The organism is Pseudomonas sp. FP2254 (assembly GCF_030687695.1).
In the GTDB taxonomy this organism is placed as follows: Bacteria; Pseudomonadota; Gammaproteobacteria; order Pseudomonadales; family Pseudomonadaceae; genus Aquipseudomonas; species Aquipseudomonas quebecensis.
Map to the genome: position 1 here is coordinate 515,360 of NZ_CP117444.1, position 57,671 is coordinate 573,030.

Annotated in this window: 45 protein-coding genes and 1 riboswitch (2 of these 46 running past the window's edge); of the genes, 31 read left to right on the forward strand and 14 right to left on the reverse strand. The window is 62.2% G+C overall.

Translation table 11 applies throughout. The annotated features are described in order from the left end of the window. A protein-coding gene (aceE, locus tag PSH94_RS02210) for a pyruvate dehydrogenase (acetyl-transferring), homodimeric type (protein WP_181080394.1) crosses the window boundary here: on the reverse strand, positions 1-2,428 show its 5' portion. Its footprint begins 218 nt before the window's first position; 2,428 of the gene's 2,646 nt are visible here — the first part of the coding sequence; it begins with the start codon at positions 2,426-2,428; the stop codon falls past the left edge of the window. 383 nt (positions 2,429-2,811) lie between these two features. Between aceE and glnE the strand changes: the two genes are divergently transcribed. From glnE to PSH94_RS02250, 8 genes are read left to right on the forward strand one after another with little or no spacing between them, the layout of a single operon-like run. Beyond that, positions 2,812-5,751 carry a bifunctional [glutamate--ammonia ligase]-adenylyl-L-tyrosine phosphorylase/[glutamate--ammonia-ligase] adenylyltransferase gene (glnE, locus tag PSH94_RS02215; protein WP_181080395.1) on the forward strand — a complete coding sequence of 980 codons (2,940 nt, stop codon included), beginning with the start codon at positions 2,812-2,814 and terminating at the stop codon, positions 5,749-5,751. Between the two features lie 55 nt (positions 5,752-5,806). Next, positions 5,807-6,841 (forward strand): lipopolysaccharide heptosyltransferase II, encoded by a 1,035-nt coding sequence (gene waaF, locus PSH94_RS02220; protein ID WP_181080396.1) that lies wholly within the window; start codon positions 5,807-5,809, stop codon positions 6,839-6,841. Position 6,842: 1 nt separating this feature from the next. Beyond that, positions 6,843-7,904, forward strand: coding sequence for a lipopolysaccharide heptosyltransferase I (gene waaC, locus PSH94_RS02225; RefSeq protein ID WP_253510117.1), 1,062 nt, complete (start codon positions 6,843-6,845; stop codon positions 7,902-7,904). Beyond that, complete coding sequence (locus tag PSH94_RS02230) at positions 7,904-9,028, forward strand: glycosyltransferase family 4 protein (RefSeq protein ID WP_305436311.1); 1,125 nt, start codon at positions 7,904-7,906, stop codon at positions 9,026-9,028. The genes waaC and PSH94_RS02230 overlap by 1 nt, the downstream gene beginning before the upstream one ends. Then, entirely contained in the window at positions 9,025-9,831 is an 807-nt protein-coding gene (gene rfaP, locus PSH94_RS02235; RefSeq protein ID WP_181080399.1) for a lipopolysaccharide core heptose(I) kinase RfaP, read from the forward strand. The genes PSH94_RS02230 and rfaP overlap by 4 nt, the downstream gene beginning before the upstream one ends. After that, entirely contained in the window at positions 9,831-10,565 is a 735-nt protein-coding gene (locus PSH94_RS02240; RefSeq protein WP_181080400.1) for a lipopolysaccharide kinase InaA family protein, read from the forward strand. The genes rfaP and PSH94_RS02240 overlap by 1 nt, the downstream gene beginning before the upstream one ends. After that, on the forward strand, positions 10,562-11,314 hold the full coding sequence (locus PSH94_RS02245; RefSeq protein WP_181080401.1) for a lipopolysaccharide kinase InaA family protein: 753 nt from the start codon (positions 10,562-10,564) through the stop codon (positions 11,312-11,314). The genes PSH94_RS02240 and PSH94_RS02245 overlap by 4 nt, the downstream gene beginning before the upstream one ends. After that, entirely contained in the window at positions 11,314-12,756 is a 1,443-nt protein-coding gene (locus tag PSH94_RS02250; protein ID WP_305436312.1) for a lipopolysaccharide kinase InaA family protein, read from the forward strand. Before PSH94_RS02245 ends, PSH94_RS02250 begins: the two co-directional genes overlap by 1 nt. A 12-nt stretch (positions 12,757-12,768) precedes the next feature. Here PSH94_RS02250 and PSH94_RS02255 read toward each other — a convergent pair whose 3' ends face one another. Then, entirely contained in the window at positions 12,769-14,853 is a 2,085-nt protein-coding gene (locus PSH94_RS02255; protein WP_305436313.1) for a TonB-dependent receptor, read from the reverse strand. Positions 14,854-15,038: 185 nt separating this feature from the next. On the opposite strand from PSH94_RS02255, the gene PSH94_RS02260 reads away from it, so the two are divergent. The 6 genes from PSH94_RS02260 (at position 15,039) to PSH94_RS02285 (ending at position 21,706) form a co-directional block, all read left to right on the forward strand. After that, complete coding sequence (locus PSH94_RS02260) at positions 15,039-15,395, forward strand: YceK/YidQ family lipoprotein (RefSeq protein ID WP_285427672.1); 357 nt, start codon at positions 15,039-15,041, stop codon at positions 15,393-15,395. Between the two features lie 142 nt (positions 15,396-15,537). Continuing rightward, on the forward strand, positions 15,538-17,295 hold the full coding sequence (locus tag PSH94_RS02265) for a carbamoyltransferase (protein WP_181080405.1): 1,758 nt from the start codon (positions 15,538-15,540) through the stop codon (positions 17,293-17,295). Beyond that, positions 17,296-18,195: a GNAT family N-acetyltransferase gene (locus tag PSH94_RS02270; RefSeq protein ID WP_253510130.1), complete on the forward strand. Its 900-nt coding sequence runs from the start codon at positions 17,296-17,298 to the stop codon at positions 18,193-18,195. Beyond that, entirely contained in the window at positions 18,192-19,598 is a 1,407-nt protein-coding gene (locus PSH94_RS02275) for a PIG-L deacetylase family protein (RefSeq protein ID WP_305436318.1), read from the forward strand. The genes PSH94_RS02270 and PSH94_RS02275 overlap by 4 nt, the downstream gene beginning before the upstream one ends. Positions 19,599-19,679: 81 nt before the next feature. Then, positions 19,680-20,828 carry a glycosyltransferase gene (locus PSH94_RS02280; RefSeq protein ID WP_181080408.1) on the forward strand — a complete coding sequence of 383 codons (1,149 nt, stop codon included), beginning with the start codon at positions 19,680-19,682 and terminating at the stop codon, positions 20,826-20,828. Then, complete coding sequence (locus PSH94_RS02285; protein ID WP_181080409.1) at positions 20,825-21,706, forward strand: glycosyltransferase; 882 nt, start codon at positions 20,825-20,827, stop codon at positions 21,704-21,706. Before PSH94_RS02280 ends, PSH94_RS02285 begins: the two co-directional genes overlap by 4 nt. A gap of 52 nt (positions 21,707-21,758) precedes the next feature. On the opposite strand, the gene PSH94_RS02290 is transcribed toward PSH94_RS02285, so the two are convergent. Next, positions 21,759-23,612, reverse strand: a complete 1,854-nt coding sequence (locus PSH94_RS02290) for a bifunctional O-antigen ligase/aminoglycoside phosphotransferase family protein (protein WP_266245610.1) — start codon at positions 23,610-23,612, stop codon at positions 21,759-21,761. A 157-nt stretch (positions 23,613-23,769) separates the two neighbouring features. On the opposite strand from PSH94_RS02290, the gene msbA reads away from it, so the two are divergent. Both msbA and hldE read left to right on the forward strand, forming a co-directional pair. Continuing rightward, positions 23,770-25,575 (forward strand): lipid A export permease/ATP-binding protein MsbA, encoded by a 1,806-nt coding sequence (gene msbA / locus PSH94_RS02295; RefSeq protein WP_181080411.1) that lies wholly within the window; start codon positions 23,770-23,772, stop codon positions 25,573-25,575. 111 nt (positions 25,576-25,686) lie between these two features. Then, complete coding sequence (gene hldE, locus PSH94_RS02300) at positions 25,687-27,111, forward strand: bifunctional D-glycero-beta-D-manno-heptose-7-phosphate kinase/D-glycero-beta-D-manno-heptose 1-phosphate adenylyltransferase HldE (RefSeq protein ID WP_266245612.1); 1,425 nt, start codon at positions 25,687-25,689, stop codon at positions 27,109-27,111. 56 nt (positions 27,112-27,167) lie between these two features. On the opposite strand, the gene PSH94_RS02305 is transcribed toward hldE, so the two are convergent. From PSH94_RS02305 to PSH94_RS02320, 4 genes are all read right to left on the reverse strand, one after another. After that, positions 27,168-28,136: a metal ABC transporter ATPase gene (locus tag PSH94_RS02305; RefSeq protein ID WP_181080413.1), complete on the reverse strand. Its 969-nt coding sequence runs from the start codon at positions 28,134-28,136 to the stop codon at positions 27,168-27,170. A gap of 40 nt (positions 28,137-28,176) precedes the next feature. Then, entirely contained in the window at positions 28,177-28,989 is an 813-nt protein-coding gene (locus PSH94_RS02310; RefSeq protein WP_181080414.1) for an aldo/keto reductase, read from the reverse strand. Next, entirely contained in the window at positions 28,986-30,155 is a 1,170-nt protein-coding gene (locus PSH94_RS02315) for an FAD-binding oxidoreductase (protein ID WP_305436321.1), read from the reverse strand. Before PSH94_RS02315 ends, PSH94_RS02310 begins: the two co-directional genes overlap by 4 nt. Positions 30,156-30,237: 82 nt before the next feature. Then, entirely contained in the window at positions 30,238-30,573 is a 336-nt protein-coding gene (locus PSH94_RS02320) for a multidrug efflux SMR transporter (RefSeq protein ID WP_034095574.1), read from the reverse strand. A gap of 102 nt (positions 30,574-30,675) precedes the next feature. On the opposite strand from PSH94_RS02320, the gene PSH94_RS02325 reads away from it, so the two are divergent. Both PSH94_RS02325 and waaA read left to right on the forward strand, forming a co-directional pair. Next, positions 30,676-31,566, forward strand: coding sequence for a LysR family transcriptional regulator (locus PSH94_RS02325; protein ID WP_181080416.1), 891 nt, complete (start codon positions 30,676-30,678; stop codon positions 31,564-31,566). Positions 31,567-31,589: 23 nt separating this feature from the next. Beyond that, on the forward strand, positions 31,590-32,867 hold the full coding sequence (gene waaA, locus PSH94_RS02330; RefSeq protein ID WP_181080417.1) for a lipid IV(A) 3-deoxy-D-manno-octulosonic acid transferase: 1,278 nt from the start codon (positions 31,590-31,592) through the stop codon (positions 32,865-32,867). A 342-nt stretch (positions 32,868-33,209) separates the two neighbouring features. Here waaA and PSH94_RS02335 read toward each other — a convergent pair whose 3' ends face one another. Then, complete coding sequence (locus tag PSH94_RS02335; protein WP_181080492.1) at positions 33,210-34,649, reverse strand: TolC family outer membrane protein; 1,440 nt, start codon at positions 34,647-34,649, stop codon at positions 33,210-33,212. Positions 34,650-34,843: 194 nt separating this feature from the next. After that, positions 34,844-34,949, forward strand: a riboswitch (TPP riboswitch). 148 nt (positions 34,950-35,097) lie between these two features. On the opposite strand from PSH94_RS02335, the gene thiC reads away from it, so the two are divergent. Continuing rightward, on the forward strand, positions 35,098-37,002 hold the full coding sequence (gene thiC, locus PSH94_RS02340) for a phosphomethylpyrimidine synthase ThiC (RefSeq protein WP_181080491.1): 1,905 nt from the start codon (positions 35,098-35,100) through the stop codon (positions 37,000-37,002). A gap of 124 nt (positions 37,003-37,126) precedes the next feature. Beyond that, entirely contained in the window at positions 37,127-38,416 is a 1,290-nt protein-coding gene (cytX, locus tag PSH94_RS02345) for a putative hydroxymethylpyrimidine transporter CytX (RefSeq protein WP_253510148.1), read from the forward strand. Here the strand turns inward: cytX and PSH94_RS02350 are convergent. Further along, complete coding sequence (locus PSH94_RS02350) at positions 38,385-39,131, reverse strand: RsiV family protein (RefSeq protein WP_181080489.1); 747 nt, start codon at positions 39,129-39,131, stop codon at positions 38,385-38,387. The two genes, cytX and PSH94_RS02350, sit on opposite strands and share 32 nt — an antisense overlap. A 193-nt stretch (positions 39,132-39,324) precedes the next feature. Between PSH94_RS02350 and PSH94_RS02355 the strand changes: the two genes are divergently transcribed. The 8 genes from PSH94_RS02355 to PSH94_RS02390 all read left to right on the forward strand — a co-directional run bounded on the left by PSH94_RS02355 (position 39,325) and on the right by PSH94_RS02390 (position 48,194). After that, entirely contained in the window at positions 39,325-39,942 is a 618-nt protein-coding gene (locus tag PSH94_RS02355) for an NUDIX domain-containing protein (RefSeq protein ID WP_305436325.1), read from the forward strand. Then, positions 39,933-40,382, forward strand: a complete 450-nt coding sequence (locus PSH94_RS02360) for a DUF1249 domain-containing protein (RefSeq protein WP_181080487.1) — start codon at positions 39,933-39,935, stop codon at positions 40,380-40,382. Before PSH94_RS02355 ends, PSH94_RS02360 begins: the two co-directional genes overlap by 10 nt. A 97-nt stretch (positions 40,383-40,479) precedes the next feature. Then, positions 40,480-41,295 (forward strand): 3',5'-cyclic-AMP phosphodiesterase, encoded by an 816-nt coding sequence (gene cpdA / locus PSH94_RS02365; RefSeq protein WP_305436327.1) that lies wholly within the window; start codon positions 40,480-40,482, stop codon positions 41,293-41,295. A 110-nt stretch (positions 41,296-41,405) separates the two neighbouring features. After that, the gene (locus PSH94_RS02370; protein WP_305436329.1) at positions 41,406-42,014 is read left to right on the forward strand and encodes a YqiA/YcfP family alpha/beta fold hydrolase; all 609 of its coding nucleotides are present in this window, start codon (positions 41,406-41,408) and stop codon (positions 42,012-42,014) included. Between the two features lie 54 nt (positions 42,015-42,068). Then, a complete protein-coding gene (gene parE / locus PSH94_RS02375; protein WP_181080484.1) occupies positions 42,069-43,973 on the forward strand; it encodes a DNA topoisomerase IV subunit B in 1,905 nt (634 codons plus the stop codon). After that, positions 43,973-44,968 (forward strand): esterase-like activity of phytase family protein, encoded by a 996-nt coding sequence (locus PSH94_RS02380; protein ID WP_181080483.1) that lies wholly within the window; start codon positions 43,973-43,975, stop codon positions 44,966-44,968. The genes parE and PSH94_RS02380 overlap by 1 nt, the downstream gene beginning before the upstream one ends. A gap of 73 nt (positions 44,969-45,041) precedes the next feature. Further along, the gene (gene parC / locus PSH94_RS02385) at positions 45,042-47,306 is read left to right on the forward strand and encodes a DNA topoisomerase IV subunit A (RefSeq protein WP_181080482.1); all 2,265 of its coding nucleotides are present in this window, start codon (positions 45,042-45,044) and stop codon (positions 47,304-47,306) included. Positions 47,307-47,483: 177 nt separating this feature from the next. Next, positions 47,484-48,194, forward strand: coding sequence for a membrane integrity-associated transporter subunit PqiC (locus PSH94_RS02390; protein ID WP_181080481.1), 711 nt, complete (start codon positions 47,484-47,486; stop codon positions 48,192-48,194). Between the two features lie 129 nt (positions 48,195-48,323). Here PSH94_RS02390 and PSH94_RS02395 read toward each other — a convergent pair whose 3' ends face one another. Next, positions 48,324-49,856, reverse strand: coding sequence for an AhpA/YtjB family protein (locus tag PSH94_RS02395; protein WP_305436333.1), 1,533 nt, complete (start codon positions 49,854-49,856; stop codon positions 48,324-48,326). A gap of 133 nt (positions 49,857-49,989) precedes the next feature. Here PSH94_RS02395 and serB point away from each other — a divergent pair, with 133 nt between their 5' ends. After that, a complete protein-coding gene (gene serB, locus PSH94_RS02400; protein WP_181080479.1) occupies positions 49,990-51,204 on the forward strand; it encodes a phosphoserine phosphatase SerB in 1,215 nt (404 codons plus the stop codon). 69 nt (positions 51,205-51,273) lie between these two features. Here serB and asd read toward each other — a convergent pair whose 3' ends face one another. The 3 genes from asd to PSH94_RS02415 are packed head-to-tail and all read right to left on the reverse strand — an operon-like array spanning position 51,274 to position 54,561. Then, positions 51,274-52,134 (reverse strand): archaetidylserine decarboxylase, encoded by an 861-nt coding sequence (gene asd, locus PSH94_RS02405; RefSeq protein WP_034095590.1) that lies wholly within the window; start codon positions 52,132-52,134, stop codon positions 51,274-51,276. A 15-nt stretch (positions 52,135-52,149) separates the two neighbouring features. Then, positions 52,150-52,968: a rhodanese-like domain-containing protein gene (locus PSH94_RS02410; RefSeq protein ID WP_305436335.1), complete on the reverse strand. Its 819-nt coding sequence runs from the start codon at positions 52,966-52,968 to the stop codon at positions 52,150-52,152. A 57-nt stretch (positions 52,969-53,025) separates the two neighbouring features. Beyond that, positions 53,026-54,561, reverse strand: coding sequence for an HDOD domain-containing protein (locus tag PSH94_RS02415; protein ID WP_181080477.1), 1,536 nt, complete (start codon positions 54,559-54,561; stop codon positions 53,026-53,028). A gap of 167 nt (positions 54,562-54,728) precedes the next feature. On the opposite strand from PSH94_RS02415, the gene motA reads away from it, so the two are divergent. Both motA and motB read left to right on the forward strand, forming a co-directional pair. Beyond that, entirely contained in the window at positions 54,729-55,580 is an 852-nt protein-coding gene (motA, locus tag PSH94_RS02420; protein WP_181080476.1) for a flagellar motor stator protein MotA, read from the forward strand. A 3-nt stretch (positions 55,581-55,583) separates the two neighbouring features. Beyond that, complete coding sequence (gene motB / locus PSH94_RS02425; RefSeq protein ID WP_181080475.1) at positions 55,584-56,600, forward strand: flagellar motor protein MotB; 1,017 nt, start codon at positions 55,584-55,586, stop codon at positions 56,598-56,600. 66 nt (positions 56,601-56,666) lie between these two features. On the opposite strand, the gene rsgA is transcribed toward motB, so the two are convergent. Continuing rightward, positions 56,667-57,671, reverse strand: the 3' portion of a protein-coding gene (rsgA, locus tag PSH94_RS02430; protein ID WP_034111514.1) for a small ribosomal subunit biogenesis GTPase RsgA. Its footprint extends 27 nt past the window's final position; only the last 1,005 of its 1,032 coding nucleotides appear in the window; its start codon lies off the right edge, out of view; the stop codon is at positions 56,667-56,669.

Sequence of the window (57,671 nt, forward strand, 5' to 3'; positions counted from 1 at the left end):
CCCACTGGCGAATTTGTTCGGCAAACAGCTTCATGTAGTCGGTGGAGGCGATGACCGGGCCCTTGCGGCCGGCCAGGCATTCTTCGACGTAGCTGGTTGCTGGTTTCTGGCCAGGATGCAGACGGTTGCTGCGCTCTACGGCCAGGCCGTCGCGACGCAGTTCGTTGAAGCTGGTCACGCTCCACACGTCGGCGCCGACGTTGAACTCGTCACGCAGGATCTTCGCCGCTTCACGCACTTCGCGCAGGATGGTGCCGGAGCCCATCAGTTGAACGTGGTGCGCCGCTTCCTTGGTGTCTTCTTCGAGCAGGTACATGCCCTTGATGATGCCTTCCTCGACACCGGCCGGCATGGCTGGCTGCTGGTAGGACTCGTTCATCACGGTGATGTAGTAGAAAACGTCCTGCTGTTCTTCGGTCATTTTCTTCATGCCGTCCTGGATGATCACCGCCAGCTCGTAGCCGTAGGTTGGATCAAAGGTGCGGCAGTTCGGGATGGTGGCAGCCAGGATATGACTGTGACCGTCTTCGTGTTGCAGGCCTTCGCCGTTCAGCGTGGTGCGCCCGGCGGTGCCGCCGATCAGGAAGCCACGGGTACGGCTGTCGCCCGCCGCCCAGGCCAGGTCGCCGATGCGCTGGAAACCGAACATCGAGTAGAAGATGTAGAACGGCAGCATCGGCTGGTTGTGGCTGGAGTACGAAGTACCGGCGGCGATGAAGGAGCTCATGGCGCCCGCTTCGTTGATGCCTTCTTCGAGGATCTGGCCCTTCTTGTCTTCCTTGTAGAACATCACCTGGTCTTTATCGACTGGCTCGTAGAGCTGGCCGACGGAGGAGTAGATGCCCAACTGACGGAACATGCCTTCCATACCGAAGGTACGGGCTTCGTCCGGAATGATCGGAACGATGCGCGGGCCGATGTCCTTGTCCTTGACCAACTGCGCGAGAATCCGCACGAAGGCCATGGTGGTGGAGATTTCACGGTCGCCCGAGCCGTCAAGGATAGCCTTGAGGGTGCTGAGGTCCGGCGTCGGCACGCTGAAGCTGTTGGCGCGGCGCTGTGGCACGAAACCGCCCAGCGCGGAGCGACGCTCGGCCAGGTAACGGGCTTCGGCGCTGTTCGGCTCCGGCTTGAAGAACGGCAGGTTCTCCAGCTCTTCGTCCTTGACCGGGATGTCGAAGCGGTCGCGGAACAACTTCAGGCTGTCGACATCGACTTTCTTGGTGTTGTGCGCGGTGTTCTTCGCTTCGCCGGCACCGGTGCCATAACCCTTGATGGTCTTGGCCAGGATGACGGTCGGCTGTTCTTTGTGGTTGACCGCTTCGTGGTACGCCGCATAGACCTTGTACGGGTCGTGGCCGCCACGGTTGAGCTTCCAGATCTCGTCGTCGGACAGGTCGGCAACCATCGCCTTGAGTTCAGGCGTGTTGAAGAAGTGTTCACGTACGAATGCGCCGTCTTTGGCTTTGTAGTTCTGGTACTCGCCGTCGATGACTTCGTCCATGCGGCGTTGCAGGATGCCGTCGACGTCCTTGGCCAGCAGCGGGTCCCAGAAACGGCCCCAGATGACTTTGGTCACGTTCCAGTGAGCACCGCGGAACACGCCTTCGAGTTCCTGGATGATCTTGCCGTTGCCGCGAACCGGGCCGTCGAGGCGCTGCAGGTTGCAGTTGATGACGAAGATCAGGTTGTCCAGTTTTTCGCGGCCGGCCAGGGATATGGCGCCCAGGGATTCCGGCTCGTCGCACTCGCCGTCGCCCAGGAAGCACCAGACCTTTTGCTTGCCTTCAGGGATGAAGCCACGGGCTTCCAGGTACTTCATGAAACGTGCCTGGTAGATCGCCTGGATCGGGCCAAGGCCCATGGATACGGTCGGGAACTGCCAGAAATCAGGCATCAGCCAAGGGTGCGGGTAGGACGACAGGCCCTGACCGTCGACTTCCTGGCGGAAGTTGTTCATCTGTTCTTCGCTGATGCGGCCTTCCATGAACGCACGGGCGTAAACGCCTGGAGACGTGTGGCCCTGGAAGTAGATCAGGTCGCCGCCGTGTTCGTCGGTCGGGGCCTGGAAGAAGTAGTTGAAGCCGATGTCATACAGGGTTGCGCTGGAAGCGAAGCTGGAGATGTGACCGCCCAGGTCCGAATCTTTCAAGTTCGTGCGCATTACCATCGCCATGGCGTTCCAGCGTACCAGCGAGCGAATGCGGCGTTCCATGAACAGGTCGCCAGGCATGCGTGCTTCGTGGGTAACGGGGATGGTGTTGCGGTATGGCGTGGTGATGGCGTAGGGCAGTTGCGAGCCGCTGCGGGTCGCGAGTTCGCCCATACGGGTCATCAGGTAGTGAGCACGGTCTTCGCCTTCTTTGTCGAGAACCGATTCCAGGGCGTCCAGCCATTCCTGGGTTTCGACGGGATCGAGGTCTTGCATGGCTTGCTCCAGGGCGGAAAGGCTACCAGAATCGGTTGCCTGAAGTTTGCGACTGGCCTTGTGGGCAGACGACATAAATTCTTGGATGGCCGAAGGTTGCTTCGGCGTCCTGTAGTTTTACTACAAATCGTCGGCCATTTCAGCCTTTCGAATGTATATACGAGTAGTAAAACTACACAAGACTGAGCGTATGACTCGGTCTGGCTGGTGAGCATAATCGTTATTGTTGATCTTTTGCGAACAAGAAAAGGTAGAAGTTTAATGTTGCCTGCCAAAATTAAAGAATTTTCAGCTATTTCTAACTTTTGTTCGACAGTCCTTCATTTGGCGCGGTGCTCGCGCTTGTCGCTACAAGCCTTCCACGCGCCGATCAAGGATAGACCATGAGCCTTCCAACGCTGGCCGAATTGCCGGCCATTCTGCTTCCGGCTGCCCAGCGGGCCGAGCAGTCATTTCGTGACGCCGTGGCCGCGCTGGATGCCGATCATGGCCTTTCCGGGTGGGCGCCGCAACGCTGGGCCGACTTCGCCCGGGTGTGCGCCGCCAGTGATTTCGTCATTGAACAGAGCATTCGTGACCCTTTGATGTTGCTCGAACTGGCCGCCTGGGGCGAGCTGGATCGCGGCTTTGCGCCTGGTGAGTTGTGCGGGCAGATCGCGGCAGCGGTGCAACAAGCCGAAACAGAAGATGAGTTGGGCCGGGTCCTGCGTCGTCAGCGTACGCGCCAGCAGGTGCGCATTATCTGGCGCGATCTGACCCGTCAGGCCGACCTGGTGCAAACCTGTCGCGATTTGTCCGACATGGCCGACGCCAGCATCGACCAGGCCTACCAATGGCTCTACCAGCGCCACTGCGCACAATTCGGCACGCCCACCGGGCGGCGCAGCGGCGAGGCCCAGCACATGGTGATCCTCGGCATGGGCAAGCTCGGCGCGGTGGAGCTGAACCTGTCATCGGACATCGACCTGATCTTCGCTTACCCCGAGGGCGGCGAAACAGTGGGCGTGAAGCGCGCCCTGGATAACCAGGAATTCTTCATTCGTCTTGGTCAAAAACTGATCAAGGCCCTCGATCCGATGACCGTCGACGGATTCGTATTCCGCGTCGATATGCGTTTGCGCCCCTACGGTTCGGCCGGGGCGCTGGTGCTCAGTTTCAATGCGCTGGAGCAGTACTACCAGGATCAGGGACGCGACTGGGAACGCTACGCCATGATCAAGGCGCGGGTGGTGGCCGGCGATCAGGTGGCGGGCGCGCAATTGCTCGATATGCTGCGGCCGTTCGTCTACCGACGTTACCTGGATTTTTCCGCCATCGAAGCGCTGCGCACCATGAAGCAGCTGATCCAGCAGGAAGTGCGGCGCAAAGGTATGGCCGACAATATCAAGCTGGGCTCGGGCGGCATTCGTGAAGTGGAATTCATCGCCCAGGCGTTCCAGTTGATCCATGGCGGCCGCGACCTGAGCCTGCAGCAGCGGCCGTTGCTCAAGGTGCTGGGCACGCTGGAAGGCCAGGGCTACCTGCCGCCGGCGGTGATCGCCGAGTTGCGCAACGGTTATGAATTTCTGCGTTACACCGAACACGCGATCCAGGCGATTGCCGACCGGCAGACCCAAATGCTCCCGGACAGCCCGCAGGACCAGGCCCGCATCGCCTTTATGCTCGGCTTCCCCGATTGGGCGGCGTTTCATGAGCGCCTGATGTACTGGCGAGGTCGGGTCGACTGGCATTTCCGCCAAGTGATTGCCGATCCGGACGAAGAAGATGGCGAAGAAAGCGAGCTGGTCGTGGGCGGGGAATGGTTGCCGCTGTGGGAAGAGTCACAAGATGACGACGCGGCCTGCCGTCAGTTGGCCGACGGCGGCTTCACCGACGCGCCCAAGGCGCTCAAGGCCCTGGCCAGCCTGCGCGGCAGCCCGCAACTGCGCGCCATGCAGCGCCTGGGGCGCGAGCGCCTGGATGCATTTATCCCGCGCCTGCTGGCGCAGGCCGTTGAACACGCCAATCCGGACCTGGTGCTGGAGCGCGTGTTGCCGCTGGTTGAAGCGGTTGCGCGGCGTTCGGCCTACCTGGTGCTGCTTACGGAAAACCCCGACGCCTTGCGTCGCCTGTTGACCCTGTGCGCTGCCAGCCCGTGGATCGCCGAGCAGATCACGCGTTTCCCGTTGTTGCTCGACGAATTGCTCAACGAAGGTCGGCTGTTCAAGCCGCCGTTGGCGCCGGAACTGGCCGCCGAGCTGCGCGAACGCCTTACACGTATCCCCGAAGACGACCTTGAGCAACAGATGGAGGCCCTGCGCCACTTCAAGCTGGCGCACCGCCTGCGCGTGGCCGCTTCGGAAATTGCCGGCAGCCTGCCCTTGATGAAAGTCAGCGACTACCTGACCTGGCTCGCCGAGGCGATCCTGGAGCAAGTACTGGCCCTGGCCTGGCGCCAGACCGTGGCGCGGCACGGTTCGCCGCAGCGGCTGGATGGCACCTTGTGCGATCCTGGGTTCATCATTGTCGGTTATGGAAAAGTCGGCGGCATCGAACTGGGGCATGGTTCGGACCTGGACCTGGTGTTCATCCATGACGGCGACCCGCATGCCGAAACCGATGGCGCCAAGCCGATTGACGGTGCGCAGTTCTTTACGCGCCTGGGCCAGCGCATCATTCATTTGCTGACCACCCAGACCAACTCCGGCCAGTTGTATGAAGTGGACATGCGCCTGCGCCCGTCCGGCGCATCCGGGCTTTTGGTGAGTTCGTTGGGCGCGTTCGATCGCTATCAACACAATGAAGCCTGGACCTGGGAACATCAGGCGTTGGTCCGCGCCCGCGTGCTGGTGGGCAGCCAGGACGTCGGCCAGGCCTTCGAGCAGGTGCGGGCCAGGGTGCTGGGGCGCGAACGTGATCTGGCGAAGCTGCGCCAGGAGGTCAGCGAGATGCGCGCCAAGATGCGTGACAACCTGGGCACCAAGAGCACGGCGGCCGGCACGGGCGCCAATGCGTTCGAAGCCACGGCGCTGTTCGACCTCAAGCAGGACGCCGGAGGTATCGTCGATATTGAATTTATGGTGCAATACGCGGCTTTGGCATGGTCTGCGCAACATCCATCGTTGCTGCGCTACACCGACAATATCCGCATTCTGGAAGGCCTGGAGCAGGTGGGGTTGATGCCCGCCGCCGATGCCCACCTGCTGCGCGAGGTCTATAAGGCCTACCGTTCCGCCGCGCATCGCCAGGCCTTGCAGAACGAGGCCGGTACGGTGGCCGGCGATCAGTTCGTCGATGAACGGCGCCAGGTGATGCGGATCTGGCAGGAGCTGGGTCTGAGCTGAACACATTATTAGGGCGGGGAGGCATAAGCCTCCCCGCATCGTTTGTGGAAACTACATGAATATTCTGATCGTTGGGCCCAGTTGGGTCGGTGACATGGTGATGGCACAGACACTGTTCCAGTGCCTGCGCCTTCGCCATCCAGATTGCCAGATCGACGTGCTCGCCCCTGAGTGGAGTCGGCCGATCCTGGAACGCATGCCCGAAGTGCGCAAGGCCTTGAGCTTTCCGCTCGGCCACGGCGCCCTGGAGCTTGCGACCCGTCGTCGCATCGGCAAATCCCTGGCCGGCCAGTACGACCAGGCGATCCTGCTGCCCAACTCGCTCAAGTCCGCGCTGGTGCCGTACTTTGCCGGCATCCCCAAGCGCACCGGCTGGCGTGGCGAATTTCGCTATGTGCTGCTCAATGATGTGCGTACGTTGGACAAGGCACGCTACCCGCTGATGATCGAACGCTTCATGGCCCTGGCCTATGCGCCCGGTGCCGAGTTGCCCACGCCGTATCCGCGCCCTAACCTGCGGATCGACCCGGTCACCCGCGACGCGGCGCTGGCCAAGTTCGGCCTGAGCCTGGATCGCCCGGTGCTGGCGCTGTGCCCCGGTGCCGAGTTTGGCGAGTCCAAGCGCTGGCCCTCGGAGCATTACGCCAAGGTCGCCGAGATGAAGATCCGCGAAGGCTGGCAGGTGTGGCTGTTCGGCTCGAAGAACGATCACTCGGTGGGCGAAGACATCCGCCAGCGCCTGATTCCGGGCCTGCGCGAAGAGGCGGTGAACCTCAGCGGCGACACCTCGCTGGCCGAGGCGATCGACCTGCTGTCCTGCGCCGATGCGGTGGTGTCCAACGACTCCGGCCTGATGCACGTGGCGGCCGCTTTGAATCGCCCGTTGGTGGCGGTGTACGGCTCCACTTCGCCAGGGTTTACCCCGCCGTTGGCCGATAAGGTTGAAGTGGTGCGACTGGGCCTGGATTGCAGCCCCTGTTTTGAGCGCACCTGCCGTTTCGGCCACTACAATTGCCTGCGCCAGTTGTTGCCGCAGCCGGTCAGCGAAGCCTTGCAGCGGTTGCAGGGCGACGTGGTCGAGGTTCACTGAGTTGCGGGTACTGGTAGTCAAGACCTCATCCCTGGGCGACGTGATCCATGCCTTGCCGGCACTGACCGACGCGGCGCGGGCGATCCCCGGCATTCAATTCGACTGGGTGGTGGAAGAAGGCTTTGCCGAAATTCCCACCTGGCATCCGGCCGTGGACAAGGTGATCCCGGTAGCGATCCGCCGCTGGCGCAAAAACCTCTGGCAGACCTTCAAGAGCGGCGAATGGCGGCGTTTCAAACAGCGCATCCAGTCGACCAAGTACGACCTGGTCATTGACGCTCAAGGTCTGTTCAAAAGTGCCTGGCTGACCCGTTACGTGCGTGCGCCGGTGGCCGGCTTCGACAAGCAGTCCGCACGCGAGCCGATCGCGGCGCGCTTTTATTCCCGGCGCCTGGCGGTGGCCCGCGGGCAGCATGCCGTCGAACGTTTGCGCCAGTTGTTCGCCGTGGCCCTCGGTTATGACTTGCCCAAAGGCTTGGGCGACTACGGCCTGAGGGTCGACAAACTGCTGGGCCTGCCGCCAAAAAAACCGTTCGTGCTGCTCCTGCACGGCACCACCTGGGACACCAAGCACTGGCCCGAAGCCTACTGGCGCGAGCTGGCCGAGCGCATGGGCCGTCTGGGCGTGGACGTAAAGTTGCCATGGGGCAACGCCGCCGAAAAGGCGCGCGCCGAAAGGCTGGCCCAAGGCCTGCCGAACGCCGAAGTGCTGCCCAAGCTGAACCTGGCCGGCGTTGCCCGCGTGCTGGCCGGCGCCCGGGCCTGCGTGGCGGTGGACACCGGCCTGGGGCACTTGGCTGCAGCGTTGGATGTGCCGACCATTTCGCTGTTCGGTCCTACCAATCCGGGGCTTACCGGCGCCTATGGCAAGGCGCAGATTCACCTGGCCAGCGATTGGCCGTGCGCGCCATGCCTGCAGAAACACTGTACCTATCAACCGACGGCCGACGACCTGCGTCGGTTCGACATCACGCGCGAGTCGCCCCTGTGCTTCACGCGCCTGAACCCTGAGCGTGTGGCAAGCCGACTGAGCACGTTGTTACTGGCTGAGGAGCTGCACTGATGCAACTGGCTTTTGTCCTGTACAAATATTTCCCCTTCGGCGGCCTGCAGCGTGACTTCATGCGCATTGCCCTGGAGTGCCAGCAGCGCGGCCACAGGATTCGTGTCTATACGCTGATCTGGGAAGGCGATATTCCGCAAGGTTTCGAAGTGCTGGTGGCGCCCGTGAAGGCGTTGGTCAACCACCGTCGCAATGAAAAGCTGCATGCCTGGATCCAGGCCGACCTGGTCAAGCGCCCGGTGGACCGCGTGGTGGGTTTCAACAAAATGCCGGGGCTGGACCTGTACTTCGCCGCCGACGGCGTATTCGAAGACAAGGCCCAGACCCTGCGCAACCCGATGTACCGCTGGTTCGGGCGCTACAAGCACTTTGCCGAATACGAGCGCGCGGTGTTCGATAAAAACGCCACGACCCGGATCATGGTGCTGTCCGAGCGTCAGCAGCAGCTGTTCACGCAGTACTACGGCACCCAGCCCGAGCGTTTTCACCTGCTGCCGCCGGGCATTTCCCGAGACCGACGCGCGCCGCCGAACGCCAGCGAGATCCGCGCCGAGTTTCGCGCCGAATTCGGCCTGGCCGAGGAAGATTTACTGCTGGTGCAGATCGGTTCTGGCTTCAAGACCAAGGGCGTCGACCGTAGCCTGAAGGCTGTGGCTGCGTTGCCTGCAAAGCTGAAGAAACGCACCCGACTGTTTGTAATCGGCCAGGACGACCCCAAAGTATTCCAACTGCAGAGTGCCGCACTCGGCCTGGGTGACCAGGTGCAGTTCTTCAAGGGGCGCAACGATATTCCGCGTTTCCTGTTGGGCGCGGACTTGCTGATTCACCCTGCTTACAACGAAGCGGCCGGCATGGTGCTGGTCGAAGCGATAGTCGCCGGCCTGCCCGTGCTGGTGAGCCAGGTCTGCGGCTACGCGTTTTATATCGATAAGGCCCAGAGTGGCCGCGTGTTGGACGAGCCGTTCGAGCAGGCCCAGCTCAATCAATACCTGGTGGATATGCTCGACGATCCGCAGGCGCGCGCGACCTGGAGTCGCAATGGCCTGGCTTTCGCCGAGACGGCCGACCTGTTTAGCATGCCGCAGTACGCTGCGGACTTGATTCTGGCGGAGCCAAACCGATGAAGTTGATTCTTGCCGAACCCTTCAAGACCCTGTGGGCCGGACGCGATGCGTTCGCCGAGGTCGAGAAACTGCAAGGCCAGGTGTTCCGCGAGCTGGCCGCCCGTCGTACGTTGCGTACGGTGGTGGAGGGTCAACCCTATTTCGTGAAAATCCATCGCGGTATCGGCTGGGGCGAGATCCTCAAAAACCTGGTCACCGCCAAGTTGCCGGTCCTGGGCGCGGGCCAGGAGTGGCTGGCGATCCAGCGCTTGCATGAGCTGGGCGTGCCCACCATGACCGCCGTGGCTTTTGGTGAGAAGGGCAGCAATCCGGCTGATCAGCACTCGTTCATCGTTACGCGCGAGCTGACCCCGATTATCAGCCTGGAGGATTTGACCCTCGACTGGCTCAAGCAGCCGCCGGTGCCGGCGATCAAGCACGCCTTGACCGCCGAGCTGGCGCGTACGGTCGGCGCGATGCATCGTGGCGGCGTCAATCACCGTGATTGTTACCTCTGCCACTTCCTGTTGCACACCGACCGACCGATCGCCGTGGATACTCTCAAACTGTCCGTGATCGACCTGCACCGCGCCCAGGTGCGCGCGACGATCCCCATGCGCTGGCGCAACAAGGACCTGGCCGGACTGTATTACTCCGCCCTGGACATCGGCCTGACCCGGCGCGACAAACTGCGCTTTCTCAAACATTACTTTCAGCAACCGTTGCGCCGGATCCTGGCCGAGCAAGCGGCGCTGCTGGCCGAGTTGGAGCGCATGGCCGCCAAACTCTATGCGCGCAAGCAACGTTACGGGGATGCGCTCTGATGGCGGGCTGGAACCTGGAACCGGCCTACGCCGCCCTGGCGGACGACTTCGGCAGCCTGGAGGCGGTGTTCGCGCTGCAAGGCGAACGGTTGACTCGAGACCCGTTGTCGGAAGTGATCCGGGTTGAGCGTGGCGGGGTCAATTACTACGTCAAGCGTTACTCCGGGGCGGGCAAGGGCTTGCGCCGTTACCTGGGCAAGCCGCGAGTGAAATCCGAATGGCAGAACCTCAAGCGTTTCGCCAAGTGGGGCATCCCTACCGCTGATGTAGTCGCCTGGGGCCTGGATCGCAACGGGCTGGCCTACAACCGTGGGGCGATGATTACCCGCGAATTGCCCAAGACCGAAGACCTGTCGGTTCTGGCCGAACGCAATGATGCGCGGCTCAAGGACCCCCGCTGGGTCGATGCCATCAGCCGGCAGCTCGCCGAATATACGCGCACCATGCACGATCACCGCTTCACCCATAACGACTTGAAGTGGCGCAACCTGCTGGTGGACGATCAGTGCACCCTCTACCTGATCGATTGCCCCAACGGCGATTTCTGGCGCGGTTTCTGGCTCAAGTACCGCATCACCAAGGACCTGGCCTGCCTGGACAAGGTCGCCAAATATCATCTGTCGGCCACCCAGCGCCTGCGTTTCTATATGCAATATCGACAACGCACCCACCTGACGGCGTCCGACAAACAACGAATTCGCCATGTGGTGAAGTTTTTCGAGGGACGTGAATGAGTGACTTCCTGGCGGCTGCCGACCGGGCCTTGCTGGAGCGCAACGGCCTGGCCACGTTCGACGCGTTGTGGGCCAAGCAGCTCGACGCGGTGGACGAGCCGAACACCAGCCGTGGCGGCTGGAGCAGCGTGTTTCGCCTGGAGCTGGAGGGGCAGGGCTACTACCTCAAGCGCCAGAGCAACTACCTGACGCGCAGCCTGCACCGGCCATTCGGCGAGCCGAGTTTCTCCCGCGAGTTTCGCAATATCAGTCGTTACCGCGCCCTGGGGATCCCGGCCTTGCAGGCGGCGTTCTACGGCGAGCGCAAGGTGGCCGGCGAGTATCGCGCCATGCTGTTGACCCGTGCCCTCGACGGCTGGAACGACCTGGAGTCGTTGCTCGAACAGTGGTCATCGCTCAGCGATGTCCAGCACCGCGCGATCCTGCGGGCCTGCGGTGAATTGGCGCGCCGGCTGCACGGCGTCGGCCAGGTGCATGGCTGTTTCTACCCCAAGCATATTTTTCTGCAGGCCACCGGCGACGGTTACGCCGCGCAACTGATCGACCTGGAGAAAACCCGTCCATTGCTGTTCGGCTGGCGTGATCGCGTCAAGGATCTGGAGCCTTTGCTGCGCCGGTCCCCGCAGTGGTCCGAGGTGCAGGTGCGTCAACTGTTGGCGGCCTATCTCGAGCAGCCCGAGGACAGCGCGTTGGTCTCGACCTGGCTGCAGCGCCTCACGGCCCGGCGCAGCCATAAGGAGAAGCGCTGATGCGCCTGTCGGAGCTGAAAAACGTCGGCCGCACGCCTAGCCTGCCGTTGACGCTGGAGCTGGCGGACGCCGCCGGCCCTGGGCAGTTGCAACTGTTGAGCCTGCTGCGCGTGTTGCCAGGCCAGCGCTACGTTGGCGCGGCGGTGTGGCGCGGGCGTGCCGTGCTGGCCAAGCTGCTGGTAGGCAGCAAGGCCGCGCGGCATTTCCAGCGTGAGCTCAGCGGCGTTCGTCTGCTGGCCGAACAGGGCCTGACCACGCCGTTGCTGCTCGCGGACGGCCTGCAGGAAGGCGAGGGAGGCTGGTTGCTGTTCGAATTCATAGAGGGCGCACAAAGCCTGGCCGACGCCTGGCAGACGGTCGAAGGTTTGCCGCCGTTGGCCGACGAACAAACCGCCGTGCTCGCTGAGGCGCTGGGCGCGATCGCACAGATGCACACCAAAGGGCTGTGGCAGGAAGACCTGCACCTGGACAACCTGCTGCGCCAGAACGGCAAACTGTACCTGATCGACGGTGCCGGGATTCGCGCCGAAGAGCCTGGCAAGCCACTGTCGCGCAACCGTGTGCTGGAAAACCTGGGCGTATTTTTCGCCCAGTTGCCCAAGAATCTTGAGCCGTTCACCGAAGAGTTGCTGGTGTACTACCTGCTGGGCAATGGTGAACACGCCTTGCCCCTGGAGGCCTTGGAAAAACAGGTGCGTAAGGTCAGTGCGTGGCGCTTGAAAGACTATCTGGACAAGGTCGGCCGTGAGTGCACGCTGTTCAGCGTGGAGCGCGGTGCCTTTGGGTTGCGCGCGATCCGTCGCGAGGAGGTGCCGGCGATGCTGCCGGTACTGGAACAGGCCGACGCCCTGCTCGAGCAGGGCCACTTGTACAAGACCGGCGGCGCCGCCAGCGTAGCCAGGGTCGAGGTGGCCGGTCGGCCGCTGGTGATCAAGCGCTACAACATCAAGGGTTTCGCCCATTGGCTCAAGCGCTTCTGGCGCCCAAGCCGCGCCTGGCATTCCTGGCGCGAAGGCAACCGTCTGGCGTTCCTCGGCATCAGCACGCCCAAGCCGCTGGCCGTGCTGGAAAAGCGTTTCCTCTGGCTGCGCAGCCGCGCGTACCTGATCACCGAATACCTGCCGGGGCCGGACATCATCGAGCGCTTCGCGCCCTTCGTTGAACACGGCGACGCACCGGAAAACGAACTGCAGGCGCTGGATCGTCTGTTCGCCGAGTTGATCCGCGAGCGCATCAGTCATGGCGATTTCAAGGGCCACAACCTGTTCTGGCACGAAGACCGCTGGGCGCTGATTGACCTTGACGCGATGTGCCAACACCGCAGCCTGGCCAGCTTCGCCCCGGCCTATGCCAAGGACCGTGCGCGATTTATGCGTAACTGGCCGCAGGACAGCGCGCTGTATCAGCTGATCGATGAGCGTTTGCCCAAGCAGCCCACCTGATCGCTTCGACGCTCAGAATTGATACTCGGCCCCGGCGCCGGCGTACCACGAACGGCCGGGCGCGGCTTCGTAGTAGCGGCCGTTGCCATCGCCGACAATGACCGAGCCCACATACTGCCGGTCCAGCACGTTATCCAGGCGCAAGGTCTGGTGGAAAGTCCAGTGCTCGACCTTCTGCTCCAAGCGCGCCCGCCAGTTGAATACGCTGTACCCCGGCGCGGCGTGCTGCTGGTTGGTGTCTTCGACATAGACCTTGCTGCGGTACAGGCCTTCAATGGCGCTGCTGACCCAGTCCCGCGGTTTCCAGTTCAGCTCGGCAAATAGCGTGGTCTGCGGTACGCCTGGGAGGTAATTGCCTTTATCCACCGGGTTGCCGCCGCCCATGAAGGCGCTGTCGTAGGTGGCTTGCAGGCGGGTGTAGGCGAGGTGGGTGCTCCATTGTTCCGCCAGCTGGCTTTGCAGGCCAAGTTCGAAGCCGCGACGCAGGGTGCGGCCGGCGTTTTGATAGCTGGTGCGCCCGCCCAGGGATTGATTGACCACCAGTTCATCCTCGGTGGTGATCTGGAACACGGCGGCGTTGACCCGCGTGCTCCCCACCTGCGCCTTCAAGCCCACTTCATACTGGGTGCTGTCTGACGGCTTGAGGCCAAAGTTGAAACCTTCGGCGTTACCCGGTGCGTAGGCCAATTCGGCCTGGGTGGGCGTTTCGAAGCCCTTGCCTGCGCTGACGTAGCCGTGGAGGTCGGGGGTGAAGGCGTACATCACGCTCATGGAAGGCGTCGTTTTTCGATAGATCTTGCGTCCGCTGGCGTCGCCATTGCTGAGGAATTGATCGTCGACATCCATCTCCATGCTGCTGTGGCGCACACCTGCTTGCAGAGTCCAGCGATCAAGGGCCCAATTGGCTTGCAGGTAGGGATCAAGGCTGCGCGCCGTGTCGACTTCGTCACGACGTAACTGACCTTTTACGCCCAGCGTGTTGCCGCTGTAGTTCTGGTAGCCGTGGCGGCTGTCCTGGCTCTGGTCGAAATCCAGCCCGCCGATAATCATCAACTCCCCCGGCGCGCTGTCAATGGGCTGCATCCAGCGCGCGCCGGCGCCGTAGAACTGGCGATCGAATTGCACGACGCCGCCGCCCCGCTCATTGGCGGGCGTGCCTTTGGGGATCGACAGGTACTGAATGACGCTGCGCCGCCCCGTATACGCATTCACCTGCAGCGTCGCGTCACCCACATACCGCTCGTAGTTCATCCCCACTTGCTGGTGGTCGATGCTTTTTCGCGTGTTGTACGTCAGGGCGTTGGCGCTCACTGAGCGTGGATCGGCCTTGTAGGCGGCCCACGTCTGCCCCAGCGGGTCCTGGGTGCCGTTCTGCTCCAGGCTGCTGTAGATCAGTGCCAGCTTGCTGTCATCGTCCGGGTGAAGGTTGAGCTTGGCGAAGGTCTGGTCGCGACGGGCGCTGCTGTGGTCGCGGTAACCGTCGGTGTCCATGCGCGAGGCATCCAGCACGAAGCCGGCGCCATGGGTGGCGCCTTCTGCGGTGAGGTGGTTCTTGTTCAGGCCGTCGCTGCCCACCAGGGTTTCGGCGCCGATACGCGGCGCGCCTTCGCCTTCACGCGAGAACATCTGAATCACACCGCCGGCGTTGCTGCCGTACAAGGTCGCGGCCGGTCCGCGCAGCACTTCAATGCGTTCGGCGGTATCCAGGTTGAACGTGGCGGCCTGGCCCTGGCCGTCCGGGGTGCTGGCGGGGATGCCGTCGGCAAACAACTTGATCCCGCGTACGCCAAACGCCGAACGGGCGCCAAAGCCACGGGACGAAATCTGCAGGTCCTGCGCGTAATTCTGACGGTTCTGGACCACCAGTCCGGGCACGCGCGCCAGGGCTTCGGAGGCGTTGATGCCCAGTTGGCCGTCGCTGATCTGGTCGCGGTCGATTGCATCCACTGAGTAAGGCAGGTCGAAGGTCGGGCTGGCGCTGCGTGAACCGGTGACGACGCTGGGGTCGAGGGTCAGGGGCGCGTCTTCCGCGCCTGCGGTGTCACATAGGGCCAACAGGCCGGGCAGCAAGAGGGTGATGCGGGTGAGGTGGTTCATCAATCGGCCGAATTCCGTGGCGCTTAGGGTGTAAACGCGCAAAAAGGCGCGAGTTTAGTGGCTCGCGCAGCTTTTATCATTTCGGAATCAGCCTACGCTGCAAATCGGCATTCCCACGCTGGGCCTCCAGGGGCGTCGATGTTAGCGTGGCACGCTTCGTTAATGGCAAGCAAAAGGAGCGGTTTGTGAAGACTCTGTCCTGCGTCTTATGGTTGCCTGTGCTGCTGGCGCTGGCCGGTTGCGGCACGATCAACACCGTGTTCCGCCCCGACGCCGTGACCAGCCAGAATCTCAAGGATTCGCGCAGCCACTGCGACAACGTACCGCGCATCTACAGCGGTGTGATCTATGGGTTCTGTACGCTCAATGGCGAGCCCAAGCCTGAAAAAAGCCTGAACGACCAAAGCCTGTCGGACCATGCCGGTAACGCTTTTCCGATCATCGCCATCGAGTTCGTGGCTTCCGGCGTGCTGGACACACTGGCACTGCCTTATACGATCTATCGCCAGAACAAGGATGGCAGCATCGAGATCTACCGCTAGGCCCACTTGCCGCTTGCCGCTAACAGCTTCCCACTGCTTTTAAGCTATAATCCCGCCCTTTAGCTGTTTCCCGCCTGGGCGGGAAGCGCACTTTTTTCAGGCGCAACCCGCCTGCATGCAGACTAAAAGAGGCTAGACCCCTGTGGCATTGACGATTCTTGGCCTGTCCGGCGCCCTTAGCCATGATCCTTCCGCAGCCCTGTATATCGACGGCAAGCTGATCGCGGCCGCCGAAGAAGAGCGCTTCGTACGCGACAAACATGCAAAGAACCGCATGCCCTACGAGTCGGCGAAGTTCTGCCTGGAGCAGGCCGGCATCAAGCCTTCGGACGTTGACGTGGTGGCGATCCCGTTCGCCCCGATCAGCCTGTTCGGCGAGGCGCGCTGGCACTATGCCAAGCGTTACTGGTACGCCCCGGACCGCGCGCTCGACGCGATCCTGATGGGCAATCGTCGCTACAAGCGCTATCGCAACAAGATCGTATGGTGCCTGGAGCAACTGGGCTTCGATCCCAAGAAGATCAAGATCGAGCCGGTCGAGCATCACCTTGCCCACGCCTCCAGTGCCTACCACTGCTCCGGCTTCCAGGAAAAAACCGCGATCCTCGGTATCGACGGTAAAGGCGAGTACGCCACCACGTTCTTCGGCTACGGCGAGAACGGCAAGATCCACAAAATCAAAGAATTCTACGACCCGGACTCCCTCGGCGGCCTGTACGGCGCGATCACCGAGTTCCTCGGTTTCGAAATGCTCGACGGCGAGTTCAAGGTCATGGGCATGGCGCCGTATGGCGATGCCAGCAAGTACGACTTCTCGCGCCTGGCCTCGTTTGAAAACGGCGAGCTGGTGATCAACACCGACTACGCCAACGTGATCGGCCTGCGTCGCTACAAAGAGAAGGGCAAGGGCTTCTACTTCTCGCCGAAACTGATCGAGTGGCTGGGCCCCAAGCGCGAAGGCGATATCGCCGACGAACCCTACATCCACTACGCCGCCAGCATGCAGGCGCTGTTTGAAAAGCTGGCCTTGCAGATGATCGACCACTATCTGGGCGACATTCTGAAGGACACCGGCAAGCTGGCCTTCGCCGGTGGCTGTGCGCTGAACGTCAAGCTGAACCAGAAAATCATCGCCCGTGACGACGTCAAAGAGCTGTTCGTGCAGCCGGCGTCCGGCGATGCCGGCACCGCTGTCGGTGCGGCCGCCTATGTGTCCCACGCCCGTGGTGTGCCGGTGGAGAAGATGGAACACGTCTACCTCGGCCCGTCCTACAGCAACGAAGACGTGATTGCCGCGTGCGCCAAGCACGAGAGCAAGCCGAACTGGCGCAAGATCGAGAACATGCCGCAGCGCATCGCCAGAATCATGGTCGACGGCAACCCGGTGGCCTGGTTCCAGGGCCGCATGGAGTTTGGCCCGCGTGCGCTGGGCGGTCGTTCGATCATCGGTTGCCCGAGCGCCACCGGCGTGGCCGACCGCATCAACCACCAGATCAAGTTCCGCGAGCGCTGGAGGCCTTTCTGCCCGTCGATGCTCGACACCGTAGCCCCGCAGATGATCAAGGTCGATCACCCGGCGCCGTTCATGACCTTCACTTTTGAAGTGGCCGAAGAATGGAAAACCCGGGTGCCGGAAGTGGTCCATGAAGATGGCACCTCGCGCGCCCAAGTGCTCAAGCGTGAGTACAACCCGCGCTACTACGACATGATGAAAGAGCTGGAAGTCCTCACCGGTAACGGTGTGTCGTTGAACACCTCGCTCAACCGCCGTGGCGAAGCGATGATCTGCTCGCCCACCGACGCGCTGAACATGTTCTTCGGCTCCGACCTGCAGTACCTGATCATGGAAGACATCCTGGTGGTCAAGGATGGCGTGGACCCTTATGACGCTGTGGTCTAAATGCTGAATCGCTTCCAGGCATGGCGTGAACGTGGCGGCTGGCAGCCTGTAGAGGCTGAGGTTTACGCCCAGGCCTGGCAGCGCTTCGGTGGCAGCGTGGCGACTCACCCGCAGGTGGTCGAGCGTCTGGCCGGCCTGGCGCGGATTCCGGTGCGCTACCTGGGGTGGGAACAGGACGGCGAACTCAAGGGGGCGATTGCCACGTGGGGGCGCGACCTGGCGCTGTCCAAGGACGTGCTCAAGCGCAACGGCAAGAAGGCCTTGTTCGACCTGGGCAATGCCGAGATCATCCTGCCGATTGCCGCCGATGCCCAGTTGCCGGTGCGCCATCGCGGGCGCTATCTGTCGTCCTTGAATGAAGGGCGGGTGGGTACCCTCAAGCCCCAGGCCGAACAATTGGCCATGGCGCGCACCCCTGAAGACTTGTCGAAAAAGTTTCGCTACAACCAGCGTCGCGAATTGCGCCTGCTGGAAGAAGCGGGCGGTGTGGTGCGCGCGGTCAGCGAGTTCTCCAGCGTGGAGCTGGCGGCGATTTATTGCGACCTGTTCCAGCGCCGCTGGGGGTTTCCGGCGGCAGGCGCGGCGCGCTTGGCTGAGGTGCTGGAGTTGCTCAAGGAGTTCCTGTTCGGCTCGGTGCTGTTTCTCAATGACGCCCCGATCGCCGTGCAATTGGTGTATCAGGTGCAGTCTCGCGAGTGGTTCAGTGCCGAGTACGTCAACGGCGGCGTCGACCCGCAAACCCGTGCGTTCAGCCCCGGCAGCGTGCTGAGTTTTCTCAATACCCAGAGTGCCTGGGAGCAGGCGCGTGCGGCGGATAAGTCACTGCGCTTTTCCTTCGGTCGCGCCGACCGTGAATACAAGGAGCGCTGGTGCAATCCGGTGCCGGTGTTCAGCCTATGACTCGCAAGCAGCAACTGCTCAAGCGCCATCGGCGCAACAAGCGCATCGCGCTGCTGGTCGGTTTGCTGATACTGGTCGCGACCGGCTTACTGGTGACCTGGTGGTTGCCGTTGATCCTCGCAGTGCTGCTGTGGATGGCTCATGAGGCCTGGTTTTCCGACCACCTGTTTTACTCGCCCAAAGACAACTATGAATACGCGTTTCCCGCCGGCAGCGAACAGCCTGGCTTGCGCCTGGAGGCGGGACGCTTGCTGCTGGATACACCGCTGGACGCGGACGACACGCTGATTGTCGGTATTGAACTGCGAAGCTCATGGCTTGGGCGTTTCTGCGATCCGGCGGTGGAGTTGCTGGGCCTGGATGCGCCGGATCGCCAAGCCTTCGAGCGTGGGGTCGGTGGGCGTCGTTATCTGAATCTGACCGGCGCCGCCGAAGCATTGGCCGCGGGCAGGGTAAAATTGCGCGCCCGGTTTTGTCGGATCAAAGGGCAGCCTGTGCTGTGGCGCTTGCGCCAGCCGGACTATCGCCAGCAACGGGTCATGGTGATCGCGCCGCACGCCGACGATGCTGAGCTGGCGGCGTTCAGTCTTTACAGTCAGGCGGCCGAAAGCTGGATCGTGACCCTGACCGCAGGTGAGATCGAAGCCGAACATTATCAACGCATGGGCCTGCCCAAAGCTGAGGCTGCGCGTCTGAAAGGGCGCTTGCGCGCCTGGGACAGCATTGCCGTGCCACGCTGGGCTGGCGTGCCGGAGGCGCAGTGTGTGCAGCTGGGTTACTTCTGTATGCAGCTGCAGGCAATGCAGGCCGCACCGGACCGACCCCAGGCCTCGCGCGAGGCCGAGTTGAGCGATACGCGGCTGTTTCGCCAGTTCAACGGTTTCGCGCTGCCCGGCGATGTGGACGGCGCGCCGACCTGGCACAACCTGGTTGCCGATCTGCGCGCGCTGCTGCTCAAGGCGCGGCCACAGGTGATCGTGCTGCCGACGCCCTTGCTCGATCCCCACGCCGATCATATCTGTGCCCATGCCGCGGTACTTGAAGCCTTGCAAGGGCTGGAATGGCGACCCGACACATTGCTCGGCTACGCCAATCACCTGCATGATAACGACCGCTGGCCCATGGGGGACTCCGGCACCGGAGTCGCACTGCCGCCGCATTTTGATTCGGCAGCTGAGCTTGTGCCCTGCTGTGTTGCGCTGACCTTGAGTCAGCAGCGGGACAAGGCCATGGCGTTGGGCATGATGCACGACCTGCAGCCGCGAGCACCGTTCAAGCGCCGCGTGCGCAAGTGGTTGCAGCAGGTTCTGGCGGGCCGTGGTCCATCGCCCTATGGCGAAAATGAATTCTTTCGCAAGGCCGTGCGTCGTCACGAGCTGTTGTGGGTCCTGAGGCAGGACTGAAATCCCATTGAAGGCAGGCCGGGCCTGTCGCTCCTTTTTACCGGGCCGTGTGCCCGTAGCCAGATCGCTGCATGGAGAGTTATGAAGCCGCGTTTCAAGGTTTTGCAGTTACAGCCGGACTACAACGTCAAGACCCATGACTTCGCCGACCTGGGTGAGCAGATCGTCAAATCGCTGCCGGTTGAGCGGTTCGAGGTGACATCCGGCTTTCTCAGCGGGCGCCCGCTGCCCGGCCAACCCCTCAGCGTCGCCGAGCACTCACATTATTTCGAGCTGCCGGAAAAGTCCCTCAAGGGCATTCGCTTTGGCGCCATGTGGCAGATCTACAAGTACTGCCGCGAGCAGAAATTCGATGTGGTCATCTGTAACCGCTTTAAATCGGTGAACATGATGCTGTCGCTCAACCGCTGGTTGAAGATCCCGCTGTGTATCGGCATCTCCCATGGTTTTGGCGAATACGCGCGCGGTTATCGTCGCCGTCAGACTCGGCGCTGGGTCAGCCCGGCCTGGCGCTTTGTCGGTGTGTCGGAGGCGGTGAAGGACTACCTGGTCGGCCTCGACTGCGGGTTCACGCGGGAAAACACCACCTACGTGACCAACGCCATCGACATTCCTCAGGCAGAAGCGTTGCAGTTGTCCCGCGAGGACGCCCGCAAGGCCTTGGGCCTGCCAATGGATGCGCGGATGATCGGCGCATTGGGCCGCCTGGTGCCGATCAAAGGCCACACCCATTTGCTGCAAGCGTTCGCCACGCTCAAGGACAAATACCCTCAAGCGCAGGTCGGAATCATCGGCTCCGGTCGTGCCGAAGCCGATCTGCGTGCGGACATCGAGCGCCTGGGGCTGACCGGCCGCGCGCACTTGCTGGGCTTTCGCGAAGACGGCATGAAATACGTGCGCGGCTTCGACATCTGGACCATGCCATCGCTGTTCGAAGGCCTGGGCCTGGCGCTGCTGGAAGGCATGAGCGGCCATTTGCCGGTGATTGCCTCCAATGGCCCTGCGATGCTGCCCCTGGTACAGGGCGCGGGTGGCCTGTCCCATGACCCCGGCAATGTCGAACAGTTGGCCGCGGCCCTGGATACCTATCTGGCGCTGAGCGATGAGCAGTTGCGTGCCAAGGGTGAAGAGGTGTTCCGCTACCTGCAAGCCAACCACACGCTTGATGAATTCAAGCACAAGTACCTGACTCTGATTGAAACCGGTTTGCGTGAAGTAGGTAGAGCATGAATCAGCCACAACCCTTGGTCTCGGTGATCATCGCGTCCTACAACCACGGCCGGTATATCGAAGAAAGCATTCTCAGCGTACTGGGGCAAACGTACCCCAATATCGAATTACTGGTGGTGGACGACGGCTCCAAGGATGACAGCGTCGAGCGTATCCGGCGTTTGCAGGCCGAGCACGGTTTTGACTTTCAGGTGCAACAGAATCAGGGGCTCAGTGCCACCCTCAATGGTGCGATCGCGCGCGCGAAAGGGAGCCTGATCGCACCGTTCGGTTCGGATGACATCATGCTGCCCGATCGTATCGCGACCCAGGTAGCGTACATGGAGGGCAAGCCAACGGTGGGGATGTGCGCCGGCAACATCGAGCTGATCGACGGCGACGGTAATCTGCACCCTGAGAAGAAACAACGTCGCGACGTGCCATTTCGCCGTCTCGACTTCGATGACATCTTCATGGATCGCAAGCCTTTCCCACCGGCGCCGACCATGCTGATTCGCCGTGAAGTGCTGGAGCAGGTCGGAGGTTTTGACCCGCAGATTCCTCTGGAAGACCTGCTGATCCAATTGAAAATCACAGCGGCGGGCTACACCATCGACGCCCTCGACCAAGTGATGGCTCGCTATCGTCAGCACGCGAGCAATACCTACAAAAACCACCGCTACATGATTCAGAACATTCTCAAGACCTATGCCAAGTTCAGCGAACACCCGGCCTATGACGCGGTGCGCTACAACTTCCTGAACTCGATGTTCCTCAAGACAGCCGACCGTGATCGGCCACTGGCGAAGGAAATCCTCAGGCAGATCCCGCTGAAGTTCTGGGGGCGCAAGACTTTGCGCGGCCTGGTGAGGTTGTATCTGCTGCCGCTCAAGCACTGAGCGGGCAGGCGGTGAAAAAGGCGACTATCAGCAGTGATAGTCGCCTTTTTTATCAGGTGGCGGGATGGGCCAGCGCCAGGACCTGCTCGCGGATCTTATTGGTGGCGCCCTGGCTGGCAATGCAGGCATAACCTTTGGCCAACTGTTCGAAGTGGGTCTCGAATAACCAGGCGCGATCCTGCGGGTAGCGCTGCATATGGCGCAGGTTGCGTTGGCGCAAGGTGTTGCGCAGCGGCGACGGAAAGATGCGCAGGTCGGCGATATCAATCAGGCCGAACTCACCGTCATCCATCAGCAGCACATTGCCCAGGTGCAGCGACCGGAAGTACACACCGCGTTCATGCAGCTGGGCCATGAACTGGCCAAAGCGTTCGATCAGTGACTCGCGCAGGCTGCTGTCCAGGCTTTGCAGGGCCTGGCGCAGGGTCAGGCCAGGCAGCGGCGAGTAAACGACCGCGCTGCTGCCATCACGCATCCCATACAGGGCAAGGATCTGCGGCGTGGGGATACCCAGGGTGCGCAGGCGCTCGGCGTTGTTCGCAAATCGTTCAGAGTAGGGGTTGAAGCTGCCCGAGGTGTACCAGCGGCGCGGGCGGAAAACCTTGAGGAAGCGCCCGTCGGACAACCGCAGCACTTTCGGGCCCAGGCCATCGGCTTCTATGACATGGGCATCGCTGCACAGTTGCTCGAACGCTTCTGGCTTGAGCGGCTGAGCCGACCTGTCCAGCACGCTGCGACGACGTTGGGCGATGCTCAGGCCGGCGATGATTGCCAATGGAATCCACAACAGGAACCAGTGCTCCTTGGGGCGCGACAAAATCCCACCGCCTTCGGTCAGGCCGGCGCCGATGCCGTAGGCGAGCAGCGATGATGCCAGGATGAACAGCGGCTGCGCCCGTTCCTTGAGACTCTTGTACAGGCCCCAGCCGAGCATGAAGATCCAGGGGATAAAGCCGATGATGCCCACGTAATACAGCACGCCCAAGGCAAAGCTGTGGGGCTCGCGCAGTTGATAACCGTCGGCCAGTGTCAGGTACAGCTCGGAGTCGTAGCTGTGGCCGATCCAGGGATGTTCGGCGATGAGCTTGAGCGACATGTCCCACAGCACAAGGCGGAATGAGCTGCCACGGGTGGTGATGATCTCGGGGTAGAACAGCAGCGCCGCCGCGCCAGCGAGCAGTGCGATGATCAACAGCGCAGCGCGGCGGTTACGGCTGATGAAGATTATCCAGAGGATGCTCAGGGTCAACGCCACCATTGGTGTGCGTGAGCCCGTGGCGATGACCGCGGCGGTCATGATCGCCAGGGCGGGCACGCTGAACCACAGCACGTGCAGGCGTTGGGTGGTAACGCAGACATATAGCCAGTAAACGCAGAAAAACCCGAATACGTGGGAGCTGAGCAATGGGTTGTCGAGAGCGCCACGCCCGCCGATCATGCGCATCCCGGGCTCGTAGGCCTGGATGAATACCACCAGGTTGCATGCGCACACCACCAATGCGATCACCGCCGCACTGAAGAAAATCGGCTTGAACAGTTCATGGCGGTAATGCAGCAATAACCCGCAACCGGCGAACAGCATGAACGTGTGCAGGGGGCGCTTGAACAAGTCGGTGTCGGGATGGTGCTCCGGGCTCCAAAGCAGACTGATCAGCGCCCAGGCGGAAAACAGCAGAAACGCGATCGCCAGCGGCTCGCGCAACAGCTCCTTGATTTCCCTGGGGCGCAGGCACAGCAGCAGCAAGGTCGGCGCGCTGAAAAGACCGTAGTAGAACTTGTGCAGCACATTGCGGTTGGTCACAAAGAACAGCGCACTCAGAAGCAACAACAAGCCTATGGGCAGAATCCAGAGGACCAGGAAGTCGAAGACGCGATTTTTGCCATAACTGAGGCGATTGGAGTGCATATAAAAAGCCATTCCAGAAAGAGAAAGCCGACCATCTTAAGGTAGTGGCATTATAATGTCGCTGGTTGTGGCCAGCCCGGCATTGGGTCATGCCGGGTGCAAGTACAACAGAGAAGCTGTGCTAAAGTCAGCCTCCTTTTTTAAAACGCCGCGTGATATGACCGATTCCAGTCCGAGCGCAAGCCCTTCGAGCTTGAAAATATACTTCCGTCTGCTCAGTTATGTGAGGCCCTACGCGGGCTTGTTCGCGCTGAGTATCCTCGGATTTCTGATTTTCGCGTCGACCCAGCCGATGCTGGGTTACATCCTCAAATACTTTGTCGACGGCCTGTCCAACCCTGAGGCCGTGCTTTTCCCCAGCGTGCCGTACCTGCGCGACCTGCAGTTGCTGCAAGCCGTGCCCTTGCTGATCATCCTGATCGCCGCCTGGCAGGGCCTGGGTTCGTTCCTGGGCAACTACCTGCTGGCCAAGGTCTCCCTGGGCCTGGTCCACGACCTGCGCGTGCAGTTGTTCAATAACCTGCTGACGCTGCCCAACCGCTATTTCGACAATCACAATTCCGGGCATCTGATTTCACGTATCACCTTCAACGTGACCATGGTCACGGGCGCTGCGACCGATGCGATCAAGGTTGTGATCCGTGAAGGCATGACGGTGATCTTCCTGTTTGCCTCGCTGCTGTTCATGAACTGGCGCCTGACGCTGGTGATGATCGCCATCCTGCCGTTGATTGCGGTGATGGTCAGCACGGCGAGCAAGAAATTTCGCAAGCAGAGCAAGAAGATCCAGGTGGCGATGGGCGATGTGACTCACGTGGCTTCGGAAACCATCCAGGGCTACCGCGTGGTGCGCAGCTTCGGCGGCGAAGTGTATGAAGAAAAACGCTTCCTCAAGGCCAGCCAGAGCAACACCAACAAACAGTTGCGCATGACACGCACCGGGGCAATCTACACGCCGGCGCTGCAACTGGTGATCTACACCGCGATGGCGGTGCTGATGTTCCTGGTCCTCTATCTTCGTGGCGATGCATCGGCCGGTGACATGGTGGCCTACATCACGCTGGCCGGTCTGTTGCCCAAGCCGATCCGCCAGCTCTCGGAAGTCAGCTCGACGATCCAGAAGGGTGTAGCGGGCGCCGAAAGCATTTTCGAACAGCTGGACGAAGAGGTCGAAATCGACCACGGCACGATCGAGCGCGACAAGGTCAGCGGGCGCCTCGACGTGCGCAACCTGAACTTCACCTACCCAGGCACCGAACGCCATGTGCTCAAGGACATCAGCTTTACCGCCGAGCCTGGGCAGATGATCGCGCTGGTGGGGCGCTCGGGCAGCGGCAAGTCGACCCTGGCCAGTCTGATCCCGCGTTTCTATCACCATGAAAGTGGCGAAATCCTGCTCGACGGTATCGAGATTGAACACTACAAGCTGCTCAACCTGCGCAAGCATATTGCCCAGGTGACCCAGCACGTGACGTTGTTCAGCGATACCGTGACCAACAACATCGCCTACGGCGACCTGGCCGGCGCCCCCCGCGCGGACGTCGAAGCCGCCGCGGCGGATGCCAACGCCAAGGACTTCATCGATCAGTTGCCCAAGGGTTTCGATACCCAGGTCGGCGAAAACGGTGTGCTGTTGTCCGGCGGCCAGCGCCAACGCCTGGCGATTGCCCGCGCGCTGCTCAAGAATGCGCCGTTGCTGATCCTCGACGAGGCCACCTCGGCGTTGGATACCGAGTCCGAGCGCCACATTCAAGCGGCGCTGGACAAGGTCATGCAGGGCCGCACCACCCTGGTGATCGCGCATCGCTTGTCCACCATCGAAAAGGCCGACCTGATCCTGGTGATGGACGACGGCCGGATTGTCGAGCGCGGTACGCACAGCGAACTCCTGGCACAGAACGGCTACTACGCCCGCCTGCATGCCATGGGCCTGGATGCACCGATTGCCGCCGACATTACCTGAACCTTGTGTGGGAGCCGGCGACCGGCTCCCACATTGCAAAACCCTCCCGCAAACCTCCTGTAACCCTGTGCTAATATCGCGCCCCTGTTCATTTTGTATGTGGGTTGCTCCATGAAGTTGTCCATGCCGCGATTCGATCAAGCCCCCGTCTTGGTGGTCGGCGATGTCATGCTCGACCGTTACTGGCATGGTGGTACCTCACGGATTTCCCCTGAGGCGCCGGTGCCGGTCGTCAAGGTCGAGCAAATCGAAGACCGCCCGGGCGGCGCTGCCAACGTCGCCCTCAATATCGCCGCGCTCGGCGCGCCGGCCTCCCTGGTCGGCGTGACCGGCGACGACGAAGCCGCCGACAGTCTGGCCAACAGCCTGCGCGGCGCCGGCGTGCGCGCGTTGTTTCAGCGCATCGCCCATCAGCCCACCATCGTCAAATTGCGAGTGATGAGTCGTCATCAGCAATTGCTGCGGATCGATTTCGAAGAACCCTTCGCCACCGATGCACTGGCTCTCAGCGACCAGGTCGACGAGTTGCTTGAAGGCATCAAGGTGCTGGTGCTGTCCGACTACGGCAAAGGTGCATTGAAGAACCATCAGATGCTGATCCAGGCCGCGAAGGCCAGGGGCATTCCGGTGCTGGCCGATCCCAAGGGCAAGGACTTCTCGATTTACCGGGGCGCCAGCCTGATCACGCCGAACCTCAGCGAGTTCGAAACCATCGTCGGCGGTTGCGCCGATGAGCACGAACTGGTCAGCAAAGGTGCGGCGCTGATGGCTGACCTGGACCTGGGGGCCTTGCTGGTCACCCGTGGCGAGCACGGCATGACGCTGTTGCGCCCCGGCCACCCGGCCATGCACCTGCCGGCGCGGGCCCGTGAAGTGTTCGATGTCACCGGCGCAGGCGATACCGTGATTTCCACATTGGCCGCCTCCATTGCTGCCGGCGAAGAGCTGCCGCACGCGGTGGCACTGGCCAACCTGGCGGCGGGCATCGTAGTCGGAAAATTGGGTACCGCTGCGATCAGTGCGCCTGAGTTGCGCCGCGCCATCCAGCGTTCCGAAGGCTCGGAACGTGGTGTGCTGAGCCTTGAGCAATTGCTGCTGGCGATTGACGATGCCCGTGCCCATAACGAGAGCATCGTGTTCACCAACGGTTGCTTCGACATCCTGCATGCCGGCCACGTGACTTACCTGGAGCAGGCGCGCGCCCAAGGCGATCGCTTGATCGTCGCGGTCAACGACGATGCCTCGGTCAGCCGCCTCAAAGGCCCAGGCCGCCCGATCAACAGCGTCGACCGGCGCATGGCGGTCCTGGCGGGTCTGGGCGCGGTGGACTGGGTCATCAGCTTTCCCGAGGGGACCCCGGAAAACCTGTTGGCCCAGGTCAAGCCGGATGTGCTGGTCAAAGGCGGAGACTACTCGGTCGACCAGGTGGTAGGTGCCGATATCGTCAGCGCCTACGGCGGCACGGTCAAAGTGCTGGGCCTGGTCGAAAACAGCTCGACCACGGCGATTGTTGAAAAAATCCGCAACAATGAGTGACGCTGGTAAGCGGGCCTGATCGCTGTCAGGCCTGCTTGCCAGGGCTCACGCCTGGTTCAGGTGGCTCGTTTCTTCTTCGGCACGATCTTGCGCAGCATCTGCCGCGCTCGGCCGGTCAAGCGCTTCAATTTCGATTCTTTCTCAGGCTCAGCCAGCCCCTGTTGGCGCAGCCAGTCCTTCCAGCGAATCCGCTCTTCACGCACCACCCAGCCTTCCTGCTGGGCGAAGCTTTCCGCCAGGTACAGGCCCCGTGTGCTGGCCGGGTACAGCTGATCCTTCTTGACCGTATACAACTCGGCCAGTGGCTGGCCGTCCTTGAGCGGCATCAGGTACAGGTCCGGGCGCTGGCGATCCAGGCGTGCCACCAACTGGTCGCCTTCCAGACGCTCGTCCACGTGGAACAGGCTCAAGGACTTGGCTTCCTTCGGGACTTCCAGGCGCAGGTCGTAAATCAATTGCAGCGAGGCCGTCGGCAAATGCACGTAGGCTCGCGGCCGCTCGATCAACTGAGTGGTCGCGCAGCGTACCGGGCGCGCGGCGCCGGACAGCGGGCTGAGGCGAAACGGCAGGGCTTCGCGGTAATGCAGGGCGGTGGAGTAGGGTGCCGGCAGCCACGTCTCGTTGAAGCGCCCGCCGAGCCAGCCTTCGGGGGTCTCAAGCAGGCATTCCTCGGCGATTTCCTGAATGGCGGTGTGCAGCGGCAGGTTCAATTCGTGGGCGGGGACGTAGCCGGAAATCAGCTTGAGCACCACGTCGCCACGGTCCTGGCGACGTTGGCGCACCAGCACCCAGTAATCACGGTTTTGCCAATGGAGGGTCAGTCGCACCGACACCCCGAGGTTGGCCAGTTCCACGGCGAAGCGCTCGGCATCCGGCACTTCCACCGGTTTGCGCCGTTGCAGCGTCTGGGCGAAGTTGAGCGGCATGCCGACGCTCTGGTAGCTCAGACCTTCGGGTGTGGCTTCGACGTGAAGCGGCAGTGTCTTGAAGTTGCTGGGGTTTTTTCTTATGAGCGTGCGCGGCATGTCGGCTCCTTCTTGCGACGGCGTCGCCGCGTCGGCGGCATCAGAGTTGACGAATGACCTGGGCAGCGGTCGCCACGTTATGGGCCAGGTGCAGCGGGTTGATGGTCCCGACAATAGCACTGGCGACGCCCGGTTGCGCAAACAACAAGGTGAAACTGGCGCGAATTGGATCCATTCCTGGCGCCAGGCACACATGGCCGCTGGCCAGGGCCTTTTTGACCAGGATGCCTTTGCCGTGGGCCGCCGCATAATCAATGACGGCTTTCTCGGCCTGTTCGTTCAGATTGTAGGTAACCATCGCGCAGTCCCCCTGTTCCAGAGCCTGCACGCCGCCTTCGACGGTTTTGCCGGAGAAGCCGAAACCGCGAATCTTGCCCTCGTGCTTGAGCTGCGCCAGCGTCTGGTACACCTCGCAGTCGTTGAGGATGTGCAAGTCGTTGCCGTCCGAATGCACCAAAACCAGGTCGATAAAATCCGTTTCAAGTCGTTTCAAACTACGTTCTATCGACAGGCGTGTATGGGCGGCGCTGAAATCGTGACGCGACACGCCCGCCTCGAATTCTTCGCCCACCTTGCTGACGATCACCCACTCCTGACGCTGGCCGCGCAACAACGGCCCCAGGCGTTCTTCGCTCATGCCGTAGGCTGGTGCGGTGTCGATCAGGTTGATGCCCAATTCCCGGGCCTGACGCAGCAGCATGCGCGCCTCGTCGTCGGCGGGGATCTGGAAACCATTGGGGTATTTCACCCCTTGGTCGCGACCCAGCTTGACGGTGCCCAGGCCCAGCGGCGAGACGAGCAGGCCGGTGCTGCCCAGCGGGCGATGCAGGTCGTGAAGGGTAGGCAGGCTCATGGCAATAGGGTCTCCCAGACGGGCACGCCGAGGACGGGCTTGGGCAGTTCCGGCAGCGGTTGCGTGGCGCCAGGCTGAATGCCGTCGCGTTCCAGGCTGTGCAGCACGCGATCGGCGAAGTCCGGCGCCAGGGCCAGTTTGGTTGGCCAGCCCACCAGCAGGCGGCCCTGCTCGGCGAGGAAGGCGTTGTCGGGGCGGCTCAGGCCCGACTGCAGGGGCTCGGCGCGATCGACACGCAGGGTGGCCCAGCGGGTCTGGCTCATGTCGATCCAGGGCAGCAGGTGTGCCAGCTCTTGCTGCGCAGTGGCGATCTGTGCCTCTGGTGTGCGCGCCACGCCATCGGCTTCGGCGATGTCGCCGCCCATGTACCAGACCCATTCGCCATTGGCGGCCGGGTGCGTGGTGATGGTCAGGCGCGGCTTGGTGCCACCGCCCAGGCAGTGAGCGTACAGCGGCTTCAGGCCGGGGCCTTTGGCGAGGATCATGTGCAGCGCCCGCTTCTGCATGGCCGGCTGGCTCAGGCCCAGGGCGCTGAGCAAGTCTGCGGTGCCGGCGCCGGCGCTCAACACGATGCGTTGGGCGCGAATCTCGCGGCCGTCCACTTTCAAGCCCACCAGGCTGTCGCCGTCCAGCAGCGGTTCAATGTGCTGCCCGGCGAGCAGGCTGTCACCGGCCAGCTGCGCGAGGCGCTCGATGACGCTGGGCACGTCCACTACCAGTTCGGCCAGGCGGTAGACCTTGCCCTTGAAGCGTTTGTCTTGCAAAGCCGGCGGCAGCTCGTCGCCCTTGACCTGATCCACCCGGCCACGTACGGCCTTGCTGGCGAAGAAACTGGTGAGGTTGCCGGCGAGTGTGCCGGGGGACCACAGGTAGTGGGCCTGGGACAGCACGCGCACGCCGGACAGGTCCAGCTCGCCATCGCCGGCCAGGGCTTCGCGCCAGCGGCGCGGCATGTCGGCGATGGCTTCGGAGGCGCCGGTGAGGGCGCCGTGCAACGCATACTTGGCGCCGCCGTGAATGATCCCCTGGGACTTGACGCTTTGTCCGCCACCGAGGGTGGCGCTCTCCACCAGCACCGTGGCGAATCCCTGGCCGCGCAGGCGCGCGTTGAGCCAGAGGCCGGCAACCCCGGCGCCGACAATCAGAACGTCGGTGGAAATAGGCATGCGCGCGGGACCTCTGCGTTGGAAATGGGCGCGTAGTATAGCGCGCAGTGCCCCGTTATCAGTGCGACACGTTGGCCGCGGCTCAATGCCCTGCGGTTTTGGAGAACAACTGAATCACCACCACTCCCAGCACAATCAAGCCCATGCCCAGCATCGCCGGCAGGTCGAGCTTCTGCCCGTAGATAAACAGTGCCGCAACGCTGACCATCACGATCCCCATCCCGGCCCACACGGCATAGGCCACGCCCACCGGCACTGTGCGCACCACCAGGGTGAGCATCCAGAACGCTACGCCGTAGCCGACGATCACCAGCAGCAGTGGGATCGGGGTGCTCCAGCCCTTGATAGCTTTCATGGAAACAGTGGCGATCACTTCCGAGCAGATGGCGATGGCCAGGTAGCAATAGGCAGCGTTCATAGGGGAAATCCTCGGCGTAGGGCGGGTCAATCAGGCCGGCATTTTAGCCGCTGCCTGGATGGGGTAAAGTCATTACCTATCCGTATAAGAGATAGGTTGCGTATGAGCGTTCAATGGGATCTGGAGCAGATGCGTCTGTTTGTCAGCGTGGCCGAGCAGCGCTCGTTTTCGGCGGTGGCACGCGGGCAGCGCAAGGCACAGTCGGCGGTCAGCAACGGTATTGCAATGTTGGAGGCTGACTTGGGCGTGAGCCTGTTCGAACGCAGCAGCGGTCGCCAGCCGCGCCTGACCGAAGCCGGCGCTGTGTTGCTCGAAGAGGCGCGCGAAGTCTTGCGCCAGTGTGAACGCCTCAGCGGACGCGCCCTGTCATTGATGCGTGGCGAAGAAGCCTGTCTGCGCCTGGCTCAGGACGAGGCGATGCTGTATCAGCCGGTGCTCGACAGCCTGGACGCCCTGGCGGGGAAATTTCCCAATCTGGAAGTGCAGCTTTCCAGCGCCGCCCAAGGCGATGTCGCGCGCAAATTGGTGGAGCGCAAGGCTGACCTGGGCATGCTGTTCTATCACGACCAAATTCCCGAAGCATTGGAGCGTCGGGTGGTGGGCAGTGTGGAGATGGTTACGGTCTGCGGGCGCCGGCATCCGCTGGCGGCGCAGAACCGCGTGGATTGCCAGGGTCTGGCGCAATATCGCCAGTTATTGATGTCGACCCAGACCAGTGTCTATCCCGGCAGCGAAGCCGCCAGCCCGCAGGTCTGGCGGGCCGACAGCTTCTACGTGCTGGCCGAATGGCTGATCCGTGGCCTGGGCTGGGCCTGGCTGCCTCGGCACGTGGTGCAATACCCCGCCTACCAGAACCTGATGGTCGAACTCGACAGCGAATGGACCCCACCGGCACTGGTGGTCGAGTTGGTCTGGCGGCGCGATGAGCCCCTGGGGCCTGCCGCGCGATTTCTCGCTGAGCGTTTTGCCGAGTGTCTGCGGGCGATTGACTGAAAAAGTCGATAAACTCCGCCGCCATGAATAGAACTCTCTACACCTGTCTGTTTTACCTGGCGCTGCCGTTGGTGGCCTTACGTCTGTGGCTGCGCGCGCGCAAGGCGCCGGCTTACGCCCAGCGCGTGGGCGAACGGTTCTCCTATGGCTTGCCGACGTTGCAGCCGGGCGGGATCTGGGTGCATGCCGTCTCGGTGGGCGAAAGCATCGCGGCCGCGCCGATGGTCCGTGGGTTGCTGGCGCGTTATCCACACCTGCCGATCACGCTCACCTGCATGACGCCCACCGGTTCCGAGCGGATCCAGGCCCTGTTCGCCAACGAGCCGCGCATCCAGCACTGCTATTTGCCGTATGACTTACCCTGCGCGGCCAAGCGCTTTCTGGATCGCGTGCAGCCGAAACTGGCAGTGATCATGGAGACCGAGCTGTGGCCCAACCATATCCACGCCTGTGCCCGGCGCGGCATTCCGGTGGCGCTGGCCAATGCGCGGCTGTCGGCGCGCTCGGCCAAAGGTTACGGGCGCTTCGCCAAGTTAACCGCGCCGATGCTGTCGCAGATGAGCCTGTTGGCCGTGCAAACGCAGACCGAAGCCCAGCGCTTCCTGAGCCTGGGCGCACGCCCTGAAACCGTCGAGGTGACCGGTTCGATCAAGTTCGACCTGACCGTCGACCCGCAATTATCGGCCCGCGCCGCCGCGCTGCGTGCGCAATGGGGCGCCACTGAACGGCCGGTGTGGATCGCCGCCAGCACCCACGCCGGCGAAGATGAAGTGGTGCTGGCGGCCCATCGCCAACTTCTCGACAGCTACCCCAATGCGTTGCTGATTCTGGTGCCGCGCCATCAGGAACGCTTCGGGCCGATGTTCGATCTGTGCCGGCAGCAAGGCTTTACCACGGTTCGGCGCTCCAGCGGCGAGCCCGTCACGGCGCAGACCTCGGTGCTGCTGGGCGACACCATGGGCGAGCTGTTGTTTCTGTATGCCCTGGCGGACAGCGCCTTCGTCGGCGGCAGCCTGGTAGCGACCGGCGGTCATAACCCATTGGAACCGGCAGCCTTGGCCTTGCCGGTGATCATGGGGCCGCACGTATTCAACTTTCTCGAAATTACCGCAATGATGCGCGAAGCCGGGGCGTTACGCGAAGTGGATGACGCCCAAGGGTTGGCCGAAGCCGTGCGACAGTTATTCGAACTGCCGCAGGATGCGCGCAAGATGGCGCAGGCGGGGCTCAAGGTGATGCAGGCCAACCAGGGCGCGCTTGAGCGACTGCTCGATGGTCTGGGCCGATTGATCGCGATTTAACGTGAGAAGGAGGCTTGCCCTTGATGGCGATCTGCCAGATCAACTAGTGTTGGCTGTCTTGCGCTAACGGGGGCAAGCCCCAATGCCAGTCAGTTAAGAGACGGAACGGGCAACCAGTAACCTGTGGCGAGCGGGCTTGCCCCGCGTTGGGCTGCGAAGCAGCCCCAAAACATAGTCCCGGAGCTGCCTGGCATACTGCGACGCTCCTATTGGGGCTGCTGCGCAGCCCAACGCGGGGCAAGCCCGCTCACCACAGTTACAGTGTTCCTCCTTAACTGACCGGCATAGGGGCAAGCCCCCTCCCACATGATCAAGCCCCTCACACATGATTTAGCAGCGTGATTAATTATTCGGGCGGGCCTTGAGCTGTTCGGCGGCGGCTTTGGCCAGGTCGGGTGGCAGGAAGTCGCGGTCCGGGTTGTAGTCAGCCTTGAGGTAGCGCGCCAGGTCCTGTAGATCCCCTGGGTTCAGCGTGCCCGCGGCCTGCTTCAAGCGCAGGTTGTCGAGAATGTAGTCGTAGCGGCTGTTGTTGTAGTTACGCACCGAAGCATAGAGCTGGCGCTGGGCGTCGAGCACGTCGACGATGTTGCGGGTGCCCACCTGATAGCCGATTTCCGTAGCTTCCACCGCGCTCTGGTTGGAGATGATCGACTGGCGGCGTGCCTGTACCTGCTCAACATCGGTGTTTACCGCACGGTGCAGGTTGCGGGTGTTTTCCACCACCTGGCGGCGCAGGCCCTCGCGTTGCTGTTCGGTCTGGCCCAGGCGCGAATAGGATTCGCGCACCTGCGAGCTGGTCAGGCCGCCGCTATAGATCGGGATATTCAGGCGCAGGCCGATGGTGCGCTGTTCCACATCACCGCGATAGGGCGTGCCGAAGGCATTCGGGTTGCTGAAACCGAGGGCGTCGTTATCGCCTTTTTCATATTGCGCCACCGCGTCCAGGGTCGGCGCGTGGCCGGCCTTGCGCTGCTTGAGGACTTCTTCGGCGGCGGTGACGGCATAGTTGCTGGCCAGCAGGTTGAGGTTCTGGCGCCCGGCGGTTTCGACCCAGGCTTTGGCGTCGTTCGGCAGCGGCGGCAACACCGGTAGCGTGTGGACAATGCCCTGGATCGAGTTGTACTGACGGTTGGTCAGGGTGATCAGCGCTTCAAATGCGTCCTCCACCTGGCGCTGCGCGAGGATTCGGTTGGCTCGCGCGGTGTCGTAGCTGGCCTGGGATTGCAGCACGTCGGTCTTGTCCGACAGGCCCACGTCGAAGCGTTCGTTGGACTGGTCCAGTTGGCGCTTGAAGGCGTTCTCTTCGGCCTTGGTCGAGGCCAGGTTGTCCTGGGCGCGCAGCACGGCGAAATAGTTCTCGGCGCTCTGCAGGATCATGTTCTGTTCGGTGGCCGACAGTTGCAGGGCCGCCTGTTCATTGGTGGCTTCGGCAGCCTGCAGCTGGAACCAGCGATCGGCGCGGAACAGCGGCTGGCTGAGGGTGGCGCGCCAGGAGTGGGCATCGCGGTTGGCGGTGGCGGCCGGGGTGTCGATCTGGGTGCGCACATTGTTGATATCGGCACCGCCCGAGAGGTTCGGCAGCAAGCCGGCGCGGGCCTGTGGCACCACCTCTTTCTGCGCGCCGTACTGGGCGCGGGCGGCAGCCAGGTCGGCGTTGTTATCCACCGCTTCCTGATAAACGCTGACCAGGTCGGTTCTGGCGGACAAGGGCGCTTCAGCTGCCCAGACCATTCCGTTGGTCGCACAAGACACGGCAAAGGCCAGTGAGAGTTTGCGCAGCATGAGGCGATCCCTGAATAAATATTATGGTGATAATTCGATGGCCAAGGCTACGGCGACTGGTTCAGAGCGTCAAGCCTCGGGCAGTAGCCGAGTGTAGTGGTGCTGACCCGGCGCAACAATCCTGCATTCACGCCATTCATCACGCTGAATGCAGCGCCATTGGCAATTTGCCCACACCCTGGTCTAGACTGGCGACGTTCTTGTCGGGGTGCCTTGTTGGAAGGCTGAGATCGGTAAATACCGGATCCCGTTGAACCTGATCAGGTTAGCGCCTGCGTAGGGAACAAGATTTCTCGTCACCCGGCGAGTCCTCTTGTGCTTCGTCCGGGATGCTGTTCGTTCATCGAGCAGCCCTCGTGCGCCAAGCACAGCACTGGTTCCAGTGCGTCCATCCGTCACAGGTTCGCTCCGACAAACATCCACCGCCTGGAGAGTTGGAGAGCCCGTGATGAGCACTGAATTAAAAAGCCAAAAAGCAAAAAACACCGTGCACTTGAGTGATTCGGCCAAGGTCGATTCCGGTTCCGTGCAGCCGTTTACCCGCTCACAGAAGATTTATGTGCAGGGCTCTCGCCCCGATATCCGTGTGCCGATGCGTGAAATCAGCCTGGATGTCACGCCTACCGAGTTTGGTGGTGAAATCAACGCGCCCGTGGTGGTCTACGACACGTCCGGTCCCTACACCGACCCCAACGTCATCATTGATGTGCGCAAGGGCCTGGCCGATGTGCGCTCACCTTGGATCGAAGCGCGCGGCGACACCGAGCGCCTGGCCTGCCTGAGTTCCCGCTATGGCCAGGAGCGGCTGGATAATCCCGATCTTGCTCACCTGCGCTTTGCGCACCTGCAGAACCCACGCCGCGCCAAGGCCGGGGCGAACGTCTCGCAGATGCACTATGCGCGCAAGGGCATCATCACGCCGGAGATGGAATACGTCGCCATCCGCGAGAACATGAAGCTGGAGGAAGCCCGCGCCACCGGCCTGCTCAAGCAGCAGCACGCCGGGCACAGTTTCGGCGCGAGTATTCCAAAGATCATTACCCCGGAGTTCGTACGCGAAGAAGTTGCCCGCGGTCGCGCGATCATCCCCGCCAACATCAACCACACCGAGCTTGAGCCGATGATCATCGGCCGCAATTTCCTGGTGAAAATCAACGGCAATATCGGCAACAGCGCCCTGGGGTCGTCCATCGAAGAAGAAGTGGCGAAGATGACCTGGGGCATTCGCTGGGGCTCGGACAACATCATGGACCTGTCCACCGGCAAGCACATTCACGAAACCCGTGAATGGATCATCCGCAACTCGCCGGTGCCGATCGGTACCGTACCCATCTACCAGGCCCTGGAGAAAGTCGATGGTGTCGCCGAGGACCTGACCTGGGAGTTGTTCCGTGACACCCTGATCGAACAGGCCGAGCAGGGCGTCGACTACTTCACCATCCACGCCGGCGTGTTACTGCGCTATGTGCCGCTGACCGCCAATCGCGTGACCGGGATCGTCAGTCGTGGAGGCGCGATCATGGCCAAGTGGTGCCTGGCCCATCACAAGGAGAACTTCGCCTACACCCATTTCGAAGAAATCTGCGAAATCATGAAGGCGTACGACGTGAGTTTCTCCCTCGGCGATGGCCTGCGCCCCGGCTCGGTGGCCGACGCCAACGACGCGGCCCAGTTCGGCGAGTTAGAGACCTTGGGCGAGCTGACCAAGATCGCCTGGAAGCACGACGTGCAAACCATGATCGAAGGGCCCGGCCATGTGCCTATGCAGTTGATCAAGGAGAACATGGACAAGCAGCTCGAATGCTGCGACGAGGCGCCGTTCTATACCCTTGGCCCGCTGACCACCGACATTGCACCGGGCTATGACCACATTACCTCCGGCATCGGTGCGGCGATGATCGGCTGGTTCGGCTGCGCCATGCTCTGCTATGTCACGCCCAAGGAACACCTGGGCCTGCCGAACAAGGATGACGTGAAGACCGGCATCATTACCTACAAGATTGCCGCCCACGCGGCCGACCTGGCCAAGGGGCATCCGGGCGCGCAGATCCGTGACAACGCCTTGAGCAAGGCGCGCTTCGAGTTCCGCTGGGAGGACCAGTTCAACCTCGGCCTGGACCCGGACACCGCCCGCGCCTTCCACGACGAGACGCTGCCCAAGGAGTCGGCCAAGGTTGCCCACTTCTGCTCCATGTGCGGGCCGAAATTCTGCTCGATGAAAGTGACCCACGAGGTGCGTGAGTACGCGGCCAACCAGCGCATCGACGCGGTGGATGTGGATGTGGCGAAAGGGTTGGCGGAGCAGGCGGAGCGGTTCAAGCAGGAAGGCAGTCAGTTGTACAAGAAGGTCTGACCGCAGACGGCGGTGTCTGTACCGCCGTCATCGGGGGCAAGCTCCCTCCCGCACCTGAATGTGGGAGGGGGCTTGCCCCCGATTGCAATCTCCCAAACAAAAAAGTCCCCAAGAGATACCCACCTTGAGCATTCAACCGAGTACCTATTCTCCTGACCTCGCAGTGCCTGCTGACAAAAGAGTATTTGGCGCCCGCGACCTGTTTTCCCTGTGGTTCTCCCTCGGCATCGGCCTGATGGTCCTGCAGACCGGCGCATTGCTCGCGCCCGGCCTGGGCTTGTCCGGTGCACTGCTGGCGATTTTCCTCGGCACCCTGGTTGGCGTGATGTTGCTGGCTGCCGTCGGCGTAATCGGCAGCGACACCGGCCTGTCCGCCATGGCCGCCCTCAAGCTCAGCCTCGGTGCCAAGGGCGCCGGCCTTCCGGCGCTGCTCAACCTGCTGCAGTTGGTCGGCTGGGGCGCGTTCGAAATCATCGTGATGCGTGATGCCGCCAGCCTGTTGGGCGCGCGGGCGTTCAGCGCGGGCAGCTTGATGGCCAGCCCCTGGTTGTGGACGCTGTTTTTCGGTGGTTTGGCCACCTTGCTGGCGGTCAGCGGGCCGCTGACGTTCGTGCGGCAGATCCTGCGCAAGTGGGGCATCTGGTTGCTGTTGGCGGCCTGCCTGTGGCTGACCTGGAACCTGTTCGCCAAGGCCGATCTCGGCGCACTCTGGGCCCAGGCCGGCGACGGGTCGATGCCCTTTGCGGTGGGGTTCGATATCGCCATCGCCATGCCGTTGTCCTGGCTGCCGCTGATCGCCGATTACTCGCGCTTCGGCAAACGCGCCCAAAGCGTATTCGGCGGCACCGCACTGGGCTTTTTTATCGGTAATTTCTGGCTGATGAGCCTGGGCGTGGCCTATACCCTGGCGTTTGCGCCGAGCGGTGAGGTAAATGCACTGCTGCTGGCGTTGGCCGGCGCCGGCTTGGGAATTCCGCTGTTGCTGATCCTGTTGGACGAGTCGGAGAACGCCTTCGCCGATATTCACTCGGCGGCGGTGTCCAGCGGGATATTGCTGCGCATGAAAGTCGAGCACCTGGCATTGGCTATTGGCGTGATCTGTACCCTGATCGCCTGCCTGGCGCCGCTGGCGCAGTACCAGAACTTCCTGCTGTTGATCGGTTCGGTGTTCGCGCCGCTGTTCGGCGTGGTGCTGGTGGATCACTTTATCTTGCGCCGTCGTGGCCAGGGCGTACCCGGCAACGTGCGCTGGCCGGCGCTGTTGGCCTGGGTAGGCGGGATCGCCACCTATCACCTGCTGGCCAACCTCTACCCGGATGTCGGCGCGACCCTGCCGGCGCTGATGCTGGCAGGGGTGCTGCAGTTTATCTTCGCACGCGTTTTCAGCGGCGCGCAGGCACCAGCTCAGGCTTGAGGATGCCATCCAGGCGCGAGTAGGGGATCTGCAACTCGACGTGGCCCAGGGCGTACGGTGCGATGGTAGAGGTGGGGTACTTGAGGATCACGCCGCCGTAGGTCAGCGCCACGTTCGGGGTTTTCTGGAAGGGGTAGGTTTTCACGAACTCCTGTTCCAGGCTCAAGCGTGTGCTGATCAGCCAGCTGTTGTGGGCGACCTGGGCGGCTTTCCAGAAGGCGTCTTCCTTGCCCGGCAGCAGCATGTCGGCCAGCGACAGGGCCTTTTGCTGTTGACGCGAATAGTTGATGAATGCGCGGCCGGGCTCGCCATGGGTGGCGCCCTGATCCAGATAGCTGGACAACTCGATAATCACCAAGCCGTCATGCTGCTCGCGTACCTTGGCCTGCAAGTACATGCTGTTGCGTGGCGCGGCGGTCTTCAGAAACTGCTCGCGATAGGTTTCCAGGCTCGAGGGCAGCGGCTCGTTCGGGGCGGTGCGGGTCATCTCCAGCAGGCGCTGCTCGATCAAGGCGTCCAGCTTGGGCTCCTTGGCAAAGTGCACGGTGTCGATGTTCACCAGCGGGCAGTCGGCGCTGGCGCAGCCCGGCCTGCTCTGCTCGGTGGCGTCGCGGGTGGCTTCCAGCGGGGTGCGATAGCTCGGTTGAAACAGGCTTTGGCAGGCACCGAGGGTCAATGCGATGCAGGCCACGGAGGCAATCTTTAAAAGCGACATGGATGTCCTTCGTCTAACGATAAGAGCCAGATTTGTGCAGCTTCGACTCCCGGCAAGGCAGTCAGTTCGCCACTAAGCTCATTAGAGTGAGTTTGACGCTCGCCGTCTATCCCGGCAACCGGAAAGGGGCTGCGCCGACGGGCTTGAGCGCGTTAGGATGGCGCGAATTGCCCAGGCATAACGAGGAAGGGATATGACGGACACAGCAAAATCGAAGCCGAGAGCGATTGAAATCGTGCAGCGCGACAATGCCTACAAAGGCTTCTACAAGCTTGATCGCGTGCAATTGCGCCACGAGAAATTCGACGGCGGCATGAGCCGGGTGATCAACCGCGAAGTCTTCGTCCGTCACGACGCCGTGTGCGTGCTGCCCTACGACCCGCAGCGTGATGAAGTGGTGTTGATCGAGCAGTTTCGCGTGGGGGCCATGGGCCGTACCGACAACCCCTGGCTGATCGAAATGGTCGCCGGCCTGATCGACAAGGATGAGCAACCTGAGGAGGTTGCGCACCGCGAAGCCGAGGAGGAAGCTGGGCTGACCTTCTCCGCGCTGTGGCCGATCACCAAGTATTTCCCGTCGCCCGGCGGCAGCACCGAATTCGTACACTTGTACCTGGGCCGTTGCGACAGCACGGGCGCAGGCGGCGTTCACGGCCTGGAAGAAGAAGCAGAAGACATCCGCGTCACCACCTGGGTCTTCGAAGACGCCCTGCAAGCGGTGCGCGACGGCAAAATTTCCAACGCAGCCAGCATTATCGCCCTGCAATGGCTAGCGCTTAACCGCGCGCAAGTGAGGGGGTTATGGCAGTAAAGGCACGGGAACGTTATCGCGTCGACCTGATCGGGCTGCAAGCCGCCTGCGAGGCCAATTATGCGCGGCTGATGCGCTTGCTCCCCGACATGCGCCACGCCCCCGAGGCGCGGCGCATCGGTGTGACCCATGGTGACCAGATGCTCGGTGTGCTGGCCCTGGAAGTCATCGTCAACTGCCCGTACACCACCACCCTGCGCATACGCCAGGAGCACAGCCTGCCGTGGTTGCCGGTGCCGCAACTGGAGGTGCAGGTGTACCACGACGCGCGTATGGCCGAAGTCATCAGCGCCGAACATGCGCGGCGCTTTCGCAGCATCTATCCTTACCCGAACGTGTTCATGCACCAGCCCGATGAAAAAGCCCAGCTCAATGTGTTCCTGGGTGAGTGGTTGAGCCATTGCCTGGCCCTGGGGCACGAGTTCGAAGTCGTACGATAGATGTGAACTGTGTCTGCTTCCCCAGGTTTCCTCTTTGTGGCCTGCCCAGCATAATCGCGTCAACCGTCCATTCCTGTGATTGCCTTGGGAGAGCGCCTTGCCGAGCGTATCCACCGTGAGCCCCGACGCTTCGGCGTTGCTGGTACAACTGTCCGACAGCCACCTGTTTGCCGAAGGCGACACGACGCTGCTGCGTATGAATACCCGCCAGAGCCTGCAACGGGTGATTGAATTGGTGCGCGAGCAGCAGCCGACTATCGACCTGGTGCTGGCCACGGGGGATTTGTCCCAAGACGGTACGCTGGAGTCGTATCAACAGTTTCGTGCCCTGACCGCGAGCATCGGCGCTCCCACGCGCTGGATTCCCGGCAACCACGACGAGCCGCAGATCATGGTTCAGGCTGCCGTGCACAGCGATTTGCTCGAGCCGGTGGTGGATGTTGGCAACTGGCGCATTACCCTGCTGGACTCTGCCGTTCCCGGTTCCGTGCCCGGCTACCTGCAGGACCAACAGCTGCAATTGCTCGCTCAGGCCCTGAGCGAGGCACCGAACCGTCATCACCTGGTGTGCTTCCACCACCATCCGGTGTCGATCGGCTGTGCATGGATGGACCCCATCGGCCTGCGCAATCCCGAGGCGTTGTTCGCCGTGCTGGACCGCTTCCCCCAGGTCAAGGCGCTGCTCTGGGGTCATGTGCATCAGGAAATCGATCGCGAGCGCAACGGCGTGCGCCTGCTGGCGTCGCCTTCCACGTGTATTCAATTCGCGCCCGATAGCGAGGATTTCAAGGTCAGCGAACAGGCACCGGGCTATCGCTGGTTGCGTTTGCAGGCCGACGGACGGTTGGAGACCGGCGTGGAGCGGGTCAAGGGATTCGCCTTCAGCGTCGATTACGGCAGCAACGGCTATTAACGGCTGCAAACACTGAACAGAAACTGTGGGAGGTGGTTGGATGATCGGGTGCTCACACCGCCCCGATCCCTGTAAACTGCGCGTTTTAGCGCAAGCACGGAGAGCCCGGCATGTCGGCTTCGATCCTGTATATCCACGGTTTCAACAGCGCGCCGGCCTCCAACAAGGCCAGCCAGTTGATAACCGTGATGGATAACCTCGGCCTGTCCGACCGGTTGCGTGTCCCGGCGCTGCATCACCACCCGCGTCAGGCGATTCCTCAATTGGAGGCAGCCATCGCAGAACTGGGCAGCCCACTGCTGGTCGGCAGCTCGCTCGGCGGCTACTATGCAACCCATCTTGCCGAACGCCATGGCCTCAAGGCGCTGCTGGTCAATCCGGCGGTCAGCCCGCATCGAATGTTCGACGGTTATCTGGGCACCCAGAAGAACCTCTATACCGATGAAACCTGGGAGCTGACCCACGATCATGTAACGGCGCTGGCTGAGCTGGAATTGCCCGCGCCCCAGGACCCCACGCGTTACCAGGTGTGGTTGCAGACCGGCGATGAAACCCTGGATTACCGTCTAGCCCAGCAGTACTACCGGGCCTGCGCCCTGCGCATCCAGGCGGGCGGCGACCATGGTTACCAGGGGTTTGCCCGGCAACTGCCGGCGTTGCTCGGTTTTGCCGGCATTGGCGCAGATCAGTATCAATCCTTCGATTTCTCGGCACTGTAAGCGCCTTGCCAATCGCAGGTTACTTTTTAATCGAACGACTCACGATGAGACCCCATGGCCACTCCCAGCGCTAGCTCTTATAACGCCGACGCCATCGAAGTCCTCTCGGGCCTCGACCCGGTGCGCAAACGCCCCGGCATGTACACCGACACCAGCCGGCCTAACCACCTTGCCCAGGAAGTCATCGACAACAGTGTCGACGAAGCCCTGGCTGGCCATGCCAAGTCGGTGCACGTCATTCTCCACGCGGACCATTCCCTGGAAGTGTCCGACGATGGTCGCGGCATGCCCGTGGACATCCACCCCGAAGAAGGCGTGTCGGGCGTTGAGCTGATCCTCACCAAGCTTCACGCCGGCGGCAAGTTTTCCAACAAGAACTACCAGTTCTCCGGTGGCTTGCACGGCGTGGGTATCTCCGTGGTCAACGCCTTGTCTACCCTGGTGCGGGTCAAGGTCAAGCGCGACGGCAACGAGTACCAGATGACCTTCGCCGATGGCTACAAAGCCACCGATCTGGAAGTGATCGGCAGCGTTGGCAAGCGCAACACCGGCACCAGCGTTTACTTTGCGCCGGACCCGAAATACTTCGATTCGCCGAAATTCTCCATCAGCCGCCTCAAGCACGTGCTCAAGGCCAAGGCGGTGTTGTGTCCGGGCCTGCTGGTCACCTTTGAAGACAAAGGTACCGGCGAGAAGGTCGAATGGCATTATGAAGACGGCCTGCGTTCCTACCTGGAAGATTCCGTCAGCGACTTCGAACGCCTGCCCAACGAGCCGTTCTGCGGCAGCCTGGCCGGCAACAAGGAAGCCGTCGACTGGGCACTGCTGTGGTTGCCCGAGGGCGGCGACAGCGTGCAGGAAAGCTACGTCAACCTGATCCCGACCGCCCAGGGCGGTACTCACGTCAATGGCCTGCGCCAGGGTTTGCTGGATGCCATGCGCGAATTCTGCGAGTACCGCAGCCTGTTGCCGCGTGGAGTGAAGCTGGCGCCGGAAGACGTGTGGGAGCGCATCGCGTTCGTGCTGTCGATGAAGATGCAGGAGCCTCAGTTCTCCGGCCAGACCAAGGAGCGCCTGTCGTCACGTGAAGCGGCGGCGTTTGTTTCCGGTGTGGTCAAGGACGCCTTCAGCCTGTGGCTCAACGAGCACCCGGAACTGGGCCTGGCCCTGGCCGAGCTGGCGATCAACAACGCCGGTCGCCGCCTCAAGGCCAGCAAGAAAGTCGAGCGCAAGCGCATTACCCAGGGGCCGGCACTGCCTGGCAAGCTGGCCGATTGCGCCGGGCAGGACCCGATGCGCTCGGAACTGTTCCTGGTCGAAGGCGATTCCGCCGGCGGCTCCGCCAAGCAGGCGCGGGACAAAGAATTCCAGGCGATCCTGCCGTTGCGCGGCAAGATCCTTAACACGTGGGAAGTCGATGGCAGCGAAGTCCTGGCCAGCCAGGAAGTGCACAATATTGCCGTGGCCATCGGCGTCGATCCCGGCGCGGCCGATATGAGCCAGCTGCGTTACGGCAAGATCTGCATTCTCGCCGACGCCGACTCCGACGGCCTGCACATCGCTACGCTGCTGTGTGCACTGTTTGTGCAGCACTTCCGCCCGCTGGTGGATGCCGGCCACGTCTACGTCGCCATGCCGCCGCTGTATCGGATCGACCTGGGCAAAGAGATTTTCTACGCCCTGGATGAAGCCGAGCGTGATGGCATCCTCGACCGCCTGGTGGCCGAGAAGAAACGTGGCAAGCCCCAGGTCACACGATTCAAGGGCCTGGGCGAAATGAACCCGCCGCAATTGCGTGAAACCACCATGGACCCCAATACCCGGCGCCTGGTGCAGTTGACCCTCGACGATTTCGCCGCCACCAGCGAAATGATGGACATGCTGCTGGCGAAAAAACGTGCCGGCGACCGCAAGTCCTGGCTGGAGACGAAGGGCAATCTGGCTGAGGTACTGGGCTGATGCGCACAGGTTTCGCCCTGGCGATCCTGATATTGAGCGGGTTGGCGAGCGCCCAGGTGGCCGCCGCGCCCGTGGCTGAGCTGGTGCTGTTGTCCGAGCACCCGGTGGAAGGCATGCGCGGCGGCAACCTGTCGGGCCTTGCGGTGTGCGCCAATGAATTGTGGACGGTGTCCGACCGCGACGACGACCGGATCTACCGCCTCGATATCAGCGCGCCGACCTGGCAGGCTGAAACCGTACAGATCGATGTGCCGCCGGTACCCGAGTCCGGCCTGCCCTGGGGGTTGCGCTCGCGCACCAAGGCGGCGTCGTTCATTCGCGGTGGGGACCTGGATTTTGAAGGCATCACCTGTGACGCCATGGGTAACCGCTACATTGTCAGCGAGGCTCATGCGGCGGTGCTGCAAGTACCGGTGGCCGGTGCGCCGCAGTGGTTGAAGATCGCCCCCGGCATGGTGCGCGAAGCCCGCGCCAGTGGCATGTTGCTGCACTTCAATGCGCTGTTCGAGGGCCTGGCGGTGAATCCGCAGGGTAATCAGCTCTGGCTCGCGGCCGAGCGTGAGCGGCGCGGGCTGGTGTCCATCAAGCGCCCGCAGAGCTTGTGGGACTGTGACGGTCGCTGCGTACTGCTGAGTGAGGCCGGCACAGAGATGCAGCCGGCCCAGGTGCCCAACGCCAAGGCGGTATCGAGGAATTTCTCCGACCTGGCGTTGTTCGACGGCAAGTTATTTACCCTTGAAAGCAGCCAGTACCAGATCTGTCGCCGCGATGCCGTTACGGCCGCGGTCGAACGGTGCTGGTCGTTTGCCGAAGGCATGCTGGCGCCGCAACGCCGGTATGACCAACCCTATGGGCTGGCCGAGGCGCTGGTGATCGACGCCGAGGGCGCCTGGATCGGGCTGGACAATAACTTCGGCCCCCGCGCCGATGGTGAGAAGCGTCCGGTGGTCTATCGTTTTGCCGCCCCGGCCGGTGGCTGGAGCGCCCAGCCGTGAACCCTGCATTTTTTGAATTGATTCAGCGCCGCGGCCGTTCCGCTGCGCCTTACCCGACCATGATGAGGCCCGCATGAGTGACATCCTCGCAGACAGCTTAGACGGCGTAGAACGCCGCTCGCTGGCTGACTTCACCGAAAATGCCTACCTCAACTACTCCATGTACGTGATCATGGACCGTGCCTTGCCGCATATCGGCGACGGCCTGAAACCCGTGCAACGGCGCATTATCTACGCCATGAGTGAGTTGGGTCTGGACGCCGATTCCAAGCACAAGAAGTCGGCGCGTACCGTCGGTGACGTGCTCGGTAAGTTCCACCCCCACGGCGACTCGGCCTGCTACGAAGCCATGGTGCTGATGGCGCAGCCGTTCAGCTATCGCTACACACTGGTGGATGGCCAGGGTAACTGGGGTGCGCCGGATGATCCCAAGTCCTTCGCCGCCATGCGTTACACCGAAGCGCGTCTGTCGCGTTACTCCGAAGTGCTGCTCAGCGAGCTGGGGCAGGGCACAGCGGACTGGGGGCCGAACTTCGACGGCACCCTCGACGAACCCCTGGTGCTGCCGGCACGTTTGCCCAATATCCTGCTCAATGGCACTACCGGCATTGCGGTGGGCATGGCCACTGACGTGCCGCCGCACAACCTGCGCGAAGTGGCCACCGCGTGCGTGCGCCTGCTGGATGAACCCAAGGCCACCGTGGAGCAGCTCTGCGAACATATCCAGGGCCCGGACTACCCGACCGAAGCGGAGATCATCACGCCGCGCGCCGATTTGCTGAAGATGTACGAAACCGGCAAAGGCTCGGTGCGCATGCGCGCCGTGTACCACATCGAGGACGGCGACATTATCGTCACCGCGCTGCCGCACCAGGTGTCCGGCGCCAAGGTGCTGGAGCAGATCGCCGCATTGATGCAGGCCAAGCCGTCGAAACTGCCCCAGGTCGCCGACCTGCGTGACGAGTCCGATCATGAGAACCCGTGCCGTATCGTGATCATCCCGAGCAACAGCCGGGTCGATCACGAAGTGCTGATGCAGCATTTGTTCGCGAGCACCGACCTGGAGTCCAGCTACCGGGTCAACGTCAACATTATTGGCCTGGATGGCAAGCCGCAGTTGAAGAACCTGCGCAACCTGCTGGTGGAGTGGCTGGAGTTCCGCGTGCGTACCGTTCGTCGCCGCCTGCAATTCCGCCTCGATAAGGTCGAGCGTCGCCTGCACCTGTTGGACGGTTTGTTGATTGCCTACCTCAACCTGGATGAAGTGATTCATATCATCCGTACCGCCGAGCACCCGAAAGCCGAGCTGATCGCCCGTTTCGAGCTGAGCGAGATCCAGGCCGATTACATTCTCGACACCCGTCTGCGCCAGTTGGCGCGCCTGGAAGAGATGAAGTTGCGCGATGAGCAGGATGCATTGCTCAAGGAGCAGGCCAAGCTGCAAGCCCTGCTGGGCAGCGAAGCCAAACTGAAAAAGCTGGTGCGCAGCGAGCTGATCAAAGACGCCGAGACCTACGGCGATGACCGCCGTTCGCCCATTGTCCAGCGCGCCGAGGCCAAGGCTCTGACAGAAACAGAGCTGCTGCCCAATGAGAAAATTACCGTCGTTCTGTCGGAAAAGGGTTGGGTTCGCTCCGCCAAAGGGCATGATATTGACGCTACCGGCTTGTCCTATAAGGCCGGTGATGGGTTCAAGACCGCAGCCGCCGGGCGTTCCAATCAGTTTGCGGTGTTTATTGACTCGACCGGGCGCAGTTACTCGGTGCCGGCCCATACGTTGCCATCGGCACGGGGGCAGGGCGAACCACTTACCGGGCGCCTGACACCGCCGCCTGGGGCGAATTTCGAATGTGTACTGTTGCCGGACGATGATGCGCTGTATGTGATCGCTTCCGACGCCGGGTATGGCTTCGTGGTTAAGGGTGAAGACCTGCAGGCCAAGAACAAGGCGGGCAAGGCATTGTTGAGCCTGCCGAACAACGCCAAGGTGATTCTGCCGCGCCCGGTGGAGGATCGCGAGAGCAACTGGCTGGCGTCGGTGACCACCGAAGGGCGCCTGTTGGTATTCAAGATCAGTGATTTGCCGCAGTTGGGCAAAGGTAAAGGCAACAAGATTATTGGCATTCCCGGGGAGCGGGTGGCCAGTCGTGAAGAGTACGTAACTGACATAGCAGTGATCCCGGAAGGCGCTACGCTGGTACTCCAGGCGGGCAAACGCACACTGTCGCTGCGCCCTGATGACCTGGAGCACTACAAGGGCGAGCGTGGTCGACGCGGCAATAAATTGCCTCGTGGTTTCCAGCGAGTGGATGCTTTGTTGGTGGAAACGTCCGTTTAAGGCGGATTAGAGCCCTCGATCTACGATTTAACGCGTAGATCGACGCTTTGGCGCTGGAGTCATGGCGCATATTCACGGATGATATGGCCTCTTCAGCGCCGGCGTGGCCGAGCGTGTACAGGTTATTTTTTAGTATTACATTGTGGTTCGCCTTGTGGCAGCCACCTGGATGGGATGATGACTGCTCCACGCCTTCCTTTTATTTTCATGCTCGCTGGCCTTTTGGGGCTGGCGGGTTGCAGCACACATCAACCCGTGTCGCTGTATCAGCTGGACAGCGGAAGTCCGGCTCAACCAGCTCAAACCGCCGGCATGGCGGTTTTGCTGGGGCCGGTAATCGTCGCGGACTACCTGCAGCGTGAAACCCTGCTGCAACGTCAGAACGACGGCAGCCTGCAAGGTTCCACCGATGGTCGATGGGCGGGCAGTTTATCGTCCGACATCAACCAACTGATGCTGCGCCAGGTGGCAGGTCAACTGGACAGCCAGCGGGTGGTCCTCGCGCCCGCACCGACCGGGTTCACCCCGGATGTGCAGGTATTGCTGACGATCACACGTTTGGACTCGGGCAGCTCGCAGCCGGCCATCCTTGATGCACAGTGGCGTCTGATCGACCGTCGTGGCCAGGTACGCGACAACCGTATCGTGCACTTGCAGGAACAGCACACCGGCACCACCGCGTCCCAGGTCCAGGCCCAGGGCGTGTTGTTGCAGCACTTGGCCCAGCAATTGTCGGTGGCACTCAAGCCGTTGGCCAACCAGCCGCCGATCGCCGCCGAAGCCCCGCGCAAACAAGCGCCGGCCCAGGCCAAGCCGGTTGCTCCGGAAAAACCCAAGATGCCCATGGCCACACCGATTCGTACCGATATGGAAGTGTTCAGGTTTTGATCTGAATGCCACACAAACAAAAGGCCCGCTGATTCAGCGGGCCTTTTGTTTGTGTGCGATTTACTTGAAGTTTTTAGGAGTCCCAATGTGGGAGGGGCTTGCCCCTCCACATTATTCTTGCCGTGCTCTTCAGGGTTTTGCGCGGGTCTCGTGCATACGCGCTAACTGACGTTCCAGCATCGACGGATACGGTTCCATCAGGCGCTCCACGCAGCTGGCGCCCTCGGGGCTGGCAATCGGGCGGATGCGGGCGCGCTGGCGAATCAGCGCGTCTTCACTGATCTTGCGCTCCACCAGCAGCAGGTTGCGGCTGTGCTGGGACAAGGCCAGCGCATCCTGGGCGATTTCAGTGAGCAGCAGGTCGATCTGACTCATGCCGAACAGATCTTCACCCACGGTCAGCCCCAACTGCAGTTGCAAGGTGATGCCGCTGTCGGCCACCTCGATCTGCAAGGCGTGGCCCAGGGCGCGCAGCAGCTCGCCGCAGCAGATGGCGTTGGTCAGGTAGTCTTCGCCGCTGTCTTCGCTGTGGAACAGCATCAACGTGCTGCCATCGTTCAGGGTATGCAGTTCGCTCTGGTACAGCGAGGCGGCCTGGTCGAGGCAGTCGCGGTAGCGTTCCAGCAATTCCGTGAGGCGCGCGCGGGGCAGGCGACGCAGTTGGTCCTGGGCACCCAGTTGCACGGCCAGCACGGCACTGTGCTGCGGTTCGGCGTTCTTCATCGGCGCTGCCTTCGGCGCGACGGCCGGGGTGCCGGCCGAGGTATCGCGCAGGTCGGCGAACGGGTCTTCGTCGTCCAGTTCGTCCTCTTCGGCGATGAGAGCCTTGCGCGTTACGGGCTTGAGGCCCGCCACCGGCGGCTTTTCGTCGAAGCCGGGGTCGCGCAGGTCGCGCACTTCGAACTCGGGTTCGTCGTCGTAATCGGTGTCTTCGAGCTCGGGTTCCGGCTCAATTTCCCGGACCACCGGCTCCGGGGCGAAGCTGGCGTGGAGCTGGCGCGCCAAGTCGCCGATTTCGTCCTGGCGGTCAGTGGCCGGAGTGTGTTCGTCGATGTCCCGCAGCCAGATGCGCAGTTGCATCAGCGGCGTGGAGATGTGCCGACCCAGGCGCAGGCTCAAGGCCAGCGCCAATGCCAGCAGAATCGCGCTCAGGATGCCCATGCTTTGCAGGCTGATGGTCATCGGCTGCTGGAATTGCTGCATGTCCAGGCTGATGCGCAATTGGCCGGCCTTCACATCCTGAAAGGTGATATTGCTCTGGTACAGGCCTTCGGCCTCACCCAACAGGCCGTTTTTCGGGCGCTGACCGGCTTCGGCCATGATCCGGTTGTCGACGCTGTAGATGGCGGCGTGAGCCACCAGCGGATTCTTGGTGAGGTTATTGAGCAGCACGTTGAGACTGAGGATGTCGTTGGACACCAGCAGCTCGGTCGCCGAGGTGGCGGTCTGGGTGGTCAAGCTTTCGCCCAGGGCGTCGGCTTGCTCGTGCATGGCCTGTTTGAACTGCAAACCCATCACGCAGGCGTAGATCACCAGGGCCAGGGCGACCAGGATCACGTTATGGCTGGCGATGCGTAATGCGATCGGTACACGGCGGTGGCGCAGTGCCCGGAAGATCAGCAGGAAGAAGTTGTCGGTTTTTACTGGCGTGGGCCGGTTCACTTGAGCTCGGCTCTTGGTCCGTGAAGTTGACGCGCAGTATAGCGACAGGCCCATGACCGGCAAAGCGTTGGCTGTGCCCGATGGTCACTGAAAGTGGGTAGAATGCGGTTTTTTTCCAGCCTGGGGGTGCGCCTTGCGCGAAATTGTCCTGATTAACATCACTGGGGAAGACCGCCCGGGTCTTACCGCCGCCATTACCGGTGTTCTGGCCCAGGGTGGTGTAAACATTCTCGACATCGGCCAGGCAGTGATCCACGACACCCTGTCGTTCGGCATCCTGGTGGAAATCCCGAGCAACGAACAGTCATCATCCGTGCTCAAGGACATTCTGTTTACCGCGTATAAGCTGGACCAGCAGGTGCGTTTCACGCCGGTCTCCGAAGCGGACTACCGGCAGTGGGTGGCCGGCCAAGGCAAGAAGCGCCATATCGTCACGCTGTTGACCCGCAAGGTCACCGCCGAACAGCTGCAGCGCGTCAGTTCCATTACCGCGCACTATGGGTTGAATATCGACCATATCGACCGTCTGTCGGGGCGCATGCCGTTGGACACGCCGGCCGACCAGGGCAAGGGCTGCATTGAGTTCTCCGTGCGCGGCGAACCGGCCGATCCGCAGGCCCTGCGGGCTGAATTCCTCAGTGTGGCCCAGGAACTGAACGTCGATATCGCCTTCCAGGAAGATTCGCTGTTCCGACGCAACCGTCGCCTGGCGGTGTTCGATATGGACTCCACACTGATCGAGGCCGAAGTCATCGACGAGCTGGCCAAGGCCGCCGGCGTGGGTGAGCAGGTCAGTGCCATCACCGAACGTGCCATGGCCGGTGAGTTGGACTTCCGCGCCAGCTTCAAGGAGCGTCTGGCACTGCTCAAAGGCCTGGATGTGAGCGTGCTGGATTCCATCGGCGCCTCCCTGCGCCTGACCGAGGGCGCCGAAACCCTGTTCGCCGAACTCAAGCGCCTGGGCTACAAGACTGCGATCCTGTCCGGCGGCTTTACCTATTTCGCCAAGCAGTTGCAGGCCAAGCTGGGCATCGACTACGTCTTTGCCAACGAGCTTGAAGTGGTCGACGGCAAAGTGACTGGCGTAGCGGTCGAGCCGATTGTCGATGCGCAGCGCAAGGCCGACTTGCTCAAGGAGCTGGCCCACAAGGAAGGGTTGCGTCTGGAGCAGACCATCGCGGTCGGCGACGGTGCCAACGATTTGCCGATGCTGGCGATTGCCGGGTTGGGCGTGGCGTTCCGGGCCAAGCCACTGGTCAAACAGTCAGCCAAGCAGGCAATTTCGACCTTGGGGTTGGACGGTGTGCTGTACCTGCTGGGCTTTCGCGACCGCGACGGCCAGCTCTGAGACTCAATGCGGTCAGAAATGTAGGAGGGGGCAACCCCCCTCTCACATTAGATCTCTGCAAATATCGGATCAGGCTTTCGGCAGGCCGATCCCCTGGCCCATCTGCACCGGCGAACCGGCCAGCAGCGCTTCTGACCACTGCACCTGATCCGGCCCGAACAGCACGATCGCGGTGGAGCCCAACTTGAAGCGTCCCAGCTCCGCACCTTTTTCCAGGTGGATCGGCGCGCGGGCGGCTTCGTCATAGCGGAAGGTTTTCAGCTCGCGCTTGGGTGGCGTAACCAGGCCGGCCCATACGGTTTCAATCGACGCCACGATCATCGCGCCCACCAGCACCACAGCCATCGGGCCGCGTTCGGTGTCGAACAGGCAAACCACCCGCTCGTTGCGCGCGAACAGCTCCGGCACGTTTTCGGCGGTGGTCTGGTTGACCGAGAAAATCCGCCCCGGCACATAGACCATCTCGCGCAGGGTACCGGCCAGCGGCATGTGCACGCGGTGATAGTCTTTCGGCGACAGGTAAATAGTGGCGAAATCGCCGCCCATGAACGGCGCGGCCATGGCTGCATCGCCGCCCAGCAGTTCCAGCACGCTGAAGCTGTGGCCTTTGGCCTGGAACACGCGGCCATGTTCGATCGGACCGAGCTGGCTGACCGCGCCGTCGGCGGGGCTCAGCACGGCGCCGGGGGTCGGGTCCAGAGGCCGCGCGCCGTCTTTCAAGGCGCGGGTGAAGAATGCATTGAAGTGCTCGTAAGCGGTCACGTCCTCGACCAGTGCCTGGGACATGTCCACTTGATAGCGCTTGGCGAACCAAGTGGTGAACGCATTCTTGAACCAGCGCACGCGGCACTCGGCCACGCAGCCGGCCAGGCGCGACAGCAAGTGGTGCGGCAGCAAATACTGGCTGAGGATAAACAACTGCTTTTTCATAACTGTCCTTAAACCTTAAGTCTTTTCAACGGGCGTATCGGGGTGATTGCCCCATTCGCCCCAGGAACCGGCATAACCTTTGACTCGCGGATAACCGAGCGCCTTGGCCACCAGATAGGTGAAGCCAGAGCGGTGGTGAGTCTGGCAATGGGTGATGATTTCTTTGTCGGGCGTCAGGCCCAGGTTTTCAAGAATCTGGGGCATATCGCGGCGGATGCGCAGGTTGCGCGCCTTATCCATGCCTTCAGTCCATTCGAAGTTGACCGCACCGGGGATGTGCCCGCCCTTGGCCGCGAGCACCTTCTCGCCGGAATACTCCAGCGGGCCGCGCGCGTCCCAGATCCCCAGGTCGGCAGCGCCGAGACGGCTTTGCAGGTATTCGCGCGTCGCAGTAGGGCCATCGTGCAGTGTGAGGCTGACCGGGCCGCCGGCCGAGGGGGGAGCGTCGGTGGAAACGGGCCGGCCGTCTGCTAACCATGCCAGCAGGCCGCCGTCGAGATAGTGGTATTTCTGGTGGCCGATCACGTCGAGCAACCAGATAAAACGCCCGGCCCAGCCGCCGCCTTCGTCGTCGTACACCACATAGGTAGCGTCCGGCGTGTGGCCGAGTTCGCCAAACAGCTTTTCCAGGTCCGCCTTGTTCGGCAGCAGGCCGGGAGCTGGCGGTTGGCCCAGTTGAGTGCGCTTCGGGTCGACGAAATGTGCGCCGGGGATATGCCCTTCGGCGTAGCGGGCGGCACTGGTGAGGTCCACCACAATCAGGTGTTCGGCACCCAGGCGACTGTGCAGGTCGGCGGATTCGATCACCAGCGGCAAGCCAGAGAAGTCAGGCATGTGAGGTCTCCTGGGCATAAAGGTCGGCGATAAGGGACGGCGATTGTAGCGCAAGCATCAGGCGCCGCGGTTGGTAAAGCCGTGCAGGGCCTTTTCGATGCATTGGGCGGTTTTGCCAAAGGCTTGCACGGTGGTTTCCGAGAATGGCCCACCGCCCTGGTCGGCCACCATCAGCATCACGACCTTGCCATTGCAGCTCAAGGAACGCAGCAGCAAGTGTTCGCCACTGAACAGGCGACTCAGGATTGGCGGCAGCAGCGCGGAGAACTGGGCGTGGTTGTCCGGCGTGAAGCGGACCTGGGCGGACTTTTCCAGCAGGCGCTGCAGCATCGTACTGTGCACCACGTCCAGGCTCAGGTTGGCGGCGTCCTTGGGCAAGCCGTCGACCTGGTGTACGCGCAAGGTGCTTTGGGCGCGGTCGGTCATCAGCAGCATCACCCGTTGCATACCGCTGGCGACCAGCGCCTCTTTGGCGCAGGTGGTCAGGTGCATGGCGTTGGCAAACCGGCTCGGTTCCATCAGCAGTTCGGTGCAGCGGCTTCGCCATACGGCCAGGGCTTCGGCGGTAGGGGGCGGAGCGGGCAGCAAGCCGCGATGGATCTTCTGCACATGCCACGGCCAGATCAGCGACAGCGCCGGATGCCAGAGATCGGGCATCAGCGCGGTGCGGGCGCTGGTTACGGCTTGTTGGTGGACTTGCTGCTGCACCTCGCCCAACGGTTGTTGCAGGTACAGGGCGGTGAGCAATTGCCAGCGCTGCGTGTGCGGGCAGGTCCAGGATTCCTGGGCGGACATTGCCAAGCCATTGGCCAGCAGTACGGTATTGGCCGGCTGGTTCAGCCAGCGGCGCAAGCCGGGGTCGGCGTCGAGCAATTGCTGTTGGTGCAGAGGATCTTCATCGCGGGCGACACGCAGCGACTTGACCAGCATGCGTTGCTCGTTCAGCAGCAGGGTGTAACCCTGGGAGACCCACATCGGCAAATGCCAGGCTTCGGTCAGGCCGATGCACAGGTCCAGCAGGCGCACGCCGAATAATTGCTGCTCGACCACGCGCGCCGACTCGCCCTTGTGGATAACCCGCAGTTCCCATTCTTCCAGCAGCTTGGGATAGGCCACTGCCATCGGCCACAGCGGCGACAGAAACAGCAGGCTGCCCCAATGAATGTCTTGCCACAGCCGCGCCAGGCGGCTGCCGAACAGGCCGTTGGCCTGCTGCGAGGCGTGTTGACTGACCAGCAACAGCTGGCGCAGCGCCGCTGGAATGTCCTGGGCGGGCACTGACGGCAAGCGCGCCAGTAATTCCTCGGCGCGCTTGAGGCCCAGGCGGTTGAGCGCCACCTCGAGGTTTTCCGCCGGCTCGGCCAGGCTGCCATGGGTATGGCTGTTGGCCTCGCGCATCACGCTGAGTACCAGGGCCGGGCTGTTTTGCATCAGCTCGGCAATATCTCGCAACGAACTGCGGCTGTCGCGAATGGCTTTGCATACGCGGTCATGGCTGGCCTGTGGAACAGGCAAGTGCACCTCGTCCAGACGCTTGATCCAGTCGGGGAGGGAGGCAGGTTTTGCAGTTGGGTCGGTTTTTTGTTTAGCCATGGTAGGGGCGCGATCATCACTTGCGGTCAACACGCCCGGAGCGGGCCGAACTGGCTTTTCGCCTTAACGGGCTATAGTCTGGCGCAGTTTTGCCGATAAGTAGAACAAGAGTTTTCCAGTTCCCCCAAATATGTCCATGAACCTGACGGCGCAAGTACTCATCTCCTATGGCTAAAATTATCGGCATCATCGTCGTCCTCGCGAGCGTGCTCGGCGGTTACGTCCTTTCCCACGGTAAAATCGCCGCGTTGATCCAGCCTTTCGAAGTGATGATCATCGGCGGGGCGGCATTTGGTGCATTCCTGCAAGCCAACCCTGGGTACATGACCATGCACGTGGTCAAAAAATCCCTGAGCATGTTCGGTTCGCGCTTCTCCCATACTTTCTATCTGGAAGTGCTGGGCCTGGTCTACGAGATCCTCAACAAGAGCCGCCGCGAAGGCATGATGGCCATTGAGGCCGATATCGAAGACGCCGCAGCCAGCCCGATTTTCGCCAAGTACCCGGCCGTGCTCAAAGACGAGCGCATGACCGCCTATATCTGCGATTACCTGCGCATCATGTCTTCCGGCAACATGGCGCCCCATGAGCTGGAAGGCCTGTTCGACATGGAATTGTTCAGCCTTAAAGAAGAGTTGGAGCACCCATCGCACGCGGTGACTGGCGTCGCCGACGGCATGCCCGGTTTCGGTATCGTGGCGGCGGTACTCGGTATTGTGGTGACCATGGCCTCGCTGGGCGAAGGTGACCAGGCGGCCATCGGCATGCACGTAGGTGCGGCATTGGTGGGTACGTTCTTCGGTATTCTCGCGGCCTACGGTTTCTTCGGCCCGCTGGCGACCTCCCTGGCCCATGACGCCAAGGAAGAAATCAACCTGTACGAATCGATCAAGGCCAGCCTGGTGGCGTCCGCCTCCGGCATGCCGCCTTCGCTGGCGGTGGAGTTCGGTCGCAAGGTGTTGTACCCCAAGCATCGCCCAAGCTTCGCCGAGCTGGAACAAGCGGTTCGCGGTCGCTAAGCCATGGAAAACAACCAGCCGATAATCATCAAGCGCGTCAAGCGCTTCGCTGCGGGGCACCATGGTGGCGCCTGGAAAATCGCCTTCGCCGACTTCGCGACGGCGATGATGGCGTTCTTTCTGGTGCTGTGGCTGATGTCTACCGCTACGCCGGAGCAGAAGATCGCCATCGCCGGCTACTTCAAAGACCCTATCGGTTTCTCGGAAAGCGGCACGCCCTTCGTGATCGACCTGGGCGGTTCGCCTCAACTGGCGCCTGAGCGCACGATCAACCCGGAAGTGAAGACCGAGGCACCCCAGGAGAAAATCCCGGTGGAGCGCGACACGGTCGAGGCCATGGCCGAGCAGGTCGAGCAGGAGCGTCTTGAGCTGTTGCTGCAGGAACTGCAAAACAAGGTTGAGGAAAACCCGCAGTTGCTGAAGTTCAAGGATCAGATTTCCTTCGAGATCACGCCGGACGGTCTGCGCATCCAGATCACCGACGCCGCCAACCGGCCGATGTTCGATTCCGGCAGTGCGCGGTTGAAGCCGTACTTCGAAGACATCCTGCTGGCCATGGCCGACACCATCAAAGCGGTGCCGAACAAAATCAGCATCAGTGGCCATACGGACGCCAAGCCCTATGCGGGCCAAGGCGACTTCGGCAACTGGGAGCTTTCGGCCAACCGCGCCAACGCGGCCCGTCGTGCCCTGGTGGCCGGCAGCTACCCGGATTCGCAAGTGGCGCGGGTGGTGGGTTTTGCCTCTTCGCAGCTGTTTGATGCGAAGGACCCGTTCAACCCGATCAATCGGCGCATCGACATCGTCGTGCTGACTAAAAAGGCCCAGCGCGCGATCGAGGGCGATCAACCCCCTCCGGCACCCACGCCGGGCGCCGGGGCGCCAGGGGAAGTGCCGACCGACCCGAACGCGATCCCGCCAGGAAAGGAGCCATTGCCGGCCCATGAACTGCGGCAGAGGTTGAATCTGTTTGACGATGGCGGTGTGAAAGACCCGACGGTGCCCAGAACGGGCTCTTAACCTGCATATGAAAAGGCCGCGATCATCGCGGCCTTTTCACATCTGCCTCGGCGGGCAGGGCGTCGGTCAGTAACTGCTTTCAGGCAAGCTTGCAATGATCGACCGATAGCTATTCATCCGCTGCTGTTGCACACGGCCATCTTCCAGGGCCTTGAGCAAGGCGCAGCCCGGTTCGCGGTCGTGCTTGCAGTCGCGGAAGCGGCAGGTCCCGATCAGGTCGTTGAATTCGATGAAGCCGGCTTCCACATCGCTGCGGCTGACGTGGCCGAGGCCGAATTCGCGGATACCCGGAGAGTCGATCAGCTCGCCACCGCCGGGGAAGTGGAACAGTCGCGCGGTGGTGGTGGTGTGGGTGCCCTGGCCGGACAGCTCCGACAGTGGCCCCACGCGGGTGTCCACTTCCGGCAGCAGGCTGTTGACCAGCGACGACTTGCCGACGCCGGACTGGCCTACGAACACGCTGATGCGCCCGTCCAACTGTTGTTGCAGTTGTTCCATGCCATTGCCGTGATGGGCCGAGACTTCCAGCACCGGGTAGCCCAGGGTGCGGTAGACCGCCAGCAACGCATTGAGCGCCGGGGCGTTCTGCTCGTCGATCAAATCGAATTTGTTCAACAGCAGCAGTGGGCGAATGCCGGCGTGCTCGGCCGCCACCAGGTAGCGGTCGATCAGGTTGGCATGGGGCTCGGGCAACGGAGCGAAGACAATCACGATCATGTCGACGTTGGCCGCCACCGGCTTGAGCTGGCCGCGACTGTCGGGGCGGCGCAATTCGGTGCTGCGTGGCAACTGGGCGACGATCACGCCGATCCCCTGGTTGCCGGCCCGCCATACCACACGGTCGCCGGTCACCAGCGCCGGCAGGTTGGCGCGCAAGTGACAACGGAACACCTGGCCGGCGAGTTCGCCTTCCAGCGCCTCGACTTCGACCTGCACGCCAAAGTGCGCGATCACCAGGCCCGTTTGTTCGGGGCCCAGGTCGCCGCCCTCGAGCGCTTCCACGGCGGAGGATTCACGTTTGGCGGCGCGGGCGGCGCGTTCACCTTGAATCTTTTCGATGCGCCAGTTCTG

Bases quoted from the DNA above. Each gene is read 5' to 3' on its own strand.
- glnE (WP_181080395.1), top strand. From the start codon at position 2,812: ATGAGCCTTCCAACGCTGGCCGAATTGCCGGCCATTCTGCTTCCGGCT.
- waaF (WP_181080396.1), top strand. From the start codon at position 5,807: ATGAATATTCTGATCGTTGGGCCCAGTTGGGTCGGTGACATGGTGATG.
- PSH94_RS02230 (WP_305436311.1), top strand. From the start codon at position 7,904: ATGCAACTGGCTTTTGTCCTGTACAAATATTTCCCCTTCGGCGGCCTG.
- rfaP (WP_181080399.1), top strand. From the start codon at position 9,025: ATGAAGTTGATTCTTGCCGAACCCTTCAAGACCCTGTGGGCCGGACGC.
- PSH94_RS02240 (WP_181080400.1), top strand. From the start codon at position 9,831: ATGGCGGGCTGGAACCTGGAACCGGCCTACGCCGCCCTGGCGGACGAC.
- PSH94_RS02245 (WP_181080401.1), top strand. From the start codon at position 10,562: ATGAGTGACTTCCTGGCGGCTGCCGACCGGGCCTTGCTGGAGCGCAAC.
- PSH94_RS02250 (WP_305436312.1), top strand. From the start codon at position 11,314: ATGCGCCTGTCGGAGCTGAAAAACGTCGGCCGCACGCCTAGCCTGCCG.
- PSH94_RS02255 (WP_305436313.1), bottom strand. From the start codon at position 14,853: ATGAACCACCTCACCCGCATCACCCTCTTGCTGCCCGGCCTGTTGGCC.
- PSH94_RS02270 (WP_253510130.1), top strand. From the start codon at position 17,296: ATGCTGAATCGCTTCCAGGCATGGCGTGAACGTGGCGGCTGGCAGCCT.
- PSH94_RS02275 (WP_305436318.1), top strand. From the start codon at position 18,192: ATGACTCGCAAGCAGCAACTGCTCAAGCGCCATCGGCGCAACAAGCGC.
- PSH94_RS02280 (WP_181080408.1), top strand. From the start codon at position 19,680: ATGAAGCCGCGTTTCAAGGTTTTGCAGTTACAGCCGGACTACAACGTC.
- PSH94_RS02285 (WP_181080409.1), top strand. From the start codon at position 20,825: ATGAATCAGCCACAACCCTTGGTCTCGGTGATCATCGCGTCCTACAAC.
- PSH94_RS02290 (WP_266245610.1), bottom strand. From the start codon at position 23,612: ATGCACTCCAATCGCCTCAGTTATGGCAAAAATCGCGTCTTCGACTTC.
- msbA (WP_181080411.1), top strand. From the start codon at position 23,770: ATGACCGATTCCAGTCCGAGCGCAAGCCCTTCGAGCTTGAAAATATAC.
- hldE (WP_266245612.1), top strand. From the start codon at position 25,687: ATGAAGTTGTCCATGCCGCGATTCGATCAAGCCCCCGTCTTGGTGGTC.
- PSH94_RS02305 (WP_181080413.1), bottom strand. From the start codon at position 28,136: ATGCCGCGCACGCTCATAAGAAAAAACCCCAGCAACTTCAAGACACTG.
- PSH94_RS02310 (WP_181080414.1), bottom strand. From the start codon at position 28,989: ATGAGCCTGCCTACCCTTCACGACCTGCATCGCCCGCTGGGCAGCACC.
- PSH94_RS02315 (WP_305436321.1), bottom strand. From the start codon at position 30,155: ATGCCTATTTCCACCGACGTTCTGATTGTCGGCGCCGGGGTTGCCGGC.
- PSH94_RS02320 (WP_034095574.1), bottom strand. From the start codon at position 30,573: ATGAACGCTGCCTATTGCTACCTGGCCATCGCCATCTGCTCGGAAGTG.
- PSH94_RS02325 (WP_181080416.1), top strand. From the start codon at position 30,676: ATGAGCGTTCAATGGGATCTGGAGCAGATGCGTCTGTTTGTCAGCGTG.
- waaA (WP_181080417.1), top strand. From the start codon at position 31,590: ATGAATAGAACTCTCTACACCTGTCTGTTTTACCTGGCGCTGCCGTTG.
- PSH94_RS02335 (WP_181080492.1), bottom strand. From the start codon at position 34,649: ATGCTGCGCAAACTCTCACTGGCCTTTGCCGTGTCTTGTGCGACCAAC.
- thiC (WP_181080491.1), top strand. From the start codon at position 35,098: ATGAGCACTGAATTAAAAAGCCAAAAAGCAAAAAACACCGTGCACTTG.
- PSH94_RS02350 (WP_181080489.1), bottom strand. From the start codon at position 39,131: ATGTCGCTTTTAAAGATTGCCTCCGTGGCCTGCATCGCATTGACCCTC.
- PSH94_RS02355 (WP_305436325.1), top strand. From the start codon at position 39,325: ATGACGGACACAGCAAAATCGAAGCCGAGAGCGATTGAAATCGTGCAG.
- PSH94_RS02360 (WP_181080487.1), top strand. From the start codon at position 39,933: ATGGCAGTAAAGGCACGGGAACGTTATCGCGTCGACCTGATCGGGCTG.
- PSH94_RS02370 (WP_305436329.1), top strand. From the start codon at position 41,406: ATGTCGGCTTCGATCCTGTATATCCACGGTTTCAACAGCGCGCCGGCC.
- parE (WP_181080484.1), top strand. From the start codon at position 42,069: ATGGCCACTCCCAGCGCTAGCTCTTATAACGCCGACGCCATCGAAGTC.
- PSH94_RS02380 (WP_181080483.1), top strand. From the start codon at position 43,973: ATGCGCACAGGTTTCGCCCTGGCGATCCTGATATTGAGCGGGTTGGCG.
- parC (WP_181080482.1), top strand. From the start codon at position 45,042: ATGAGTGACATCCTCGCAGACAGCTTAGACGGCGTAGAACGCCGCTCG.
- PSH94_RS02390 (WP_181080481.1), top strand. From the start codon at position 47,484: ATGACTGCTCCACGCCTTCCTTTTATTTTCATGCTCGCTGGCCTTTTG.
- asd (WP_034095590.1), bottom strand. From the start codon at position 52,134: ATGAAAAAGCAGTTGTTTATCCTCAGCCAGTATTTGCTGCCGCACCAC.
- PSH94_RS02410 (WP_305436335.1), bottom strand. From the start codon at position 52,968: ATGCCTGACTTCTCTGGCTTGCCGCTGGTGATCGAATCCGCCGACCTG.
- PSH94_RS02415 (WP_181080477.1), bottom strand. From the start codon at position 54,561: ATGGCTAAACAAAAAACCGACCCAACTGCAAAACCTGCCTCCCTCCCC.
- motA (WP_181080476.1), top strand. From the start codon at position 54,729: ATGGCTAAAATTATCGGCATCATCGTCGTCCTCGCGAGCGTGCTCGGC.
- motB (WP_181080475.1), top strand. From the start codon at position 55,584: ATGGAAAACAACCAGCCGATAATCATCAAGCGCGTCAAGCGCTTCGCT.